Source organism: Halococcus salsus, from assembly GCF_009900715.1.
GTDB classification, from domain to species: domain Archaea; phylum Halobacteriota; class Halobacteria; order Halobacteriales; family Halococcaceae; genus Halococcus; species Halococcus salsus.
Genome location: NZ_JAAAJC010000001.1, coordinates 1,308,529 through 1,365,663 on the forward strand (window position 1 = coordinate 1,308,529; position 57,135 = coordinate 1,365,663).

At 64.9% G+C, this 57,135-nt stretch carries 55 protein-coding genes (2 of these 55 cut by a window edge); 29 read left to right on the forward strand and 26 right to left on the reverse strand.

Going from position 1 to position 57,135, the window contains the following annotated elements; all coding sequences use genetic code 11:
* A protein-coding gene (gene msrB, locus GT355_RS06735; RefSeq protein WP_120072523.1) for a peptide-methionine (R)-S-oxide reductase MsrB crosses the window boundary here: on the reverse strand, positions 1-303 show its 5' portion. Its footprint begins 117 nt before the window's first position; only the first 303 of its 420 coding nucleotides appear in the window; the start codon lies at positions 301-303; its stop codon lies off the left edge, out of view.
* Positions 304-374: 71 nt separating this feature from the next.
* On the reverse strand, positions 375-974 hold the full coding sequence (locus GT355_RS06740; protein ID WP_160133890.1) for an NUDIX hydrolase: 600 nt from the start codon (positions 972-974) through the stop codon (positions 375-377).
* 209 nt (positions 975-1,183) lie between these two features.
* Between GT355_RS06740 and GT355_RS06745 the strand changes: the two genes are divergently transcribed.
* Positions 1,184-2,203, forward strand: coding sequence for a lysylphosphatidylglycerol synthase transmembrane domain-containing protein (locus GT355_RS06745; RefSeq protein WP_160133891.1), 1,020 nt, complete (start codon positions 1,184-1,186; stop codon positions 2,201-2,203).
* 13 nt (positions 2,204-2,216) lie between these two features.
* On the opposite strand, the gene GT355_RS06750 is transcribed toward GT355_RS06745, so the two are convergent.
* Both GT355_RS06750 and GT355_RS06755 read right to left on the reverse strand, forming a co-directional pair.
* Positions 2,217-2,687 carry a DUF7109 family protein gene (locus GT355_RS06750; protein WP_160133892.1) on the reverse strand — a complete coding sequence of 157 codons (471 nt, stop codon included), beginning with the start codon at positions 2,685-2,687 and terminating at the stop codon, positions 2,217-2,219.
* A gap of 25 nt (positions 2,688-2,712) precedes the next feature.
* Positions 2,713-3,810: a glycosyltransferase family protein gene (locus tag GT355_RS06755; protein ID WP_160133893.1), complete on the reverse strand. Its 1,098-nt coding sequence runs from the start codon at positions 3,808-3,810 to the stop codon at positions 2,713-2,715.
* A 336-nt stretch (positions 3,811-4,146) separates the two neighbouring features.
* On the opposite strand from GT355_RS06755, the gene GT355_RS06760 reads away from it, so the two are divergent.
* From GT355_RS06760 to GT355_RS06785, 6 genes are all read left to right on the forward strand, one after another.
* A complete protein-coding gene (locus GT355_RS06760; RefSeq protein WP_160133894.1) occupies positions 4,147-5,091 on the forward strand; it encodes a 1,4-dihydroxy-2-naphthoate polyprenyltransferase in 945 nt (314 codons plus the stop codon).
* Entirely contained in the window at positions 5,088-6,113 is a 1,026-nt protein-coding gene (gene menC, locus GT355_RS06765) for an o-succinylbenzoate synthase (protein ID WP_160133895.1), read from the forward strand. The genes GT355_RS06760 and menC overlap by 4 nt, the downstream gene beginning before the upstream one ends.
* Positions 6,113-7,588: a class I adenylate-forming enzyme family protein gene (locus tag GT355_RS06770; protein WP_160133896.1), complete on the forward strand. Its 1,476-nt coding sequence runs from the start codon at positions 6,113-6,115 to the stop codon at positions 7,586-7,588. Before menC ends, GT355_RS06770 begins: the two co-directional genes overlap by 1 nt.
* Positions 7,589-7,666: 78 nt before the next feature.
* Positions 7,667-8,416 carry an NRDE family protein gene (locus GT355_RS06775; protein WP_160133897.1) on the forward strand — a complete coding sequence of 250 codons (750 nt, stop codon included), beginning with the start codon at positions 7,667-7,669 and terminating at the stop codon, positions 8,414-8,416.
* A 24-nt stretch (positions 8,417-8,440) separates the two neighbouring features.
* Positions 8,441-8,785, forward strand: coding sequence for a helix-turn-helix transcriptional regulator (locus tag GT355_RS06780; protein WP_120072541.1), 345 nt, complete (start codon positions 8,441-8,443; stop codon positions 8,783-8,785).
* Positions 8,786-9,238: 453 nt separating this feature from the next.
* The gene (locus GT355_RS06785; RefSeq protein WP_160133898.1) at positions 9,239-9,916 is read left to right on the forward strand and encodes a LysE family translocator; all 678 of its coding nucleotides are present in this window, start codon (positions 9,239-9,241) and stop codon (positions 9,914-9,916) included.
* Here GT355_RS06785 and GT355_RS06790 read toward each other — a convergent pair.
* Entirely contained in the window at positions 9,905-10,609 is a 705-nt protein-coding gene (locus GT355_RS06790) for an HD domain-containing protein (protein ID WP_160133899.1), read from the reverse strand. The two genes, GT355_RS06785 and GT355_RS06790, sit on opposite strands and share 12 nt — an antisense overlap.
* Before the next feature lie 170 nt (positions 10,610-10,779).
* Between GT355_RS06790 and GT355_RS06795 the strand changes: the two genes are divergently transcribed.
* The 7 genes from GT355_RS06795 (at position 10,780) to GT355_RS06825 (ending at position 15,509) form a co-directional block, all read left to right on the forward strand.
* Entirely contained in the window at positions 10,780-11,547 is a 768-nt protein-coding gene (locus GT355_RS06795; RefSeq protein WP_160133900.1) for a GNAT family N-acetyltransferase, read from the forward strand.
* Positions 11,548-11,593: 46 nt separating this feature from the next.
* Positions 11,594-12,007, forward strand: coding sequence for a hypothetical protein (locus GT355_RS06800; protein WP_160133901.1), 414 nt, complete (start codon positions 11,594-11,596; stop codon positions 12,005-12,007).
* A gap of 46 nt (positions 12,008-12,053) precedes the next feature.
* Positions 12,054-12,851, forward strand: a complete 798-nt coding sequence (locus tag GT355_RS06805) for a shikimate dehydrogenase (RefSeq protein WP_160133902.1) — start codon at positions 12,054-12,056, stop codon at positions 12,849-12,851.
* 25 nt (positions 12,852-12,876) lie between these two features.
* Positions 12,877-13,923: a DUF4332 domain-containing protein gene (locus GT355_RS06810; RefSeq protein WP_160133903.1), complete on the forward strand. Its 1,047-nt coding sequence runs from the start codon at positions 12,877-12,879 to the stop codon at positions 13,921-13,923.
* Positions 13,924-14,001: 78 nt separating this feature from the next.
* Positions 14,002-14,802 carry an enoyl-CoA hydratase/isomerase family protein gene (locus tag GT355_RS06815; RefSeq protein WP_160133904.1) on the forward strand — a complete coding sequence of 267 codons (801 nt, stop codon included), beginning with the start codon at positions 14,002-14,004 and terminating at the stop codon, positions 14,800-14,802.
* A gap of 105 nt (positions 14,803-14,907) precedes the next feature.
* Complete coding sequence (locus GT355_RS06820; protein ID WP_160133905.1) at positions 14,908-15,147, forward strand: amphi-Trp domain-containing protein; 240 nt, start codon at positions 14,908-14,910, stop codon at positions 15,145-15,147.
* Entirely contained in the window at positions 15,147-15,509 is a 363-nt protein-coding gene (locus GT355_RS06825; RefSeq protein WP_160133906.1) for a hypothetical protein, read from the forward strand. The genes GT355_RS06820 and GT355_RS06825 overlap by 1 nt, the downstream gene beginning before the upstream one ends.
* Here GT355_RS06825 and GT355_RS06830 read toward each other — a convergent pair whose 3' ends face one another.
* Positions 15,510-15,935 (reverse strand): DUF5796 family protein, encoded by a 426-nt coding sequence (locus GT355_RS06830; protein ID WP_160133907.1) that lies wholly within the window; start codon positions 15,933-15,935, stop codon positions 15,510-15,512.
* A gap of 78 nt (positions 15,936-16,013) precedes the next feature.
* Between GT355_RS06830 and GT355_RS06835 the strand changes: the two genes are divergently transcribed.
* Both GT355_RS06835 and GT355_RS06840 read left to right on the forward strand, forming a co-directional pair.
* Entirely contained in the window at positions 16,014-16,862 is an 849-nt protein-coding gene (locus GT355_RS06835) for a shikimate kinase (protein WP_160133908.1), read from the forward strand.
* Positions 16,820-17,125 (forward strand): chorismate mutase, encoded by a 306-nt coding sequence (locus GT355_RS06840; RefSeq protein WP_120073450.1) that lies wholly within the window; start codon positions 16,820-16,822, stop codon positions 17,123-17,125. The genes GT355_RS06835 and GT355_RS06840 overlap by 43 nt, the downstream gene beginning before the upstream one ends.
* A 133-nt stretch (positions 17,126-17,258) precedes the next feature.
* Here GT355_RS06840 and GT355_RS06845 read toward each other — a convergent pair whose 3' ends face one another.
* The gene (locus GT355_RS06845) at positions 17,259-18,902 is read right to left on the reverse strand and encodes an FAD-binding domain-containing protein (protein ID WP_160133909.1); all 1,644 of its coding nucleotides are present in this window, start codon (positions 18,900-18,902) and stop codon (positions 17,259-17,261) included.
* 345 nt (positions 18,903-19,247) lie between these two features.
* Here GT355_RS06845 and GT355_RS06850 point away from each other — a divergent pair, with 345 nt between their 5' ends.
* The 3 genes from GT355_RS06850 to GT355_RS06860 all read left to right on the forward strand — a co-directional run bounded on the left by GT355_RS06850 (position 19,248) and on the right by GT355_RS06860 (position 22,437).
* Positions 19,248-20,114, forward strand: a complete 867-nt coding sequence (locus GT355_RS06850; protein ID WP_160133910.1) for an SDR family oxidoreductase — start codon at positions 19,248-19,250, stop codon at positions 20,112-20,114.
* Positions 20,115-20,457: 343 nt separating this feature from the next.
* The gene (locus GT355_RS06855) at positions 20,458-21,444 is read left to right on the forward strand and encodes an asparaginase (RefSeq protein WP_160133911.1); all 987 of its coding nucleotides are present in this window, start codon (positions 20,458-20,460) and stop codon (positions 21,442-21,444) included.
* Positions 21,445-21,537: 93 nt separating this feature from the next.
* Positions 21,538-22,437 carry a polysaccharide deacetylase family protein gene (locus GT355_RS06860; protein ID WP_160133912.1) on the forward strand — a complete coding sequence of 300 codons (900 nt, stop codon included), beginning with the start codon at positions 21,538-21,540 and terminating at the stop codon, positions 22,435-22,437.
* A gap of 30 nt (positions 22,438-22,467) precedes the next feature.
* Here the strand turns inward: GT355_RS06860 and GT355_RS06865 are convergent, their stop codons facing one another.
* Positions 22,468-23,199 carry an SDR family NAD(P)-dependent oxidoreductase gene (locus tag GT355_RS06865; protein WP_160133913.1) on the reverse strand — a complete coding sequence of 244 codons (732 nt, stop codon included), beginning with the start codon at positions 23,197-23,199 and terminating at the stop codon, positions 22,468-22,470.
* Positions 23,200-23,345: 146 nt separating this feature from the next.
* Between GT355_RS06865 and GT355_RS06870 the strand changes: the two genes are divergently transcribed.
* Positions 23,346-23,537, forward strand: a complete 192-nt coding sequence (locus GT355_RS06870; RefSeq protein ID WP_160133914.1) for a hypothetical protein — start codon at positions 23,346-23,348, stop codon at positions 23,535-23,537.
* Between the two features lie 168 nt (positions 23,538-23,705).
* Here GT355_RS06870 and GT355_RS18220 read toward each other — a convergent pair whose 3' ends face one another.
* Positions 23,706-24,413, reverse strand: a complete 708-nt coding sequence (locus GT355_RS18220) for a hypothetical protein (RefSeq protein WP_240145744.1) — start codon at positions 24,411-24,413, stop codon at positions 23,706-23,708.
* On the opposite strand from GT355_RS18220, the gene GT355_RS06880 reads away from it, so the two are divergent.
* Positions 24,406-25,062 (forward strand): hypothetical protein, encoded by a 657-nt coding sequence (locus tag GT355_RS06880; RefSeq protein ID WP_160133915.1) that lies wholly within the window; start codon positions 24,406-24,408, stop codon positions 25,060-25,062. The two genes, GT355_RS18220 and GT355_RS06880, sit on opposite strands and share 8 nt — an antisense overlap.
* A gap of 28 nt (positions 25,063-25,090) precedes the next feature.
* On the opposite strand, the gene GT355_RS06885 is transcribed toward GT355_RS06880, so the two are convergent.
* Positions 25,091-26,488, reverse strand: coding sequence for a DUF402 domain-containing protein (locus GT355_RS06885; RefSeq protein WP_160133916.1), 1,398 nt, complete (start codon positions 26,486-26,488; stop codon positions 25,091-25,093).
* Between the two features lie 522 nt (positions 26,489-27,010).
* Between GT355_RS06885 and arcD the strand changes: the two genes are divergently transcribed.
* Positions 27,011-28,462 carry an arginine/ornithine antiporter ArcD gene (gene arcD, locus GT355_RS06890; protein ID WP_160133917.1) on the forward strand — a complete coding sequence of 484 codons (1,452 nt, stop codon included), beginning with the start codon at positions 27,011-27,013 and terminating at the stop codon, positions 28,460-28,462.
* A gap of 117 nt (positions 28,463-28,579) precedes the next feature.
* Here the strand turns inward: arcD and GT355_RS06895 are convergent, their stop codons facing one another.
* Complete coding sequence (locus GT355_RS06895; protein WP_160133918.1) at positions 28,580-29,644, reverse strand: AI-2E family transporter; 1,065 nt, start codon at positions 29,642-29,644, stop codon at positions 28,580-28,582.
* Positions 29,645-30,030: 386 nt separating this feature from the next.
* On the reverse strand, positions 30,031-30,555 hold the full coding sequence (locus GT355_RS06900) for a DUF8159 domain-containing protein (RefSeq protein ID WP_160133919.1): 525 nt from the start codon (positions 30,553-30,555) through the stop codon (positions 30,031-30,033).
* A gap of 165 nt (positions 30,556-30,720) precedes the next feature.
* On the opposite strand from GT355_RS06900, the gene GT355_RS06905 reads away from it, so the two are divergent.
* Positions 30,721-31,977, forward strand: a complete 1,257-nt coding sequence (locus GT355_RS06905; RefSeq protein ID WP_160133920.1) for a cation:proton antiporter — start codon at positions 30,721-30,723, stop codon at positions 31,975-31,977.
* Positions 31,978-32,174: 197 nt separating this feature from the next.
* Here the strand turns inward: GT355_RS06905 and GT355_RS06910 are convergent, their stop codons facing one another.
* From GT355_RS06910 to GT355_RS06930, 5 genes are all read right to left on the reverse strand, one after another.
* Positions 32,175-32,711 carry an FxsA family protein gene (locus tag GT355_RS06910; protein ID WP_160133921.1) on the reverse strand — a complete coding sequence of 179 codons (537 nt, stop codon included), beginning with the start codon at positions 32,709-32,711 and terminating at the stop codon, positions 32,175-32,177.
* Between the two features lie 120 nt (positions 32,712-32,831).
* The gene (locus GT355_RS06915) at positions 32,832-33,410 is read right to left on the reverse strand and encodes a CPBP family intramembrane glutamic endopeptidase (protein WP_160133922.1); all 579 of its coding nucleotides are present in this window, start codon (positions 33,408-33,410) and stop codon (positions 32,832-32,834) included.
* A 177-nt stretch (positions 33,411-33,587) separates the two neighbouring features.
* Positions 33,588-33,755 carry a hypothetical protein gene (locus GT355_RS06920; protein WP_160133923.1) on the reverse strand — a complete coding sequence of 56 codons (168 nt, stop codon included), beginning with the start codon at positions 33,753-33,755 and terminating at the stop codon, positions 33,588-33,590.
* A gap of 166 nt (positions 33,756-33,921) precedes the next feature.
* Positions 33,922-35,160 carry a M20 family metallo-hydrolase gene (locus GT355_RS06925; RefSeq protein WP_160133924.1) on the reverse strand — a complete coding sequence of 413 codons (1,239 nt, stop codon included), beginning with the start codon at positions 35,158-35,160 and terminating at the stop codon, positions 33,922-33,924.
* 574 nt (positions 35,161-35,734) lie between these two features.
* Positions 35,735-37,459: a BCCT family transporter gene (locus GT355_RS06930; protein ID WP_420825960.1), complete on the reverse strand. Its 1,725-nt coding sequence runs from the start codon at positions 37,457-37,459 to the stop codon at positions 35,735-35,737.
* Between the two features lie 431 nt (positions 37,460-37,890).
* Between GT355_RS06930 and tnpA the strand changes: the two genes are divergently transcribed.
* Together tnpA and GT355_RS06940 are read left to right on the forward strand one after the other, a co-directional pair.
* Positions 37,891-38,289, forward strand: a complete 399-nt coding sequence (gene tnpA, locus GT355_RS06935; RefSeq protein WP_160133926.1) for an IS200/IS605 family transposase — start codon at positions 37,891-37,893, stop codon at positions 38,287-38,289.
* Positions 38,286-39,524 (forward strand): RNA-guided endonuclease InsQ/TnpB family protein, encoded by a 1,239-nt coding sequence (locus GT355_RS06940; RefSeq protein ID WP_160133927.1) that lies wholly within the window; start codon positions 38,286-38,288, stop codon positions 39,522-39,524. Before tnpA ends, GT355_RS06940 begins: the two co-directional genes overlap by 4 nt.
* Before the next feature lie 222 nt (positions 39,525-39,746).
* On the opposite strand, the gene GT355_RS06945 is transcribed toward GT355_RS06940, so the two are convergent.
* Positions 39,747-42,248, reverse strand: a complete 2,502-nt coding sequence (locus GT355_RS06945; protein WP_160133928.1) for a GcvT family protein — start codon at positions 42,246-42,248, stop codon at positions 39,747-39,749.
* 332 nt (positions 42,249-42,580) lie between these two features.
* On the opposite strand from GT355_RS06945, the gene GT355_RS06950 reads away from it, so the two are divergent.
* A complete protein-coding gene (locus GT355_RS06950) occupies positions 42,581-43,441 on the forward strand; it encodes a methylenetetrahydrofolate reductase (RefSeq protein WP_160133929.1) in 861 nt (286 codons plus the stop codon).
* Positions 43,442-43,670: 229 nt separating this feature from the next.
* Positions 43,671-45,047, forward strand: a complete 1,377-nt coding sequence (locus GT355_RS06955) for an aminomethyltransferase family protein (RefSeq protein WP_160133930.1) — start codon at positions 43,671-43,673, stop codon at positions 45,045-45,047.
* 143 nt (positions 45,048-45,190) lie between these two features.
* Here the strand turns inward: GT355_RS06955 and folP are convergent, their stop codons facing one another.
* Positions 45,191-47,635 (reverse strand): dihydropteroate synthase, encoded by a 2,445-nt coding sequence (gene folP, locus GT355_RS06960; RefSeq protein WP_160133931.1) that lies wholly within the window; start codon positions 47,633-47,635, stop codon positions 45,191-45,193.
* A gap of 183 nt (positions 47,636-47,818) precedes the next feature.
* A complete protein-coding gene (locus GT355_RS06965; RefSeq protein WP_120067606.1) occupies positions 47,819-48,463 on the reverse strand; it encodes a helix-turn-helix domain-containing protein in 645 nt (214 codons plus the stop codon).
* Positions 48,464-49,014: 551 nt separating this feature from the next.
* Here GT355_RS06965 and GT355_RS06970 point away from each other — a divergent pair.
* Entirely contained in the window at positions 49,015-50,016 is a 1,002-nt protein-coding gene (locus GT355_RS06970) for a formyltetrahydrofolate deformylase (RefSeq protein WP_160133932.1), read from the forward strand.
* 55 nt (positions 50,017-50,071) lie between these two features.
* On the opposite strand, the gene glyA is transcribed toward GT355_RS06970, so the two are convergent.
* The 5 genes from glyA to GT355_RS18735 form a co-directional block, all read right to left on the reverse strand.
* Positions 50,072-51,319, reverse strand: a complete 1,248-nt coding sequence (glyA, locus tag GT355_RS06975) for a serine hydroxymethyltransferase (protein ID WP_160133933.1) — start codon at positions 51,317-51,319, stop codon at positions 50,072-50,074.
* Between the two features lie 195 nt (positions 51,320-51,514).
* Positions 51,515-51,931: a Rid family detoxifying hydrolase gene (locus GT355_RS06980; RefSeq protein WP_160133934.1), complete on the reverse strand. Its 417-nt coding sequence runs from the start codon at positions 51,929-51,931 to the stop codon at positions 51,515-51,517.
* A 193-nt stretch (positions 51,932-52,124) separates the two neighbouring features.
* Complete coding sequence (solA, locus tag GT355_RS06985) at positions 52,125-53,267, reverse strand: N-methyl-L-tryptophan oxidase (protein ID WP_160133935.1); 1,143 nt, start codon at positions 53,265-53,267, stop codon at positions 52,125-52,127.
* Positions 53,268-53,420: 153 nt separating this feature from the next.
* Positions 53,421-53,774: a glutamyl-tRNA reductase gene (locus GT355_RS06990; protein WP_160133936.1), complete on the reverse strand. Its 354-nt coding sequence runs from the start codon at positions 53,772-53,774 to the stop codon at positions 53,421-53,423.
* Positions 53,771-54,091 (reverse strand): CGCGG family putative rSAM-modified RiPP protein, encoded by a 321-nt coding sequence (locus tag GT355_RS18735; protein WP_476702758.1) that lies wholly within the window; start codon positions 54,089-54,091, stop codon positions 53,771-53,773. Before GT355_RS18735 ends, GT355_RS06990 begins: the two co-directional genes overlap by 4 nt.
* A gap of 162 nt (positions 54,092-54,253) precedes the next feature.
* Here GT355_RS18735 and GT355_RS06995 point away from each other — a divergent pair, with 162 nt between their 5' ends.
* Positions 54,254-54,895 (forward strand): helix-turn-helix domain-containing protein, encoded by a 642-nt coding sequence (locus GT355_RS06995; protein ID WP_160133937.1) that lies wholly within the window; start codon positions 54,254-54,256, stop codon positions 54,893-54,895.
* Positions 54,896-55,020: 125 nt separating this feature from the next.
* On the opposite strand, the gene GT355_RS07000 is transcribed toward GT355_RS06995, so the two are convergent.
* On the reverse strand, positions 55,021-57,135 hold the 3' portion of the coding sequence (locus GT355_RS07000) for a nitric-oxide reductase large subunit (protein ID WP_160133938.1). It continues 201 nt past the right edge of the window; only the last 2,115 of its 2,316 coding nucleotides appear in the window; the start codon falls outside the window, past its right edge — the gene reads right to left on this strand; its stop codon occupies positions 55,021-55,023.

Consider the following 57,135-nt stretch of genomic DNA (forward strand, 5'->3'; position numbering starts at 1 on the left):
GACCTCGGTTCGGACCATGCCGTGTGAGGTGTCCTTTCTGAGTTCGACCGAGTCCCCGACGGCGTCTGTGAAGCTCGGCCATCCGGTCTTGGAGTCGAACTTGGTCTCCGAGTCGAACAGCTCGGTGCCACAGCCCGCACAGACGAACGTGCCGTCGTCGTGCTGGTCGAGGAGGTCGCCCGAGAACTTGGGTTCGGTCCCCTGCTCGCGCAGGATGGCGTACTCCTCCTCGGTCAGCACCTCGCGCCACTCCTCGTCGGTCTCCGGCAGGTCGGACCCGGTCGTCGTCTCTTGGTTCGACATGGTTCGAAGAAGGCGACGAGCGCTTTTGTGTGTTGTGGCACGCGACCGGCGGGACCGAACGGCGAGCGGGCTCAGACCGGGAACTCCGCGTCGGGGTCGACGACCCGGTCGGGTTCGGGGGGCATCCGCCAGTCGGTGGCGAGTTCGAGGAACTGGACGAGCATCTGGGCGGTCGCGCCCCAGACGACGTAGCCGTCCACCCGGAAGAAGTGGAGCCGGGTCTCGCCGTAGTGGGGGTGGTCGCGCCGCTCGGAGTCGTAGTTCGCGAGGTCGGTGAGGTCGCCGATCGCGAGCACCGCGATCTCGGCGACCTCGCGTTCGTCGGGGACGTACTCGCGGTCGGGAACCCGCGCGACGAACGGCCGGATGGCGTACCCGGTGACGGTGCGGATGTCGTCAAGCCGACCCACCATCTCCGCGGTCGTCGGGTCGAGCCCGATCTCCTCGTCGGCCTCGCGAAGCGCGGTCGCGGCGAGGTCGTCGTCGGCCGGTTCGCGGCCGCCGCCGGGGAAGCTCATCTGGCCCGGATGCTCGCCGAGGTGGTCGGCGCGCTTCGTGAACAGCAGCGCCGGGCCGGTCTCGCGGGCGATGACCGGGACCAGCACCGCGGCGTCGCGTTCCCCGTCGGTGACCGCCACGGCGGACCGGTCGACAACCCGCGAGAGGTCCATACACCGCCGAGGCGTTCGTGGGGTATAATTCGTGTGTTCGACCCACGAGGAGCCGGTCCATCGGATCGGTATCGGATGGTCGGACGGGGACGACTCAACCGGGTCGTCTCGGAGTCGGGTTTCACGCGACTTATGGAGCTCTCGGCCTTCGAACCGAGCGAATGGCTCGTGACACTGCGGCCGGTCGCCGATGGAGAGGGTGCCCGTAAGTGGCGGTCGAGTCCACGGACCTCATCGACCGGCGCTCGGTCGCGAAGATGGTCGTCGGCTTCGCCGTCGCCGCGGTGTTCGTCTACTTCCTCGGACGCGTCGTCGGCTGGAGCGAGATCCTCGCCGCGCTCGGGCGCGCGGACCCGCGGTGGGTCGTCGTCGGCTGCCTCGCCACGTGTGGCTACCTCCTCGCGTGGACGAAGACGTGGCAGGTGGTGCTCGACGCCGGCGGGATACGGGTCGGCTACCGCCGGCTGGTGCCGACGTACCTCGCGGCGACGTTCGCCAACTACACCACCCCGTTCGGCCAGGCCGGCGGCGAACCCTTCATCGCGTACGTCCTCGCCGCCGACACCGACGCGAGCTACGAGGAGAGCCTCGCGAGCGTCTCGACTGCGGACCTCATGAACCTCCTCCCGTTCTTCACCTTCGCGGGGTTCGGGCTCGCCGCGCTCGCGGTCACCGGCACCGTCCCGCCCGGCGCGCGGTCGATCCTCGCCGGGCTGGCGGCGATCGCCATCGGGGTTCCGGGACTGGTCTACGCCGCCTGGCGACGGCGCGACCTCGTGACACGTCTCCTCATGGGGGTCGTCGGTCCGGTCGCGGCCCGTATCGACCGCATCGAGACGGCGGCGGTCAGGGCGCGGATCGACGGCTTCTACGACCACGTGGCGCGGATCGCCGACGAGCCACGCGACCTGGTCGTCGGCCTCGTGTTCTCGTACCTCGGCTGGGCCTGTTTCGCCGCCCCGCTCTACTTCGCTGGGCTCGCGCTCGGCTTCACGATCAGTCCATTGCTGGTGGTCTTCCTCGTGCCCGCGAGTTCGCTCGCCGGGGCCGTGCCGACGCCGGGCGGGCTGGGCGCGGTCTCGACGGCGCTCGTCGCGCTCCTCGTCGCGCTGACGCCGATGGGAGCGGGTTCGGCGGCGGCGGTGGCGCTGCTCTATCGTGCGATGAGCTACGTCTTCGCGCTCCTCGTGGCCGGCCCGACCGCGCTCTACGTCACCGCTCGCGTCTGAGAACGGGGCCGGCTCAGTCGGCGGCGGCGTCCAGCCGGTCACGGATGTCGCCGAGGTCGACCGGTGCCCAGGTCTCGATGTCGTAGCTGGTGTCGAGGAGTCGGTCGATATCGCCCGTCCCGTCGCCGAGCGCGCGGGCCGCGTCCGTTCGGAAGCGCTCCTCCACGACGGTTCCGAGCGCCGCCCGGTCGGGCGTCACGGGCTCGCGGTCGAAGATGTGCGGGAGGTCCTCGGCCCCGTCGGGGAGCACCGGAAACGCGGCCGGGCCGGCGGCGAGCAGCGGTTCGTCGGCCCCCTCGACCACGCCGTCGTCGGGGCCGAAACGCACGAGGTGGTAGGTGGTCATCGCGTCGTCGATGTTGTCCCCGTCGAAGGTCGTGCCCCGTTTGTAGGCGAGTTCCTCGCCCGCACTGACCAGGTCCGCCGGCGGCAACGCCCCGAAGAGGTCGACCACGCCGGCGAGTTCGTCGCGGCTGAGTTCCATTGACGGCGGGTCGGGCGGGGCGGGTTTAACCCTTCGTCGCCGCGAGGTCGGCCGCCACGGCCTCCCGAACGTCGGCCGGGTCGAGCGGTGCGTCGACCCACGCCGGGAGCCGGGTGTCCGCGTCGGGGGGAACGATCGCGTCGGCGTACGTCGCGACTTGGTCACGCTCTCCCGCCGGGTCGTAGTCGAGCCCGTTGTGGCGGGCGTCGGCGGCGTACTGGCGAACGAACCGGGCCGCCGTGCGTTCGTAGCGCGACGGCAGCACGTCGTAGTCGGGCCGCACGCCGTGTGCCTCCACGATACGGAAGAGCGCCCGGCCGACCTCCCGGCTCATCGCCGCCAACCCCGCGCCTCCCGAAACCTCGCGGTGGTCGTGGACGTCGATCCCGAGGTCGACCTGAGCCGTCCGCTCGAATCCACCCTGTTCGAACGCCGACCCGAGGGTGTCGAGTTCGAGTCCCCAGCCGCGCGAGAGCCGGACGCGTTGCGCGAGGTCGCCCGTGAGCCCGACCTCGCCGGCGAGCGCGTAGCGAAACGCGCTCAGGTAGTCGAGCACGTCGGCGGCGTGGCGCTCGCGGAGGGTCGCGACCAGGGGTTCGTAGAACAGCCGGAACAGCCGGCCGAAGAGTCGATTTCGTTCGATGCGGGCGTAGTAGCCTTTCACGAACTCGAACTCGCCGTTGGCCAACGGCGCGCAGAGTCGTGGAACGTCCGCGGCCGAGTAGGAGATCGCGTCGGCGTCGTGGACCACGACGAACTCGTGGCGGCTCGCGAGGCCGAGCGCGAGCCAGACGTCACGACCCTTGCCGGTCTCGCCCGCGAGACCGCGTTCGGCGAGCAGGGCGTCGAGCCGGGGGCCGTCACACCACAGGAGGTCGACGGGGAGGCCGAAGCCGTCGAGCCACGCCCGGACGTCGGCCACCCGTTCGGGGCCGGCCTGGAGCGCGACGACCACCCGTGCGGGGGCGACGCCTTCGAGCGTCGAGAAGACCCGTGTCGCGGCCGGCGTTCGGTACTCGCGGCCCGCCATCGGCACCACGACCGCGGTTCGGTCGATCGGGGCTTCGGGCGCGGCGTCGCGTACGCCGTGCAGCGTCGTGATCCGTTCCTGTACGTATTCCATCGTCGTCGCTATCGAACCTACTCGCCGTCGGGTCCCCTCGGGGTCAAGGCTTCCGAAAGCGGCACGCGACGCTCGGCGTCGAACGGTGAAAAGCACGGGACAATGCGGAATGATGCCAGGACAACGGACCGATGTCCCGTGCGGCGGAACCGATGGGTTCCATTCGTTGGGTGACCCCCCGGAAACCTATACTTACTCGCTGCACGGATCTCATTCCGTGACACACGTTTCAGGTCGTGACACATCCCGACCGTCCGGTCCCGGCGTCGGTCGCCCACCCGGACGGGGTCGGTCCGTATCCAAACGTTAACGCCGGTCGATCCCGGATCGGCGGTAATGGGAACACAGGCGGTCTCACGACGGCGAGCGTGGCTGATGGCCGCACGTCCACAGACCCTCCCGGCGGCGGCCGCGCCGGTGGTCGTCGGCATCGGTCTCGCGCTCGGGACGAGGGTGTTCGCCCCGCTGCCGGCGCTCGCGGCGCTCGTCGGTGCGCTCCTCATCCAGGTGGGGACCAACTTCGCGAACGACTACTACGACGCCAAATCCGGCGTGGACTCCGACGACCGCGAGGGGTTCACGCGGGTCACCCAATCGGGGCTCATCGAACCCCCACAAGTCCGGTCGGCGATGATCGCGACGTTCGCGCTCGCGATCCTCGTCGGGGTCTATCTGGTGTACGTCGGTGGCGTGCCGATCGTCGTCATCGGTCTCGCCAGCGTCGCCGCCGGGGTCCTCTACGCCGGCGGGCCCTACCCGTTCGGCTCCTACGGACTGGGCGACCTCTTCGTCTTCGTCTTCTTCGGGCTCGTCGCCGTCACCGGCACCTACTACGTCCAGGCCGCCGCGCTCGCGACGGCCTTCCCGCTCTGGCTGCCCCCGGATACCCTGCCGCTCGCGGCGGTCGTCGCCAGCCTCCCCGCCGCGGCACTTTCGACTAACATCCTCGTGGTCAACAACCTCCGCGACCGCGAGACCGATGAGGCGGCCGGCAAGCGCTCGCTCGCGGTCATCATCGGCTACCGCTGGAGCCGCGTCGAGTTCGTCCTCCTGCTCGGGATGGCGTACACGGTCCCCGTCGTCTTCTGGCTCACCGGCTTCTCGCTCCTCGTGCTCGCGCCGTTGCTCACGATCCCCTACGCCGTCCGCATCGCCGAGACGGTCGTCACCCACACCGACGGCGACGTGCTGAACCCCGCGCTCTCGCAGGTCGGGAAACTCCTCGCGGCCCACTCGGTGCTGTTCGCGCTCGGCCTCGCCCTGCCGGGGGTCCTCGGGTGAGGGTCGAGCGGTTCTCGTTGTCGCTTTCGACGCCGCTCTCGACCGCCCACGGCACCATCGACGCTCGCGAGGGATTCGTCGTGCGGGTCGAGGTCGGCGGTACCGGAGGGGTCGGCGAAGCGACGCCGCTTCCGGGCTGGACGGAGTCGCTCGACGCCTGCGAGGCGGCCCTCGAACGAGCTCGGCGCACGACCGACGACGACTGGGACGCGGCGCTCGCCGACCTCGACGACGCGCCGGCCGCGCGTCACGGCCTCGCGCTCGCGCTCGCTGATGCCCGCTCACGTGCGGCCGACGTCCCCCTCTATCGACACCTCGGCGGCGCTCCTTCGGACCGCGTCCCGGTGAACGCCACCATCGGCGACGGCTCGCCGGACGAAACCGTCGGGGAAGCCCGACGGGCGGTCGAGTCGGGCTTTCGAACCCTCAAGGTCAAGGTCGGCACGCGGGCCGTCGAGGCGGACGTCGAACGCCTCCGCGCGGTCCGGACGGCGGTGGGGCCCGACGTCGCCCTCCGAGCCGACGCCAACGCCGCGTGGGACCCGTCGGAAGCGCGCAGGGCACTCCCCGAGCTCGCCGACGTCGACCTCGCGTACCTCGAACAGCCTCTCTCGTCGACCGACCTCGCGGGCCACGCCGCCCTCCGGGGGGACGTCCCCATCGCGCTCGACGAGTCGCTCGCGGCGCACTCGGTTGCGGCGGTCGTCGACGCCGGAGCGGCCGATCGAGTGGTACTGAAACCGATGGTGCTCGGCGGGCCGGACCGGGCTCGCGAGGCCGCGCTCGCCGCACGAGAGGCTGGGATCGACGCGGTGCTCTCGACCACCATCGACGGCGCGCTCGCGCGTGCCGGTGCGGTCCACGTCGCCGCGAGCCTCGCCGACCCGCCCGCCGCGGGTCTCGCGACCGCCGACCGCCTCGCGACGGACCTGATCCCCGACCCCGCACCCGTCGCCGATGGCCACGCACACGTCCCCAAGGGGGCTGGAAACGCACCCGACCCGGGGGAGGACTCGACCTGATGGACGTGCTCGGCCGGCGTGTCGAGACCTCGCCGACCGCGACCGCGCTCGTCGCGGGCGAGCACGAGTGGAGCTACACCGACCTCGACGCGACGGTCGAGCGGGTCGCGGGACGGCTCGCGGCCCTCGGGCTCGGACCCGGCGACCACCTCGGGGTCCTCACCGAGACCCGGCCCGCCGCGGTGGCGCTCGTCCACGCCGCGGCGCGCCTCGGCTGCGTGCTCGTCGCGTTCAACGCCCGGCTCACACCGACGGAACTCGGCTCGCAGGTCGAGCGCGCCGGCCTCGCGGCGCTCGTTTGCGAGGCCGACACCGAGGAGACGGCTATCGACGTTGCCGATGGCCTCCCGGTCGCGTCCGTCGACGGAACCACCACGAACGATGCGACGGCACTCGACACCGTCGAGCCCGCCGCGTTCGAACCGTCCCCGCGACCCGCCGAGCAGCCCGCACTGTTGCTCGCGACGTCGGGCACCACCGGCGAGCCGAAGCTCGTCGTGCTCACGGGCGAGAACCTCCGGTCGAGCGCGGTGGCCTCGGCGTTCCGACTCGGGCTCTCCCCCGACGACCGCTGGCTCGACCCGCTCTCGGTCTATCACATGGGCGGGTTCGCACCGGTCTTTCGCTCGGCGCTCTACGGCACGACCGTCGTGCTTCCCGAGGGAGGCTTCGACCCCGAGACGACCCTGGCGGCGCTCGACGACCACGACTGCACCGGCGTCTCGCTCGTCCCGACCATGCTCCGCCGGCTGCTCGACGCCGGGTCGCTCCCCGACTCGCTTCGCTTCGTCCTGCTCGGTGGTGCGCCGACCCCGCCCGAACTCGTCGACCGGTGCGCCCGCCGCGGGATCCCGGTCTGTCCGACCTACGGCATGACCGAGACCGCCTCGCAGGTCGCCACCGCCCGGCCCGAGGAGGCGGTCGCCCACACCGGTACCGTCGGCCGGCCGCTGTTCGGCACCCGACTGTCGATGCTCGACGGCGCGGGAGACCCCGTGGAGACGGGCGAGACCGGCGAGATCGTCGTCTCGGGGCCGACGGTCTTCGAGGGATACTACGGCGACGACGACGCGACCGCGTCCGCGTTCTCGGCGGCGGGTTTTCACACCGGTGACGTCGGCCACCGCGACGCCGCGGGTCGGCTCTGGGTCACGGGACGACTCGACGACCGGATCCAGACCGGCGGCGAACTCGTCGACCCTCGGGAGGTCGCCGCGGTGCTCCGCGACCATCCCGCGGTCGAGGACGTCGCCGTCGTCGGGCTTCCCGACCCCGAGTGGGGCGAGCGCGTCGGTGCGGTGGTCGTCCGAAAGGACGTCGTCGACCGGGCGGAACTCGACACGCACTGTCGCGAACGGCTCGCGGGTTTCAAGCTCCCGCGAACGATGGCGTTCGCCGACTCGTTGCCGCGGACCGCCTCGGGAACCGTCGAGCGCGACGCGGTTCGTCGGCGGTTGCTCGACCACGGCGAGTAAGGGGATCCAGTGTTCGGACACTCGTCCCGCCGACTGACCAGCCGGGGGGTTTAGCCGCCTCGCCTCCTACCCCGAACCATGTGCACGCTCGTGTTCGCGTGGAACGTTTTTCCGGATGTCCCGGTAGCCGTGGCGGCGAACCGTGACGAATCGATCGACCGACCCTCGAACCCGCCCGAGCGGGTCGCGACCGATCCGGGGGTCGTCGCGCCGACCGACACCGAGGCCGGCGGAACGTGGATCGGCTACAACGAGTTCGGGGTGTTCGTCGCCGTCACGAACCGCTGGACGGACGCCGACCTCGCGGGCGAGCGCTCGCGCGGGCTGCTCGTCCGTGATTGCCTCGGCTGTGAGTCGGCCGAGGACGCGGCCCGACTCGCCGAGCGCGCGGTCGAGGCCGACGAGTACGAGGGCTTCAACCTCGTGGTCGCCGACGCGAACGCCGCGCTCCTCCTCGAATGGGCCGGGCAGCTACGAGTGCAGAACCTCGATCCTGGGGTCCACGTTGTGATGAACACCGGCGCGATCGGCGACGTCACGATCCCCGAATCCTGGCCCGAGCGGGGCGAACGCCAGGCCGCGAACGGCCGGCAGGTACGCGAGGCCCTCCAGCCCGAACCCGGCGAGACGGGTGAGGCGTGGCTTGCGCGCGGGGCCGAGGTCCTCTCGGACCACGACTACGGCGTCTGCGTCCACCACGAGGAGTTCGGCTTCGGGACGCGGTCGTCGTCGCTGATCGCCATCGACGACGCGGGCGCGGCCACCTATCGGTTCGCGAACGGGCCGCCGTGTCGCACGCCGTTCGAACCGGTCGAAAGTCAGGTTTAACCCATCCGGCGGCGTTCGACCGGTATGAGCACCACGGTCGAGGAGGAACTCTCGGAGGACGAACGCGCCGGTCTCGAACTCGTCCGCACGACGGGCGGGGTCCACCAGAGCGACTTCTGGAAGGAACTCGACGTCACCTCCCGGAAGGGCAGCCGGATCGCCGAATCGCTCGAGGACCGCGACCTCATCGAACGCGAGGACACCGTCTACGAGGGCCACAACACCTACTACCTCTCGCCGGTCGCCCGCGACCTGGATTTCTCGCTGCTGATGGCGGGCAACAATCTCTCGCCGCTGGTCGGCGAGGAGGACGTCGAACCCGAGAGCGACGTCTTCTCCCAGTGGATCATGCAGCTCGCCTACGAGTAGGATCCCGCTTTTTTAGACGGGGTCCTCCCTCGCGCTTCGCGCTCGGCCGAACCCCGTCCAAAAACCCGTTCTGTCGAGCGTAGCGAGACAGAGCTTGGAAGAGCGGAGCTCTTCCAGTGGACTAAAAAGGCCGCTCACTCAGCCTTCGGCCTCGTTCGCGGTGCAATCGCTACCGACTCCGCAACCGCTCCGCACAGCACCGCAACCGCCGAAGCCCTCGCGCTCCTTCCAGTCGCGCTCGCCCTTCGTCCACCAGGCACCAGCTACGGCCCCGCAACCGTACCGCTGCACCGCCGCCCCGCGCCGCGGCCGCACCGCTGCGGCCGCGGTGCGTCCGACAACACATCTGCCAACCGCCCCAGGATCGCCTCAGAATCGCACTACGGCACCGCCCTGGAGACGTATCGAGGAGGATAAACACCGTTTTCACGGGAGCGAGCCCACATCGAACGAATGACGGTGCTCGGCACGGTGACGACGGCGCTCGCGGGCGTGGTGTTCGGTCTCTCGGTCGCCGCGCCGCCGGGTCCGATGAACGCGGTCATCGCGGAGGAGAGCGTGACGCGCGGCTGGACGGCGGGCTTCCGGGCTGGTCTCGGGGCGATGACCGCCGACGCCTGCTTTCTCGTGCTCGCGCTCGTCGGCGTCGTCGCGGTCGTCGAACGCGTGCCGGCGGTCCGCGGCGTCGCGTTCGCGGTCGGCGGCCTCCTCATGCTCTACTTCGCCGTCGGTGCGGCGCGCGACGCCACCGCCACCCACGAGGCACCCGCGGAGAGCCGCGGCTTCCGGAAGGCGTTCGTTCTCGCGATCACGAACCCGTTCCAGATCGCGTTCTGGCTCACGGTCGGTGTGGGCCTGCTCGAACCCGGCCGGATCGACGTGCTGGGTTCGCTTCCGGTTGGTGAACTCTCGGGCCTGCTGGTGGTCCGAACCGGGAGCCCGCTCCTCCTCGTCGGCTTCTTCGCCGGCATCCTGCTCTGGGTCGTCGGGTTCCCGGCGACGCTGGTCGCGGCCGAACGGCGCGCCTCGGGGGTCGGACTGGCGGTCGCCTACGCCAGCGCCATCGTGCTCGCCGGCTTCGGGGTCGTCTTCCTCGGCGAAGCGCTCACGATGGTCGGATCACTTGGGTGAGCCGTCGTTCACCACCCCCTCGACGGTCATCCCCGCGACCTCGTCTTCGAGCCACTCGCGCAGCCACTTCACCCGCTTGAGCCGCTGGTGGATGATGCTCCCGCCCCGGTCGGTCTCGATCCGGGTCTCGGCGTCGCGGCCGCGGTCGGCCACCCGCGAGACCATCTCGGCGGCGTCCATGTGCGTCCGTGACTCGTAGCCCATCCGAAGCAGGAGGAGTATCGAGCCGTTCGCGCCGATCTTGTCGAGGAGGTCGGCCTCGATGAGACACTGCGTCTCCAGGGGGAGCTCCGTGAGCGGGCCCTGATAGGAGTGGTCGGTGACCGCCGAGCAGACCTCCGCGATGAACGAGGGCGGGTAGTCGCCGTGGGTTTCGAGGTACTGGCGGGCGACCCGCGCGCCGGCCTCGGCGTGGAGGTCCTGTTCGGCTTCGAGCTTCGAGACGTCGTGGAACACCGCGGCGACTCGGACGACGTCGACGTTCGCACCTTCGTGCTCGGCGATGTCGGTGGCGATCGCCACCACGTTCTTGATGTGGTTGAACCGGTAGCTCGCCGAGTGCCAGGGGTACCACCGCATCCGGCCGCCCTCGCCCTCGTTGTTGAGGCTGGCTTCGAGATAGCCACGGACGAACCGCTCCATCTCCTCGAACGCCTCGGCCGAGACCGGCGATTCCCTCACCTCGACGCCCACGCAGCAACCCCCCGAAATTCGCGATTCGTAGTCATGTTATCCCTATAAACGTTTGTTCATCTCTTTAGCGTTACGACACTGTCATCAGCTATCCCATCCCGACCCGGCCCCGGGGCCGGCCGGGAGCACGCCGGCCGGGGGTTTATGCTACTGACCCACAAACCGGTGGCATGGAGATACGAGAGGCGACGATCGACGACGGCGACGCGATCCGGCGGATCGCGCGCGATTCGATGGAAGGCTCCTACTCGCTCAGCCCACGGGCGATCGACGGGGCGGTCACCCAGTGGTACGACGACGACCGCCTCGAACGCAAGCTGGGCGAGGACGACTACCTCTTCCTGGTCGTCGAGGACGACGAGGAGGTACGGGCGTTCTCCGAGTCAGACCTCGTGACCGAGGGCGGCAACGGCGACCTGCTCTGGCTCCACGTCGACCCCGCCTACCGCGGCGGGGGCATCGGGGCGGACCTCTTCGAGGAGACGCGCGACCACCTGGTCGGGATGGGCGCGGCCCAACTGCGCGCGAAAGTTCTCGAGGACAACGAGGAGGGCAACGAGTTCTACGAGTCGTTCGACTTCGAGCGCGTCGACACCGACACCGTCGAGATCGACGACGAGCCCTACATCGAGAACATCTACATGAAGGCCGGCACGGCGGAGGCGACACCCGAGGAGGCCCCGAGCGGCTCCCCGGCGACCACCACCACCCCCGACGGCCGCGAGATGTACGTCAACAGCGAGGAGGTCGAACGCGGGGAGAAGGGCCCCTTCTTCACCGCCTACACCGACCCGAGCATGAACGAGGAGGACAAGTACGGCTACTTCTGTGCCAACTGCGAGAGCCTCGACAACGCGATGGACACGATGGGCCGTGTGAAGTGTAACTCCTGTGGGAACCTCCGGAAAGCCACCCGCTGGGACGCGACCTACGGCTGATCGAAACGGGTATTTCCGTTGCTCGTGTGTTCGGATAGAACACACGATGAGTGAGCGCTCGAAGTGGGAGCTTTACGGTGGGATCGCCGTGCTCTTTCTTGGAGTACTGTCGGCCGGGGTCGAACTCTTCTCGCTCATCGTGCTTGGAGAGCACACTGAATACTTCGATGGCGGGTGGCTGACGGCCCTTGAGCTCGTATTTGGTACGTTCTTGTTGGCTCGATACCGCTCCGACCGATTCCGAGAGTTTTCGAGAGTGATCGGCGAAAGTGTCTATTTCAGACTATCTTTGGCCCTACTCTATCTCGGATTCGGTATTCTCGGTGCGTATCTCGCGATTCAGGCGTACTCCGACATGGGAGAGGAGGGTGCGACTATCGTACTCGGTTTAGGAGCGCTGTTCGCTATCAGTGGGTTCGCCACCGCCGGAAAAATCGTTCTGGACAGTGAACTCGCATAACATCTCCTTCGGTGCGTTTTAGCCGCACGTCGTTCTCGGGATTCCCATGCAGGTGTTCGGCCTCCTCGGCAACCCCGTCTCGCACTCACTTTCGCCGCCGATGCACGAGGCGGCCTACGACGAACTCGGGATGGACGCCCGCTACGTCACGTTCGAGCCCGACGAGTCGGACCTCGAAACGGCCATCGAGGGCGCGCGAGCGCTCGGTATCGAGGGGCTGAACGTCACCATCCCGTTCAAACAGCAGGTATTCGACCACTGCGACCCCGACGACCTCGCGACCCGTATCGGGGCGGTCAACACCTTGGATTTCGGTGAGGAGGGGGTGACGGGTCACAACACCGACGCGATCGGGGTTACGCGCGCGTTCGAACACCACGACGTCCCGCTCGACGGCCGTGCAGTGGTGGTTGGGGCGGGCGGTGCGGGGCGGGCGGCGGCGTTCGCGCTCGCCGACGAGGGGATCGAGGTCACCATCGCGAATCGAACCGTCGAGACGGCCCACGAACTCGCGGCGAACGTCGATGGCGCGTCGGGACACGGGCTCGACGAACTCGATGGATTGCTCGCAGATGCCGACCTGCTGGTGAACGCGACCAGCGTCGGGATGGAGCGCGACGAGTCGCCGGTCCCCGGAGGCGCGCTCCACGGCGACCTCGCGGTGCTGGACGCGGTCTACTCGCCGATCGAGACCCGACTGTTGCGGGACGCGCGGGCGGCGGGCGCGACGACGGTCGACGGGGGCTGGATGCTGCTCTATCAGGGCGTCGCGGCGTTCGAACGCTGGACCGGCCGCGAGGCACCCATCGGGGCAATGAACCGCGCGCTTCGGGCACGTATTTAAGTCTCGGGGGAGAGGATCAGGCAACATGGCGTTGATCGACACGATCAAATCGTTGCTCGGGCTCGACGACGACGACCGCCGGTCGGACGGCGCGGACGACTGGTTCGACGACGACCGGTCGGCCGACCCGGAGACGAGCTCTGAAGCCGCGGTGAAGGGCACCGACGAAAGCGCCGAGGCGTCCGCGGCGGCCGAGAGCGACGCGGCGGGCTCGACGGGCTCGATGACAGAGGAGACGAACGAATCGCCCTCCGCGGCCGAGGACGCCGAGGCCGCCGGACCGACCGACGGCGACGACGACGTCACGGCCGACCACGCCGAGACCGGCGCGGCCGACGACGGATCGACGGCGGGCGTCGGGGGCGACGAGGACGAGTCCGCGGCCGCCGGCGGCGACGCGGCGGGCTCGACGGAGTCGATGGTCGACGAGTCCGCGGAGGGTGGAGCCGAACCCGGCGAGGTCACCGGATCGGCCGGGAGCGAGCCCGAATCGACGGACACGACCGACGCAGGGTCGAGCGACGAGAACGCGGAGGCGTCAGCGGCGGCCGAAGGCGACGCGGCTGGCTCGACGGGCTCGATGACAGAGGAGACGAACGAGTCGCCCTCCGCGGCCGAGGACGCCGAGGCCGCCGGGCCGGCCGACGGCGGCGATGACGACGACCTCGAACTCGATCACGACGGTGCGGAGACGAGCGACGACGACTCCTCGGGCGGGGGAGCGGTAGACGAGACGGTCGACGAAAGTAGCGAGGCGTCCGCGGCCGCCGGCGGCGACGCCGCCGGGTCGACGGGGTCGATAACCGAGGAGACGAACGAGTCGATCTCCGCGACCGAGGACGCCGAGGCGGCCGGACCGACCGACGCCGACCCCACCCAGGGGACCGAGGATGCCGACACCGACGCGCTCAAAGGTATCGGGCCGTCGTACTCCGAGACGCTCGCCGAGGCCGGCGTCGAGACCGTCGCCGACCTCGCGGACGCCGACCCCGCCGACCTCGCCGACGAGACCGGCATCTCCGAGAGCCGGGTCGAGCAGTGGACCGAGCGCGCGAAGGCTCGACGGCAGTAACGGCTCAGTCTCGCTCTTTTCGACCCGACGTTCCCTTGACCGGCAGCGTATTCCGCCCGGGACCCGACGGGTCGCCGTATGCACGACGAACTCGAAGCGGTGGTCGTGGCGTTCGACGAGGACACCGGCGTCGCGACGCTGACGCTCGACCGACCGGACTCGTTGAACGCGCTGAACGCGCGGATGCGGGCGGACATCGTGTCGGGGCTCGACCGCCTCGCCGAGCGCGACGCGGACGCCGAGGGTGTCGCGGTTCGTGCGGTAGTCCTCGAGGGAGCTGGCGAGAAGGCCTTCTGTGCCGGCGCGGACATCAACGAGTTCTCGGGGAGCTCCCCGGGCGCGTTCGAACCCCACACCATGCGGGATTCGGTCAGCGAGTTCCCCGCGCCCGTGGTCGCGAAGATCGACGGCTACTGTCTCGGCGGCGGGCTCGAACTCGCGCTGGCCTGTGATTTCCGGCTCGCGAGCGAGTCGAGCCGGCTGGGGTTCCCCGAGGTCGACCTCGGCATCCTGCCCGGGGCGGGCGGGGTCCAGTACGTCGCGCGGCTCGCGAACCCCGCGGTCGCGACGGAGCTCGCGACGACCGGCGAGCACATCACCGCCGAGCGCGCCGACGAGGTGGGGATCCTCAATCACGTCCACCCCGACGACGAGTTCGAGGCGGAGGTCACGGGGTTCGTCGAGACCATCGCGGAGAAACCGCCGCTCGCGGTGCGGGCGATAAAGGACTCGGGCAACGTGGCGGCCGAATCCGACCTCCACGAGGGCCGGAAGTACGACCGGCGGGTGTTCGCGACGCTGCTCGAAACCGACGACCACGCCGAGGGCGCACGGGCCTTCGCGGAGGACGATTACGACCCCGAGTTCACCGGCCGCTGATACCCTCGGTCGGTGGTCGTGGGCCCACGGAAACCCGTACAGGGCGCAGGAGCTCCCCGAGCTGGCACAATGTTTAATTACCGACCACCCCCTATATAATAGCTCATGGTTGAGAAGAACATCACCGAGGACGAACTCGACCGTAGCGAGGCCGCCGACCGTCTCCGAACGATCGCCGACGACCTCGAATCCGGGGAGCAGTTCGACATCGACATCGACAACAAGACCATCACGCTCAGCCCGCCCGCCGCGGTCGGGTTCGAGGTCGGCGCACGCGAGAGCTCCTCGATCCTCCGGGGGAGTCGTGAGTCGGTGACGATCAAGATGGACTGGAGGCCGGAGTAATGGCGCTCCTCGACACCATCGTCGTCTTCGTCGTCAGCCTGATCCTCGGTACGGTCGGTATCTACGCCGGCGTTCGCCTCGTGGCCGACCGCGACGTGGGGTTCGCCAACCCCGCGATCACGGCCCTGATCGGCTCGCTGGTCTGGGTGCTCTCGGGCGTCTTCATCGGCTGGATACCGCTGCTCGGCCCGCTCCTGATGCTCGTCATCTGGGTCGGCGTCATCAACTGGCGCTACCCGGGTGGCTGGATCACCGCTGCCGGGATCGGTCTCGTCGCGGTGGTCGTCGTCTACGCCGTCATCGTGGTGCTCGGCACGCTCGGGATCGTCACGCCCGACGCGCTCGGCGTCCCCGGCATCTAACTACTCGGCGACGACTTCGACGCTTCGTTCGCCCATCTCGTCCTCCTCGAAGACGAACACCCGCCCGCGAGCGACGTCCGGGTCGGCGTCGACGGTGACCCGATAGCTCCCGGCAGCCACGCTGACGCCGGGAAAGAGCGTGGTCTCCTCGCCGTCGTCGACGAAGACCCGCCCGACCCCGGTCCCCTCCATGATCTCGTCGGCGGTCGTCCGGTCGTTGACGTAGACGAGCACGCCCTCCGTCTCCGTCGGGTCGGTCACGAGGACGTGGACTTCCTTTCCCGGGGCGGTGGTGTGGCTCCCCTCGACTTTCGCGGGGACGCCGTGGTAGAACACCTCGCGGCCGTCGGTGTACTCGACCGCGATGCCGGCCTCGGTGAGGGCTACGGAGATGGTGTCCGGCGAGAGTTCGCTGTGCTGGCTCATGACGGGAACAGGGACGGACGACCCAAAAGCGCCGCGTCCGACCGCCAGCGGTAAGTGTGGCCGCACGGATGCCGGGGCATGGAAGGGCACGCGAGCGCGCCGGGGGCGGGAACCATCCTGAACGCGCTCGCCACCGGCACGGGCGGTGCGTTCGCCATCGACCGCGAGACGACTTCGACTGTGGAGCTCACCGACGACGACGACACGATAACGGGCGAGATCGAGGGCGCGCCCGATGCCGACACCTACCTCATCGAGCGGTGCGTCGAGCTCGTGGTCGACGCACACGGCGACGGCGAGGGTGGACGGGTGAGAACCGCGAGCGAGGTACCGATGGCGGCGGGGCTGAAGAGTTCGAGCGCGGCGGCGAACGCGGTGGTGCTGGCGACGCTCGACGCGCTGGGTCGCGAGATCCCGCGCGAGGAAGCCCTCAACCTCGGGATCCAGGCGGCGAAGGACGCTGGGATCACGATCACTGGTTGTGCCGCCGGCGCGCGTGCGAGCATGTTCGGTGGCGCGGTGGTGGCGGACAACACGACGAACGAGCTCCTTCACGCCGACGACGTCGACTGGGACGTGCTGATCTGGATGCCGGACGAGCGGGCGTTCAGCGCCGATGCGGACATCGAACGGTGTGAGCGCGTCGCGCCGCTGGCCGACCTCGTGGCCGACCTCGCGTTCGAGGGGGCCTACGAGCGCGCGATGATGGTGAACGGGTTCGCCTTCTGTGCGGCGCTCGACTTCCCGACCGACCCGCTACTTGACGCGCTCCCCCACGCCGCTGGTACGTCCCTCTCGGGAAGCGGGTCGAGCTACACCGCGGTCGGCGAGCGCGAAGCACTAGAGAAAGTACAAGAGGCGTGGGACGACTACGAGGGAGACACATGGCTGACGACGACCCGGACCGACGGCGCACGGATGGGATGAACCTCGACGAACTCCGCGAGGAGATCGAGACCATCGACCGCGAGATCGTCGAGCACATCGCCCAGCGAACCTACGTCGCCGAGACCATCGCGAACGTCAAGCGCGACCAGGGACTGCCGACCACCGACGAGTCCCAGGAACAGCGCGTGATGGACCGCGCCGGCGAGAACGCCCAGCGGTTCGACGTCGACGATAATTTGGTGAAAGCGATGTTTCGACTACTGATCGAACTGAACAAGGTCGAACAGCGCGAATCGCGGTAGGTCGGGTTTCGAGCGATCGTCCGCCCTCGACGCCACCGGCCGCCGCAGTGAGCGGTCGACGTTCGTGGAGAGACCGTCGACGACTGGCTCGACGACCGGACGCGTCCCACGGAGACTGGCTGTTGTGCGCCGGTTAGAACTCTCCGAGACGGTGCTGACTCCCTCCGTCCGACCGCTCGTTCGTCGTATTCTCACTCGTGGCTTCGCCGTTCATGCGCTGGCGACGGTCCCGGGAAAGCGACGCGCGTCGACGAACGTCGGGATCGTCGAGCGCCGCCCGTGCTCGGTCGGCGAGTTGGCCGAACTGTTCGCGAGCGATGGTCGCCTCGCGTTCGAAGTCGACGACCGGGTAGGGGTAATCGGCATCCGGTTCGTCGCCGATCGTGGTGTCGCACTCGTGCTGGACGTGGACCGGCGCTCGCTCGGGACGGGCGAGGAATTCGGTCGGGAGGTCACGAAGCTCGGGGACGTACGTCCGAACGAACTCCCCATCCGGGTCGTTCTCGCGAGCCTGTTTTCGTGGGTTGTAAACCCGGTTCGGGTGACAGCCGACGAGCCCACACTGCATCTGCCACTGGGCGTAGTTGATCGCCGGGTCGGCGTCGACGAGGTGGTAGTACATGAAATCCGCGCCGATACGCCACCACTGTTTGAGGATGTAGCCGAAGAAGGAGGCGACCATCGCCCGCATCCGGAAGTTCAACCAGCCGGTCTCGGTGAGCGCCCGCATCGAGGCGTCGACCATCGGGAAGCCGGTTCGACCCGCCTTCCACGCCGCGACGAGCGCCGGGTCGTGTTCGTCGTCGTCCGTGTAGAGTCCGCGGAGCACGGGATTGACGGCTTCCCGGGTGAGTGTCGGGTTGTCGGCGAGCTTCTGGCGGAAGTGGCGGTTCCAGTACAGGCGCGATTCGAAGAGGTCGCGTGCACGCTCGGCCCCACCGCGTTCGACACCGGCCTGATAGACTTGTCGAGCCGAGAGGAGACCGAATCGAAGATACGGCGAGAGTCGCGAGGTTCGCCGTTCGGCTTCGGCTGGGGGCGAGATCCCACCGGGATACTGGTCGATGGTCTTCGCACGGGTGAACCAATCGAGGCGACGGTGAGCCGCACGATGGGTCCCACGAGGGACGTCCCGTTTCACGGCGTCGACCCCGTACTGCGCCTCGATCTCCTCGATAGTCTCATCGCCTGCGGGGGCGTTCGTCTCGGACACGAGCACGTCCGAGTCGGGCGGTGGGTGGTACTCTCCACGCAGATATTCCTCACACTGCTCGGCCCACCCTTCGCGCGAGTCGATGCCTCGCTCCTGCGCGTCGAAGACTATCGCCCCCTCGGGGACTGCTTCGATATTAGTTCGAGAGTGTTGGGAATCCCCGGCCTCACCTCCACCGCCGATGCGAGACTCGAGCCCGTCATCGCGTCGAGCACCGTAGCGGGCGGTCGGATGGCGGGTGTAGCAGAGGTGTGAGTACCGGGTGTTCGTCGTATCGAGGAGCGCGCCGAATCGCTCGGCGGGCTCGCCGTGAAGGAACATGAGTTCCGCACCACGTTCACGATACTGCTCACGGAGACTGGAGAGACACTCGTGGAGGAAGGCGATCCGACCGTCACAAGCGAGCGAGCGCGAGCCGTAGAACCGCGGATCGAAAACGAAGACGGGCTGAATCGTGGCTTCGCTTTCGCGAGCGAGCGCGGCGGCTCGGTCGAGCGCGGGATTGTCCCGAACCCGGAGGTCCGTGCGGTGCCAGACCAGGATCGTCCCGTCGTCCGTCGTCACGATGACCGGGGGATGCTTGCCTCGAATCGACCCGGACCGTGCCGGACGTGGACGGGTTCGGTGGACGAGGGGAATTCCGGGATGCGCTCCGAGGCTCCTGGTCGCTCCATGTGACGAGGGACGGACCCTCGGAGTATAAATCGAGGTAAACAGCACCGTGAAAATGAAACTGTTTCCTCCACGAGACGGCCGATATCGACCGATAGTAGCCCCGATCCGAGCGTTGGTGACACGTTCATTGGGCTCCCTCCGGGGCTGGGACGGGGCGGATGGGGTCGCCGTCAGCGCGACCGCGGTCGTCAGCGGTATCTCTGTGAGGGTTCCTAAAGACGGTGGCACGTACTGATGACGCAAACGATACTCGTGACCGGCGCGACGGGCACCGTCGGTTCCATCGTCGTCGAGTCCCTCGTCCGTCGCGGGGCACGGGTACGGGTCGCCACCCGGGGGAGTGACACGGCTGGGAAACACCTCGGCGGGGACAACGCTGGCGTCGTCTTCGATTTCACTCATCCCGAAACGTGGGGGGACGCGTTGGCGGGTGTCGATCGGATCTTCCTCGTTCGCCCGCCGGCGGTAGACGTCGCGCGTATCCGGGAGTTCGTCGACGCTGCCGCCCGCGTCGGTGTCGAGCACGTCGTCTACCTCTCGATTCTCGGTGCCAACCGGAATCCGTGGCTTCCGCATCGACGGATCGAACGCCACGTCGAAGCGGCCGACCTCGCGTATACCTTCCTTCGAGCGTCGTTCTTCATGCAGAACCTCAGCGGGGTTCACCGACCCGAGATCGTCGACCACGACGAGATCGTCGTCCCCGCCGGGAAGGGGAGGACGAGCTTCGTCGACGCCCGGGACGTCGCTGCGGCCGCGGCGGTCGTGCTCACCGAGGGCGGCCACGAGAACCGAGCGTACGACGTCACCGGACCGGAGGCGTTGAACTACGACGAGGTAGCCCGTATCTTCACCAACGGCTTGGGCCGCCCCATCGACTACGCGAACCCGTCGGCGCTGACGTTCGTTCGTCGGATGACGGCTCGGGGCCACCCCGTGCCTTTCGTTCTGGTCATGCTCGGTATCTACACCACCGTTCGGTTGGGACTCTCCGCTCGCGTGAGTGGAGACATCGAAACGCTTCTCGAACGGAGGCCGATCGGTATGCGGCAGTTCGTTGCGGACCATGCGCATGTGTTTGAGAATACAGTAGAGGACTGATCCTCAGCTGCCACTATCACGAACCCCTGGCTCGGTTGTCGAACGGCGCGACGAAACCACTGAGAGCTAGTCTACTTCGAACACGGTTGGTGCTTTCTCGGGCGTTCAGTTCGAAGCGGACTGTATCGGGTGAAGGGCTCTGAACGACCGCCTTGAACGTCTCGGCACGCACGCGGTCGGCACTGACGGCGACAGACTGCAGGCGGTAGCCGGTATAAACTGAGTCTAAGAACCGATAGCGTACTTGAGATCGGGGAGACGAACGCTAGCGAGACAGCGGATCCGTCTTGTGGCTTTTCCAGAAGTGCTATCAGACCAGCACTGCCAAGTGGTGCGAAGTTCAATGTCCGTGCCACTCACCGTTCTCAGTACTGGAGGAACGATCGCAAGTACGTCCGGCGAAACCGGCGCGACGCCGAGCAAGAGCGGTGACGACCTCGTTGCGGCCGTTCCGGAACTCGCCTCGTATGCGGACATCGAGGTGGTGGAAGTGGTACAGACACCCAGCTTCGACATGGACCTCGGGTCCCTCGCGACGATCGCAAAGCGGATTCGAACGGCCGTCGAGAACGGCGCGGAAGGGGCCATCGTCACTCACGGGACCGATACGATGGAGGAGTCCGCGTACTACCTCGACCTCGTGCTCGATCTCGACGCGCCAGTCGTTCTGACAGGGGCGCAGCGGCGGCCGGACGAGGTGAGCCCCGATGGACCGAGCAATCTCCTTACCGCAGTGCGGATGGCGAGTCACGAGCGATTTCGTGGAACGGGTGGTGTCTATATCGCCTTCGACGAGGAACTCCACGCTGCCCGTGACGTGACGAAACAGCACACGAGCAAGCTCTCGGCGTTCGTCTCACCCGAGAAGTGCCCGATCGCGCGCTCGACCCGCGAGGGGATCCGAGTTCACCGTGAGCCGGGAAGCCGATCGATCTCGATCGATGCGCTCGCGTCGACGGCTACCGTGCCGATGGTGAAAACCGGGGTCGGTGTCGGTGCACAGCAGGTGACCGACGCTCTCGGGATGGATGCCGACGGTATCGTCGTCGAAGGAACCGGTCTCGGCAACACGACGAGCGCACTCGGCGATGCCATCGCCGACGCCATCGAAAGGGGTGTTCCCGTTGTGATAACCTCCCGGTGTCAGGCTGGCGTCGTCGCCCCGGTCTACGGAACCGCTGGCGGCGGCGAGACGCTTCGCGCACACGGAGTCATCGAGGGTGGTGATCTCCCGGCACACAAAGCACGCCTGAAGCTCCTGTTGCTCATCGAAGCCCTCGGAACCGGCGATATGGGTGCTCTCCGCGAGGCTTTCGAGGGAGAGGTTTGACCAGACGGCGTACCACCAGATCGAGTGCTTAGATACCAGCAACGTTTGCGACGACGACCACGGCTATCGGCTCCGCCCGCGAGAGGGAACACGATGGGTGACATTGACGTAGCGATCGGCGTCGACGCGGACTGTGTCGCTGGCTGGCTCGGCTCGTACGGCGGTGCGGATTCGCCCGCGGACCTCTCGCGCGGGCTCTCGGCCGGGAACGAAGGCATCCCACGGATGCTCCAGCTCTTCGAAGACGAGGACATCGACACCTCGTGGTACGTTCCTGGCCACACTATCGAGACGTTTCGAGAAGAGATCCAAGCGGTCGCGGACGCCGGTCACGAGATCGGTGTCCACGGCTACTCCCACGAGAACCCGACCGACCTCTCGCGCGAGCAGGAGGACGAGATCCTCCAGCTCTCGATCGATCTCGTCGAGGAGGTGACCGGTGAGAAACCGGTCGGTCACCGAGCGAGCTGGTGGGAGTTCAGCGAGAACACGCCGGAACTCGTCGAGAAGTACGACTTCCTCTACGACAGTAGCCTCATGGAACGGGAGTTCGAGCCGGGCTACATGCGGAAGGGCGACAGCTGGGAGAAGATCAAGTACGACCAGGACCCCGATTCGTGGACGACACCGTACGAGTATGGCGAAGAAACGGACGTCGTGGAGATACCGATCAGCTGGTATCGCGACGACATCCCGGCGATGCTCTTCATCAAACAGCCGCTCTATCACGCTGGGTACAAGGACCCCGAGATGATGTACGAACAGTACTACAAGCGGCAGTTCGACTATCTCTACAACCGCCGGGGTGCCGGAGTCTACACGTTCACGATCCACCCCGATCTGCACGGACTGCCCCACATGATCCCGCACCTCGAAGACTTCATCACCTACGTCAAGAGCCACGAGAACGCCGACTTCGTCACCCTGGAGGAGGTTGCCCGAAAATACGACGACGACCCGTCCGTCTACGAAGCACACGGCGAGTACATCTAAACGACGGTCGACTCCCTCGGAGGGAGACCGTCACCGAAACTGCGTTCCACCGTTGACGTTGAGTATCTCGCCTTGGAGGTACTCGTTCTCCAGTACGTACCTGACGGTGTGAGCGACGTCTTCCGGTTTGCACGCATACTGAGGGAGATGGGTGTCGAGGTTCTCGTGCCCACGGAATTCTATCGCCTCTAGATGCTCCAGGATGGCATCGTTGAGACTGGTTTCGACGGGGCCAGGTGCGACGGCGTTGACTTGGAGGCCGTCTCCACCGTATTCGCGAGCCAACGACCGGGTGAGACCGTGCAGACCGGCCTTGCTCGCTGCATAGCTCGCGTCGACCGTCCCACCGGTGCCCCCGATGCTGGAGAGAAACACGATGTCCCCGTCGGGCTCGAGGTGTGGGATCGCGGCCCGTGCAACGTAGAACGCCCCCGAGAGGTTCGTTTCGAGGACACGGTTCCACTGCTCGTCGTCGATGTCGGTTGCGAGGTCCGGGTCGACGATACCGGCGTTGTTGACGACCGCGTCGAGTTCACCGAACTCATCGACGACGGTCGCGACCATGGATTCGACGTCCGCCGAGTCGCCGACGTCGGCCCTCACTGCGATCGCGTCTCCTCCATCGCTTTCGATGTCGTCGACGACGTCAGCAGCGGCATCTTCGGCGGTCCGATAGTTGACCGCGATGTCGTGGTCCGGCGCGAGTGAACACGCTATCGAGCGTCCGATACCACGGCTTGCACCGGTGATGAGTACAGCCATCTAACATCCCATTGTACTACCCGATGGTTAAGCGATTCGCGATCGCTCTCCGGCGGATCGGTTAGAAGAAAAAAGCGGACCGATCAGGCGTGGTTCCCGTTCATCGTCGGCGAACGGTTATCACACTCCGCCGCCTCTCGGAAGCGATGAGGGACGTGTTCAGAAAGCTCGGTCGTCAGGCCGAGCGGTTCAAACGGAACATGGACGGGGGGATGGAGGAGAACGCGGACTACGAGTGCAAAGCGTGTGAGGCGCGGTTCGCGACGAACAGGGAGCGCTGCCCGAACTGCGGGTCGGAGGCGGTCGCACCGACGAGAAACGAAGCAGGATCCGGCTGATCCCGTTCTCACCACCTCCACGACGGAGACGACTCACCCCGAGAACCGCTCTGCAACTGTGCTCGCCGAAGAGCAGTCTACGACGGCCGAGACCCTCGAATCGATAGTCGGTCCCGCGAGTTCCTCGTCCGTTCGGATCCCGGTCCCAACTGCTAATACGAGGTGGGGTCAATGCGGAAGCAAATGGTTCACGTCCCGAATCCCACAGCCACGAGAACGGTCGCCCGGTCGACACCCAGCACGACCTCCAGCAACGGGTGAGTTGAGTGTGAACCCCCGCTCTCTGCTCGTCGTTCTGGTGGTCGCGTCGATGCTGCTGGCCGGCTGTAGCTTCCTCTCCCAGGCACCCGAGGACACCTCGACGGCGGTCCCGGCGACGAACAACACGAGTACGGTGTCGACTGGCTCCACGGCTTCCACTACGGGGACACCACCCTCGACATCAGTAGCAACGTCCACTTCCACGTCGACGTCGATCAGCACGGCAACTCCGGCGCCGAACGGTACGTCGGCGCTCACACCTCCATCGACCGAGACGGAAACGGACACGGCCCTTCCGACAACCGAAACGGCGACGTCGACGGATACGGCGACCCCAACTGAGACGGCAACGCCAACCCCCACCGAAACACCGACACCGACCCAAACAGCAACACCGACACCGACCGAAACGGCGACACCAATACTGACACAAACAGCAACACCGACCCAAACAGCAACCCCGACACCGACCCAAACAGCAACTGAAACGGCAACGCCGACTCCGACACCAACTGAAACAGCGACGCCAACGTCGACACCGACGCCGACCCCGACACGGATGGAGACGGCAGCGGAGACGGACTCGTCCCGCGAAGGCTGGTACAACGTGACCATCGTCGCGGATGGGTCGGGTGGCTCGTACTACCGAATGTACGGGGGTACTGGCCCGGACATCGAGCTGGGGGCGGAAGCCGATACCGATGACTCGGCCAGTTACGAGGACCGAGTGGTCCTCGACGACCCCTACTACGCCGAAGGGTTCGTCGGGGACAACGGGGTCGATAGCTACCAGTACAGACCGACCATCGCGGGCGACCCTTCCCTCGGCTTCGTCAACGACGGTGACGTCCCGCTCGAAGTGTACCTGAACGGCGAGCTGTACGAGACGGTCGAACCGGGCCAAGGAACGGACGGCGAGCGCGTCGACCCCGACGCCCCGTCGAACGGTGAGAACTTCATCACGGTCGAGGCGGTCGGCGATGGGGCCTCGAACTACACGCTCATGGCTGGAGAAGCTGGCACGATGCCGTTCTACTACGAAAGCGAGGCGAACCCGGGAACCACGGCCGAGAACCCCGATTACACGGGGAGGGTGTCAGGGGCGTACGGGTTCGTCGGCGCTGGTGGCGTCGATACGTACTCGACTGACGGTACACTCTACAGCATCGAAAACGAGGGGTCGGCAACGCTGAAAGTCTCCCAAAACGGCGAGGTGTGGGCCACCGTCCAACCGGGGGAGACGATAGAGCCCTCGTACGAATAGGGGCCACTCGATAGCTTCCAATCGAGGGTCAGAGCGCGTTCTCGATCGTGGTCGCGACCTCGCGAGCCGTCTCCGCGAGCGGCTCGGAAACGTGGCCCGCCGAAACAGCACTGTCGAGCTCGGCATCGTCCACACGCTCGATCCGGCCGTCGGCGTGCTTCACGACGTCCACGTGGAGGTCGACGTAGCGAGCGGCGGTCGGGAAGACCTCGACCGGCGTACAGATGTTGACGTAGGTCCCTCGACGCTCTCCATTCGCATCCCGATAGACGGTCGGATACCACCACTTCCCCTCGGTGAACTTCGTCGTCGCTGTATCGCCAGCACGGCGCTCGGTTCCCAGTGCATCGTAGGTTCCCCCAGGCGTCATCTCCCGCCGAACGGTGACACTCGACTCGTCGCGGTCGGTCACGAGGCCCTCACCCAACGTGATTCGACGGCCATCCGGCTTCCCGTGGACGATCTTCACGTCGTCGTCCTCGTCCGGCCCGAACTGCCGGGCGATCGTCGCGAACGGAAACTCGGATTCCGCGCTGTCGTCCAGATCGCACACCGCCTCTACGAGTTCGACAGCAGCGCTCGCGTCCGTACTCCCGGCTTTGATACGGTGGTGGCCGGCCATCGTCGGGCAGACGGCCCGGCGAGCGTCGTCGAGCGCAAAGCGCGACGCACGGCCGAACCAGATCCAGGTCGTCGCGCACTCGTTCCAGACGACGCCGGGTTCGTCCTGACTCTCGGGTGCGTCGGAGAGCGCCGCATCGATAGCCGTGGCTCGGTCGCTCGCGGACGCGAGGGCGTCCGAAAGCGCGGCGAACTCCGCGTCGTCGCTCGCGTCCATCCAGCGTGCTCGCCAACCGTCCGGTGGATCGTTCGGGAGGAGGTCAGTGAGATCCGCGGCCATACCCGGTCGTGCCGACGTCTCTCCGGACCCATCGTGCACGAGTTGGACCAAACGGCCACCCGCTTCGAGGTGCGTATCGAGCACTGGACGGTCGTCGCTCCACGGCGGCACAGGGTCGACGACCTGCACGCTGAGTCGGTCGTCCTCCTCGATCTGGTGGTCCGTGTTCGAATCCGGAAGGAATCCCGAACGACTGCCACAGTCCACAACAGCACCGCCCTTGACCGTCTCGGTGACCTGCCCCGTGAACACCGCCTCACGCGGCATCTCCACGAACCAGCTGAAGGTATCCGTTTCGAGGCTAGCGAGATGGGTCGCTGCGGCGTTCACCGCCGTGGAGTCACCGTGGATGCCGATGCCCTGTCGGTCATCGGTCGTCTCGATCGTGACGTCGGATCCCTCGACGGCGAACCCACCGTCGAAGCGCTCCTGGATAGTGGGGGATGCCTGCACGACCGTGTGACCGGCCTCGCGGAAGAGGTGGGTCAGTGCAGTGGCGTAGATGCCACGAATTCGAGCCTTCATAGCGCGTCGGACACGCTAACACGCTGATGAGGGGGCCTATCGGGGAACCGGTTTTCGAGAACCGTGGGAGCTTCGTCTTCACTCATATGTGGTGTGGAGCCGCCTCGTCCCCAGCAACGTTTCGATTGGGCGACCGAGCAGCATGGACCGAAGGTTGAATTCGAAGAAAACGGTTCGACTCGCACCCGTAGTCGGCGATTCCGGCTTGTCCAGAGTGCGTAGCGCCGAATCACGACCGCAGCGCTACGACGATGAGCGCAGCGAGGAAGAGCGGGAGCGATCGCAGGTGACGCAAAGAACGCGATTCGAACTCGAAAACACGGCGGAGTCCCTTGGAGAGCCGCTTCCAGATCGAGACCATACACTCCATGCTGGAAGCGACGCAAGTCGATACGTCGTCCGGTTCGCCTTTCAACCGAGTCGAGCCGGTGGAGCGGAACGGATCCATGGTGATCGAGTGTGATGCCCGAAGAGAATATTACCGTGCCGTTTAATGCTCTTCAGTAATTGTGTTCGGCGTAGATGGGTTCGTTCGACGCAGACTTCCCGACTGATGGGTCCCGTTTCGGCGGACAGCAGCCGTCGGTCCTCCAGGCACTCGCTCCACTGCTCGGTATCGTCATCTTCCTCGGCGTCGGCTCCGGTATACTGGGGCTCGCCCCACACGGACCACTGCTCTGGAGCATCGTTCTGACCGGGTTGGTCGGTCGGTACTGGATGGACCTTTCGTTCGAGGAGCTTTACGACGGTGTCGAGGACAGTCTTGAGATGGGACTGCAGGCGGTCCTGATCATTCTCGTCATCTACGCCCTCATCGCCACCTGGGTGAGCGCGGGGACGATTCCGGGGATGATGTACTACGGGCTCTCGGTACTCACGCCGACCGTGTTCCTCCCGACGACGGTCCTCCTCTCGGCTGTCGTTGCGTTCTCTATCGGGTCCTCGTGGACGACTGCGGGCACGCTCGGTATCGCCTTCGTCGGCATCGGTTCCGGACTCGGGATCCCAGCGCCGATGACCGCGGGAGCCATTCTCTCTGGGGCGTACGCAGGCGACAAGCAGTCACCCCTCTCGGACACGACGAACCTCGCGGCGGGCGTGACGAACACCGACCTCTACGACCACATTCGAGCGATGCGCCTCGGGACAGCCCTCGCCCTCGGGGTCTCGGTCGTCATCTTCGCCTACCTCGGGCTGCGGACGACCGGGACCATCCCGGCTGGACGCGTCGACGAAATTCGAGGGACGCTCGTCGGTACGTACGACCTCTCGGTGCTCGTGTTCTTCCCGCTGCTCGTGACGTTCGGGTTCGCGTTGTACGGCTATCCGGCGCTCTCGTCGCTCATCGCCGGTGTTTTCGCGGGGGTTGGAACGACTATCCTGCTTCAAGAGCCATCGTTTACTGCTGCGTGGGAGGTGTTCCTGAACGGCACGACCCCCGAGACGGGGAGCGAAGCGGTGAACTCGTTGCTCGCGAGCGGGGGACTCACCGGTTCCGCGTGGACGGTCGCCGTCGTGGTCGCCGCACTCTCGCTCGGCGGACTTCTAGAACGAACTGGCATCCTCGCGGTACTCGCACGTTCGCTCGAACGTTCGATTCGGGGCGCAAGCAGCCTCGTCGCCGCCACTGGTGTCTCGGCTATCGTCGTGAATCTCTTCTCGGCCCAACAGTACATGAGCATCGCCGTGCCCGGCATGAGCCTCCGAAATCTCTACACGGAGTACGGACTCGACAGTTCGGCACTCTCACAAGCCATCGAGTCCGCCGGCACGCCGACCGGCGCGCTGATCCCGTGGCACGCCGGTGGTGTATACATGGCGAGCGTACTCGGTGTGGCGACGCTCCAGTACGCGCCGTACTACTTCTTCGGCTATCTCTCGCCGCTCATCCTCTTCGTGATGGCGATAACCGGGCGTGGGATAGCGACCGAAGACGGCGAATCGCTCGACACCGTCCCAACAGCGAACGATTGAGGAACTCGGTATCGTACGCTACGGGACCCTCCTCGGCGGCGCATGAGGTGTTTCGGGACACAACACCTGACGATGGCTTCTTGAAGGTGGATGAGCCTGCATCCAGCGGTAGAGAAATCATCCCGCCGGACCGACCGGGTCCCGGTACTCGGCGAAGATCTCGATGAGAACGATGAGGAGGCCGAGGACGACCGGACCGAAGAAGACGCCCATGAACCCGAACACCGCGAGGCCCCCGAAGATCCCGACGATGAACACGCCGGGATTGAGTTGTGCTTCGCGTCCCCCGATAACCGGGCGCAGATAGTTGTCGGAGAGGCTCACGACGAGCGTGCCGTAGGCGAACAACACCACGGCGATCACAGGTCGATCGACCACGAAGAGGTACCCGACGGCGGGGATCCAGACGATGAACGCACCGATAACCGGCAACAGCGACAGTACGGCCGTCACCACCGTCCAGAAGATCGCGTTCGGGACCCCGAGGACGGCGAAGCCGATTCCGATGAGCACGCCTTGGACGATACCGACCAGGAGGTTCCCGAACAGCACCGCGTACATGAGCCGGTCGATCCAGTCATAGAGCCGGTCGAACGTCGATACCCGGAGCGGCGAAACGGCCCGTAGCCACGACACCAGGGCCGAACCATCCAAAAGCAGGTAGTAGAGAACGAACAGGAGAACCATGAGACCGATGCCGATGTCCGTCACCCTTCCAAAGACGCTCACGAGATTGCTGACGACTCGTGTCGCGTTGTTGAGGAGCGCCGTGGTGTTTCCCCCACTGGAGCCGCCGAGTGCGGTCGAGGCGTCGAGACCGGACCGCAACAGTAGCTGTCGGAGATCGACCGAGACACCGACTTGCTGACCCAGGAAGTTCTCGAGCGCCCCCACGCCGACATCCCCGCGGTTGATGGCCGTGAGGATCGATATCGCTTGCCGGACGGCGACCCGAGCGAACACCCCGAGCGGAACGACCACCGCGAGGAACACACCGACAATGAGGAGGCCTGCCGAGACCCGTGGCCCGACGGAGCGCCGGAGGCGACGCTGAAGCGGATGGAGCAAATACGCGAGGAGAACCGCAAGCAACAGATACTGCTCGTAGGGAAGAACCATGAGCGTGGCCAGCGCGCCGGAAAGAGCGATCGCGACGAGGAGCACCCGTTGTTCGGTGGACATGTGCCTCGCACGATTGGAATGTCCATAAGCGATCAGATACCCCGAAAACGGGCCGCAGTCCGGTCGGAGCTTCGTCTCCGCTCCGAATCAATCGAGAGATGAGTATTTTTTATTGACGCTATCGTACCGAGACGGATAGTCGGGACCTGTGCACTCCGGGTTGGTGCTGAGGGCAGTCGGCTCCTACAACCACCACGAAGGAGAATACGAGTGTAGTGGTCGACCGCGGGACACCAGGTGCAGGCTTCGTACGGGAGACCACGAAAACATGGGGGTATCTCGCGATGAATCAGCTCGGCATTAGGCTTTCCTCGCTCGGTCTCGGTTGGGTCGGTGAACCGATAGTGGCAGTACCCACCGAAGCGATCCTCGGCGAGCTACTCGACTCAGGAGCTCGGGGCGGGTTTGACCTTCGGAGAATCACGTTTCGATGTGATCGAACTTGCCACGAGTTCCCCGTACTCCGCAGCCGAGTACTCACCGGCATTGTACCGCGCTGCGTACTCACTCGAGATCTCGACGAAACCGACCGTCGAGGACCGTGCGTTGGTGATCGTGACGTCGAGCGCTGTCGTGGTTCGATCCGCCGAGACGAGTGCCGCGTACGCCCCGGCGACCAGTCCGAGTTCGTGAAGGACACCCCTGTTTCGACGTGTCTGGTTTCTGTATTCTAATTTCAGTACGTCGTATCGCTCACTAAATGAACCGACCTCGATACCCGCCGCTTCGATTTCCGCCGTGAACTCATCGTTGGTGGTGAGATCTTCGCCGGCGAGTTCGGTGATGCCGGTCTCGAGCACCGTCGTCCGCTTCTTGACGGGGACCTCCGGAACGACTTCGGAGAGCGGGACCTTCTCGTTCGACGGGAACTCACGACCGATCTCCTCGGTACAGCCGGCGAGGGCCGACACACCGAGAACGGCCCCCCACCGAAGCAGCGCTCGCCGGGAAGCCGGTCGTATACCGTCCGACGATCGCGAGCCTTCCATACTGTGTCTGCGGATTCACCGACTATAGATGTTCGACTGGCACTCTCCGGGGTCACGCTTTTTCAACCTCCTCTCGATTCGTGAAGAGTGGTCGTAGAACTCTACACTGTTGGGCTGGTCGCGGTCGGTCTCACGTTGCTCGGTGTCGGCGTCCTGCCTCGTTTCATCGGCGATCGGGCGGTCTCGATGCCGATCTTCTTCGTCGGGTTCGGGGTCGTCCTCTTCTCGCTTCCGTTCGTGCCGTTCGTGCCCGACCCGCTCGAACAGGGCGAGAGCGCCGAGCACCTCGCCGAGTTCGGCGTCATCATCGCTTTGATGGCGCTCGGTCTGAAGATCGACCGCCGACCCGGGATCGCCGAGTGGTCGGTGGTGTGGCGACTCCTCGCGGTCACGATGCCGCTCTCGATCGCCGGTGCCGCGCTGTTGGGCTGGTGGACGCTCGGATTGGTGGTCCCGACCGCAGTGCTTCTGGGGGCGGTCATCGCACCGACCGATCCGGTGTTGGCGTCGGAAGCACAAGTGGGCGAACCGGGAAAGGGATTCGCCGAGGACCACGACCGACCGGAGGATCACGAGAAGGAGGTCCGTTTTGCGCTCTCGACGGAGGCAGGACTGAACGATGGACTGGCCTTCCCGTTCACCAATCTGGCCATCGCGCTCGCGCTGGTCGGTCTCGCCCCGAGCAACTGGCTGGGCGAGTGGTTGCTGGTCGACGTGGTCTACAAGATCGCCGTCGGAACGCTCGCCGGCATCGTCCTCGGGTGGATACTGGCCCGGATCATCTTCATCACCGTTCCGGAGACCCAGGTCGCCAATTCCGTTCAGGGGATCGAAGCGCTCGCGGGCACGCTCATCGCCTACGGGGCGACGGAGGTCGTGGGTGGATACGGGTTCATCGCGGTGTTCGTCGCCGCGACGATGGTCCGGAACTACGAGCGAACCCACGAGTACAACGACTCCCTCCACGACGTCACGGAGTTCACCGAACAGGCGGTGATGGCCCTCATCATGGTGCTGTTCGGCGGGGCACTCGTCGGCGGCCTCCTTGAACCGTTGACGACCGAGGCGATCGTGGTCGCCCTCGTGATCGTTTTCGTCCTCAGACCGCTCGCCGGCTTCGTCGGGTTGCTCGGCTCCGGACACGACCGAGCGGAGACGGCCGCGATAGCCTTCTTCGGCATCCGTGGTCTCGGGTCCTTCTATTACCTCTCGTACGGGCTGAACCACGGGGTGTTCCCGGATGCCGACATGCTCTGGGCCCTCGTCGGCGTGATCGTCCTCATCTCGGTCGTCGTCCACGGGATCAGCGCGACACCGGTCATGTCCCTGGTCGAATCCGAGTGACGAGCCATCTCGGCCCTTTCCAGCAGGGTTGCGCTGCGTGTCGGTGACGGAGGGTATCACCCGACGACTACGCTACTGGTCGGACCGAACGAGTACAACTCGAACGTGACCGCCTCACCTGAAGAAAGAACGACAACGACTTCTCGGACGTCCTTCGAGGAGGACGGGTCGCTCTCGTCTCGTTACTGAGGCCGAAGTCAGGAACTCCGCTCGTCCTCGACGTCGTACATATCCTCGTCGAGGTCGTAGTAACTCTCGTCCGTGGTGGTCTCTCGGGTCCGACCCTGTCCCTCGAAACCGGTGTCACTCCGTGTGTTGCCGAGGGTGCCGCCGACCTGGACGTTGAGGGAGCCATCCCGGAGTTTCTCGCGGACGGACGGGGTGATCACCCAGCGTTTGAGCGCAACCCGCAGGGGAGCACGCGTGAAGGGAATCACGAACAGGAACCCGGTGAGGTCGGTCAACAGCCCCGGCGTGATGAGGAAGCCGCCGCCGAGGATGATGAGCACACCGTCCAGGAGCTCGTCGGTCGGGGCCTCGAAGTTCTGGAGCCGTCGTTGGAGCCGCTGGAGCGTGGCGCGGCCCTCGCTGCGCACCAGCAACGACCCGACGAGGGCGGTCAGCACGACGAGACCGATGGTCAGGAGCGCGCCGATCTGCCCCGCCACGATGAGCAGAACGAACGCGTCGGCCAACGCGAGTATGAGAGCCACAAGCAGCAACCGGCCAAACATACCCGGTGTAGATACCAGGCGTGGAAAACGATTGCCCCTACCGCCGAACCGGTCGTCGTGATGGGTGCTACGAGAGCGGTCACGACTAACCTCGCTTTCGGTGGTGATCCCGATCTCCTCTTACAATCCGGTCAGGACGGGAAGAAGGACGTTCGAGAGGGCATGCATCACCCAACCGGGGAGGATGCTCTCCGAGCGGTAACGAAGCCAGCCGAGAAGCCAGCCGACGAGTACCTGAACCACGACGAGCGCTCCAAGACGCCGGTCGACCAGCACGAGCGGCGAATGAAACAAACCAAAGACGAGGGCTTGCACGGTGTTTCCAACCACGAACCGATAACGGCGCAGCAGGAACCCACCGAGGTATCCTCTGAAGAACAGTTCTTCGGGGAAGGTCACGAGAACGACTTGATACAACACGGTAGACGAGACCGCGGCCAGACTCAGATGTGTGGTGCTCGACAGAGCAACACTCACGTTGGGGTCTCGTATGACCGCTGGCGGTACGAACTGCACGGCTCCCCAGAACAGCACGGTGAACGGGACCAGTAGTCCAAGACTCCACCCGAGATACTGCCGCGAACAAACCCGCAACCCGAGTTCGTCAAGCGCTTTCCCCGCGTCGCCGTTTCGCCATCGACGAAGGAGATGTCCAAGCGGAAGCAGGCCAAACAGGACCGGTGCAAGGGGAATATTCATCGTTCGAAAACGGGGTACCCTGTGTGGTGGGGTTACCGCTATGGAGTAAGTACGTTGCTATCCGATCGTCACAACGCAGTTACCGCCGACGATAGCGTACTGGCCGTTCACCGCCGTCGTTTCGCGAGGTGAGTGCTGTTTCGCCCGCAAGTGAGTGCCTTGGCGGGCTGTACCGCTTCAACCCACCAGACGAGACAGGAGTATCGCCAAGATGCTGACGCTGATACCCACGAGTACCACGAAGGTGTCGCCGCTCGTGCCCAAGAGCCCGACCAGTGTGAACTGCATTCCGAGGAGCGTTCCCGCAACCATCGTTCCCGCACGCTGGACGGCCTTCGCTGACATATCCTGAAGGCTACGTCGTCTCACCTATAGAGCTTGCTTTCAGTCCGCTGCTGTCGTGCTGAGTGCGATGCACGCTGCTAGCGAAGGGGAGTTCGAGTGGCGGGGCTGATCGTCCTCTTACGAGTTCGAACCGACGTCGAGCACGGCACCGACTCGGAATCGCTCGTCACGTCGCGAGGGAGACCAACGTCTCCGCGAGTGCCTGCGTTGCTACCGAGCAATCGTTCCAGTCCGTCCACTCCCGGGGACTGTGTGAGACCCCGTCTCGGGAGGGCGCGAACAACAGCCCCCCATCGGTTACGCTCGCGACGTGCATCGTGTCGTGGAAGGCCCCGGAGTGCATCTCCAACGTCTCTATCCCCGCCGCTTCACACGCCGAGTGGGCGACCTCGCGACACCGCTCGTCCATCGACACCGGCCGAACGTCGAACTCGCGCTCGAACCCCGTGGTGACGCTTCGCTCGGTGGCGATCCGATCGAGGCTTCGTCGGGCCCGGTCGACCATCTCGTCGATCGAATCGTACTCGATGCTACGGATGTCGAGGCTCATCTCGACCCGCCCGGGAACGATGTTCGTCGCGTTCGGTTCGGCGTTTATCGTTCCGACCGTTCCGACCGCGGTACCCTCCGCCGAACTCCGCTCCCGGGCGATCCGCTCGAACTCGACGATGAACTCCCCGGCGGCGCTCAAGGCGTCGGCTCGCTCGTCCATCGCGGTCGTCCCAGCGTGGTTCGCCTCGCCATCGATGGTCACCTCGCAGTGGGTTATGCCGGTGATCGTGGTAACGACGCCGACCGGAACGTCCGCCGTTTCGAGGCGCTCGCCCTGCTCGATGTGAAGTTCGACCCACGCGTCCCACGCCGCCGCATCGACTCGGTCGGTACCGTTGTAGCCTATCTCCGAGAGTGCCGTCTCGAGCGTGATACCGGTGTCGTCGGTCAGTTGGAGCGCGCTCTCCACCGATCGGCTCCCGGCAGCGACCGACGACCCCAGCGTTCCCCCGGCGAACCGCTGACCCTCCTCTTCGGTGAAACAGACGACTTCGAGGGGATGGGTCGGTTCGATTTCCGCGTTCTGTATCGTTCGAACGGCTTCGAGCGCTCCGTAGACGCCCAGTGGTCCATCGAAGATACCACCTTCCGGTACCGAGTCGAGATGGCTCCCCGTCGCGATCGGTTTCCCGTCGGCACCGGGTGGTGACCAGCGCCCGGCGATGTTGCCGACCGGGTCGACGCGGACGTCGAGGCCGGCTTGCTCCAACCGCTCGACGAACCGATCGCGCGCTCGTCGGTTCGGCTCGGTCCCCGCGAACACGGTTCGGCCCTGCCCTTCTTCGACGTCAATCCCCCCGAAGGACGCGTTCGCCTCGATATCCTCCCGGAGACGTTCGCCATCGACGTTCATGTGGAACCTTCAGCCGCTTGGGGTATTATACGCTACTGTTTCAGCAGGCGCTAATACCACAGTCTCCAGGCTGTGGATACAGCGCCGTAAGCTCTCTTTCACTTTCAGTCCGCACACCGACCGCTTAACCCTTTGACCGCCCAATGTAGAGGTATCGGAGGCGGTCCATCCGCCACCCAATAAGACAGTATCCGACAACCCACCGAACACGGCGAACGACCTTCGCCGGGAGTTCCGTGGGCCGGTCAAAAAGGTACTCCCGAATCCGCCGACGAACGCTCCGAAGCCCGACGGAAACGCCGGGGACGGACGTTCCGAGGATAAGGATAACGGCTGCTTGGCACAGCCAGCGGTTGTCCGCTCCGCGATGGGTTCAATCCCCGACAAGGACGGTCCACCCGCGAACCTGAAACTCCCAAACCAGCGCGGTGCGGTGCGGTGCGGTGTGGGCGTGGGATTCCACGTCGTTCACGGCGTGGAGGATGTCAATCTTCTGTCGGCACTCGCGTCACGTTCGAAGCCGGTCGAATCGGCGATCCGACGTGAGCCGAGCGAAGGACCATCGAACCCCCTCTCAATCGTCGGTCGTCGCGCTCTCGTCCGAGACGTCGGTGACGACGTCGTCACCGGAGGAGGTCACGGCTATGTCCTCGTCGTCGCGGATCTCCTCGATGTAGTCCCGGAACGCCTCCGATTCGAGGATCTCGTACTCGTTCTTGAGCCCGAGATAAACCGTATAGCACATCACGAGGAGGACCACGGCGAACGGAAGCCCGGTCGTGACCGCGGCGGTCTGGAGCGCACCGAGACCGCCGGCGTAGAGCAACACCGCCGCGACGAGCCCCTCGGTGAGCGCCCAGAAGATCCGCTGTACCTTCGGGACGTCGTGCTTCCCGCCGGAGGTGAGGTGGTCGATGACCAACGAACCCGAATCCGAGGACGTGACGAAGAAGGTGACCACAAGGAGCGTGGCGAGAACCGATGCGGCCGCCCCGAACGGGTACTGGGAGAGCATCGAGAACATCGCGATGGCCTGCCCCTGGTTCGAGAGCGCGGCCAGGATGCCGCCGCCACCGAGTTGGGCGAACAGCGCGCTCCCGCCGAACGCCGAGAGCCAGAGGAACGAGAACAGCGAGGGCAACACGAGCACCCCGGCGACGAACTCACGGACCGTCCGCCCCTTCGAGATCCGCGCGATGAACATCCCCACGAACGGCGACCAGGAGATCCACCAGCCCCAGTAGAAGATCGTCCACGACCCAAGGAAGTCCTGTGCGGACTGGCCCGCGAACGCTCCTGTGTAGAGGCTCAATCCAGGTAGGTTGACGAAGTAGGTACCGAGACCGTTGACGAGCCCCTTGAAGATGTAGAGCGTCGGCCCGACGACGATGAGGAAACCCAGCATGAGGAGCATGAGATAGAGGTTGACCGTGCTCAGGCGTCTGACACCGTCGTCGAGCCCGGCGGCGACCGACGCGGTCGCGATCAGCGTTATCACGGCGATGAGCACGATCTGTGAGGTGGTCCCGGTCGGCACGCCGGCACCGAACAGCGACCCCGCCACGACGTCGAGCCCCTGGTTCACTTGGGCGACGCCCAGCCCGAGCGAGGTCGAGAGCCCGAAGAGGGTCGCGAACACCGAGAGAAGGTCGATGACGTGACCCGGCCAGCCGTAGATCCGCTCGCCCAGCACCGGCCAGAAGATCGACCGAAACGTGAGTGGCAGCCCCCGATTGAACGAGAAGAACGCGAGGCCGAGCCCCACGAGCGCGTAGATCCCCCACGGGTGGAGCCCCCAGTGGAAGAAGGTCTGGGCGAGCGCGGGGCCCCCGGCAGCGGCGGTACCGGCCTGGGCGCTCCCCGCGAAGAAGGGTGGGATCCCATCGAAGAAGTACATCGGTTCGGCGACGCTGTAGAACATCAGCCCGATCCCCATGCCGGCGCTGAACAGCATCGCCATCCACGAGAACCGGCTGAACTCGGGTTCGGCCTCAACGCCACCGATCCGGATCTGGCCGTACTTGCTCACCGCGAAGTACCCCACGACGAGGATGAACAGGGTGACGAGCAGGATGTAGAGCCAACCGAAGTAGGCGTTGATCCCGTTGAAGAGCCACTCGTAGGCCGCCGATGCCTGGCCGCCGAGCAGTATCGTCGCCGCCACGAACACCACGATGACCGCCAGCGCGACGGGGAACACCACCGGATGAACGTCGAAGCCGAAGCCCTGATAGTTGGTGTCGCCGGGTTCGCGGTCCGAATCGGGATGGAAGAGCTCCACTTGGAGCCCCTCGGACATCTCACCGCTCGTCTCGCCCCGTTCAGCGTCGGCCACGTTCCTGCTCCAGATACGCTCTATTTCCTGTTCGATGCGACCTGTCCTTGAACGATGGGTGTCCAAAACTCGATTTGTGTATCATTGCTTTGTTTGATGACAACATCTTGCCCAGCTCAGAACCTCGGTTTCTCCCCAGGTATCCTAGTTGTGGGGATGCATCGATTGATGATTATACTCGTGATCCCGGTTCGCACAGCACGTTATAAAAATTGCTGACAATATCCGGCGGTGTTTAAATGGGAATAGGCCAAGTTCCCTCCCTCAAGGAACGAGCGCAGTGCGGAAGCGAGCGAGTAGGGAGGGGATACAGCCGTAGGCTGCTTCGCTTGGCCCGAATTTCGAGCGACGGCGCAACTATTATGCAATTGGGTATCCCCATATAGATAAGCCAAATGGAGTACGACCTCGATTCGGGAGCACATTCGGTGTATGCCCTGCACTATCACCTGATACTGGTGACGAAGTACAGGCAAAACACCTTCACACCCGAACGGGCAGACTTCATGCGGCGCGTGGTCGAAGGGTTCGCCGACAACTACGGCGTCGAAATCAAGAACTTCGAGGGCGACCGCGACCACGTTCATATGCTCTTCAAGGCGAAGCCGACCACGGACCTCGTTCGGTTCGTGAACACTCTCAAAGGGTCGTCAGCGCGGCGAATCAAAAACGAGTTCGACCTTGACCGCGAACTGTGGGGCGACTCGTTTTGGACCGATTCGTACTGCCTGCTTTCAACGGGACAGGTATCGCTCGACGCCCTCAAACAGTACGTGGAGGACCAGCGCCGATGAACTACAACTATCGGTATCGGATTCGACCGCCCGACGACGTGGCCAACGAACTCCGTCGCCACATCGACACCTGCCGACAGTTGTACAACCACTGCCTGTACGTGCTGAACGAGAGCGACGACATTCCCGCCCGCTACGAGGTGCAGGGGACGCTCCCCGACCTCAAACAGCGGTGGGGTGGTCTGAAGAACGTTCACTCGAAAGTGCTTCAGATGGTCGTCAAGCGGTTGTACGACAATCTCTCGACGCTCCGTGAACGAAAGAAGCGTGGATACCGCGTCGGACATCTTCGGTGGAAGCCGCCACGGGAGTACCGTTCGTTGACCTACAATCAGACTGGCTTCAAGCTCGAAAACAAGAGCGGCCAGCCGACGTTGTGGCTCTCGAAAATCGGTGACATTCCCATCGTACTCCACCGCGAGATACCCGACAACGCGACGGTGAAGCAGGTATCCATCAAGCGTGAACCGACGGGGGAGTGGTACGCCGTCCTCGGTCTCGATACCGAGGACGAAGCGCCACCGAAGCCTGACAATCCCGAAAAGGCAGTCGGTATCGACGTGGGGATACTCAAGTACACCCACGACACCGACGGTCTTTCGGTGGGTTCGCTTGACCTGTCGGACGAACGTGAGCGGCTTGAGCGCGAACAGCGTGCGCTCTCACGAAAGGACCACGGTTCGGCCAATTACCACAAGCAACGCCGGAAGGTGGCCGAATGTCACGCCGACCTGAAACGGAAGCGTCGGGACTTTCTGCACAAGCTCTCGACGTGGTACGCGAAGGAATACGATTTCGTGGCCGTCGAAGCCCTGAACGCGAAGGGACTCATGGAGCTGCCGTCGAACTCTCGCAATCGAGCATCCGCCGCGTGGGGAACTTTTCTACGGATGCTCGAATACAAATGCGAGCGCGAAGGTGCGTACTTTGTGGACGTTCGACCGCATGGGACCACCAAAGAGTGTTCTCAGTGCGGCGTTTCGACTGACAAACCGCTATGGGTTCGGCAACACTCGTGTCCTGCTTGTGGATTCGAGTGCGACCGTGACGCGAACGCCGCTCACAACGTGCTGAACCGTGCTATTGAGAAATCGGATATAGGGATGGGCCAGCCCGAATCAACGCCTGTGGAGACTGGAGCCGCTACGGACACCGAAATTCCCTCGGTGTCTGCACGCACCGTCGTAGAAGCAGGAAGCCCCATCCTCAACGAAGCCGCGTCAGCGGCGGAGTAGGGTGGGGAGGAGGTCACATGGGAACGGCTGGCTACGTGTCTAGAAAAACAGGGACGATCGCGGGGTTCCAGACGACGCTGCGGATACGAGGACACAAGTTAGGGAGACAACTGAAACGCGGGCGCGACGCAGAAATCCGGGCACGTGGGTCCCCGGAGTGTGTACCTCGGGCGGGCGAGAAGGGTGGATGTGGAAGCGTCGGAGCGCTTCGTCGTTCGCTTCCTATCGCATTCGCTCCATGTCCGGGTCAAACAGCGGCTCGTTCTCGACCGTCGCGCGATACCGTTCGTTTTCGTAGCTCACTTCGACCGACGTCCCCGGCTCTGCGTACTCGGTCGGCAGGTACGCATACACGATTCCGGCGTCGATGGTGTAGCCGTAGTCGGCACGGCATCCGTAGCCGAGAACCTCCTCACCGTCGAAGATCGGATGCCCCGAGTCGACGACCACCCCCGTCTCGTCGAGCGTGAGGGGGACGAGTTGCTGGTCGATACCCTCCTCCCGTGCCTCGAGGATCGCCTCTCGGCCGATGAACTCGGTGTCGGTATCGACGGCGAAGCCGATGTTGGCCTCGTAGGGGTTGTACTCGGGAGTGACGTCGCTTCCCCAGAGCCGGTAGCCCTTCTCCAGACTCGTGGAATCGAGCGCCTCCCAGCCCATCGGGACGATATCGTACTCCTGGCCCGATTCCCAGACGATATCCCAGAGTCGTGCGCCGTACTCCGTCGGTGTGTAGATCTCCCACCCGAGCTCGCCAGCGTACGACAGCCGAAGCATCGTCACGGGGATATCCTCGAGATACGTCTCGCGCACCGAGTAGAACGGGAACCCGTCGTTGGAGAGGTCCGTTTCGACGAGCGGTTCGAGGAGGTCTCGCGACCTCGGTCCCCAGACACCGATACCCGACCGGCTCGAATCGTGGACCGTGACCGAGACGTCCTCGGGTGCGTGGTCCCTTATCCACCGCGAGTGGATCGTCGCGGAGTTGCCACCGCCCGTCGTCAGGAGATACCGGTCCGAGTCGAGCCGTGCAGCGGTTATGTCCGCGAGGATCCCGCCGTCCTCGTTCAGCATCGCCGCATAGCGCATTCGACCGACCGAGACGTCCATGTCGTTGGTGAGGAGGCCCTGCAGGAATTCCATCGCTCCCTCGCCGGTGACCTCGATACCGGTGAAGGTGGTCATGTCGAACATCGCCACCCGGTCACGGACCGCTTGGTGTTCGACCCCCTGGGCCTTCGACCAGTTCCGGCCGATCCAGCCCGACCGGTCGGGAACGTCGTACTCGTCGAGGAGCGACTCGTTCGTCTCGTACCACTGCGGGACTTCCCACCCGTTTGTGTCGTAGAACTCGGCACCCAGCTCGTCCTGTCGGTCATAGAACGGGCTCCGTCGGAGCGTGCGTTGGTCCGTCGGTTGCTCACGGGGATGGATGAGCTGGTAGACCTCTCGATACTGTTGGGCCCCCCGACCGTACGTGAACTCCCGACTCCCCGCGTGGGGCTGGAATCGGCTGATGTGAGCGGGGGTGGCGTCGATCCGGTCGCCGTCGAGCCGTGGAACACCGTTCTCCATCCACTCGGCGACGACGCTCCCCGCGCCGCCGGACTGCGTTACCCAGATGGCGAGCGACCACCAGAGTCCCTCGGTGCCCTCGTCGGGACCGAGGATCGGCATCCCGTCCGGCGTGAAGCAGAACATACCGTTGATCTGTTTCTCCCAGTCACAGTCGTCGAACGCCGGCACGAGTTCGCGAGCGGCATCGTACGCGGATTTCTCGTGGTCGGGATGGGTGTTCTCGTAGAAGTGCTCGGCCGTGAACTCCCGAAGGGAGGGATATTCGAGCCCGAGGTCGTCGAGCTTCTCCGGTCCGTAGATGTCCGCCGGATCCACGAGCAGCGGTTCGTGGTTGTACGACCCGACACCGTACGATTCGCCGTGCTGGCGGAAGTACTCGGAGAAGTCCTGATGTCGGAGGAGTGGCTGTTCGATCTCCCGTTCGGCCCCGGCGAGCTCCTCCAACGGCTCGCTCACGAGGTACTGGTGTGAGCAGGGGACGAGCGGGATATCGGTATCGACCATCTCGCCGAACAGGGGCCCCCAGATGTTCGTGGCCACCAGGACCTCGTCGCAGTCGATCGGACCGTCCTCGGTGACGACCGCCTCGACCGCCCCGTTTTCGGTCTCGATGCCGGTGACGAGCGTGTTCCCGTAGAACTCGTGCCCGGCGTCGCGAGCGCGTTCGGCCATCTCCCGGGAGGCATCGACGGCGTGCGCTTTCCCGTCCGTCGGGAGGTAGTACCCGCCGTGAATGACCTCCTCGTCTATCTGCGGAACGCGCTCGGCTATCTCGGCTGGCGAGAGGAGTTCGCCACCGTCGAACCCGTAGGACTGGCCCCACTCGCGTTTTCGCTTCAGGTGGTCCCACCGGTCCTCGGTGTACGCGACTTCGATCCCACCCGACATGCGATAGCTGTCGAGGTCGTAGTAGAGGTCACGCGTGTACGCAGCCATGTGGCTCATCATCTTCCCGCCGGAGGTCTGATACACCAATCCCGGTGCGTGCGAGGTCGAGCCGCCGGTCTCGAACAGTGGCCCCTGATCCACCACGACCACGTCCTCCCGACCCTGCTCGGCGAGGTGATACGCCGCCGAACAGCCGACACAGCCCGCTCCCACAACGACGGTTCCAGCCCGCTCGGGTACGGTATCGTCTCTACCCATACTTCGTTATCGCTCCGCCGTCTATGATAAACAACCGGGTGAGTTATTGGAGCCGTTTAGTAGACGGGGGTGGTCGATGCCCGAAGCGAGTACAGTAGTGGTGGAGAAAGTTCGGAATTACACAATACGACGAAGCGACGACCCAACAGCATGAGCCGGCATCGGTACCGAAGGGATGCTGTGAGACGACCGAGTCTGACTTATAGGGGTTCGGTTATGGCGACGAACTACTAACCGACGGCAAAGATAATGGACTTCCCATGTTCGCCGCTCGGACAGCGCAAAACGGAGACGAGACGGGACCCTCCACGACAGCGGAGGAGGGGTGAACGATGTCCGTCGAAAGCCACTCCAGGACGGCGGCCGAGGTGACCGACGAGTTGCTCACCGGTCCTCGATTCGAGTTGATGCCCTTCGAGAGCTTCGAAGGACAGCTAGAACACCTGCCGGAAGGGGCGACCATCGCCATCACCACGTCGCCGCAGCTCGGTCTCGACGCGACGGTCGAGCAGGCCGAGATGGCCGCTGCGCGTGGGTTCGACGTGAGTCCGCACATCGCCGCGCGGTACGTGCGGGACGAGGACCACCTGACCGAGATCGCTCGCCGTCTCACCGAGGCTGGCGTCACGGACATCTTCGTTCCGGGTGGCGACCGTGAGGAACCGGCGGGGGAGTTCGACTCAGCATACGAACTCCTGACCACGCTCTCAGACATCGAGTACTCGTTCGAAGAGGTGGGGATCACCGGCTATCCGGAGGGCCACGACTTCCTCTCGGATCGGGTCCTGGCCGAAGCGATGGAGAAGAAGGCACCGTTCGCGACGTACATCGTGACCCAGCTCTGCTACGACCCCGACGCCGTCATCGAGTGGATAGAGGAAGTTCGAGGTCGTGGCGTCGACCTCCCCATCGAGGTCGGCATACCGGGGGTCATGAAGTACCAACGGTTGCTGAGCATCTCACAGAAGGTCGGCGTCGGCGATTCCGTCCGCTTTCTGAAGAAGACGACCGGTATCGTCGGATTCGTTCGGCAACTCGTCGGGTCACGCGGCAAGTACACCCCCGACGACCTCATCGAAGGGCTCACACCGTACGCTACCGACCCCGAGTACGGTATCCGGGGCGTCCACATCTACACCTTCAATCAGACGTCCGACACCGAGTCCTGGCGATGGGGGGCTTTGAGCCAGTAATCAGTACGAGAGCCTCGGTAGAAAGCCCAAAGGGTTCGGTTACGATCCGTTTCCACCGTCGAATCGAATTTCAATTCAGGAGGGAACATCCCCTCGAATCGTATACGTTTCGGGTGTGGATCGACGATTCCGTAGATCGTCTACCTATCCGCGCGGCGGGGGGCAGGTGATAAAGGGGTGTCTTCTTTAACTATTGATCTTATGCTCCGTGCAGCGGGATTCACAGGCGATGTCGGAGAACCAACCGGCGAGTAGGGAAGGCGAATCGCATCCGAACCATCCGAACGTCGACCAATCGGACCGAACCGTCCCGCGGAACCTGCGTCAGTCAGGCGACCCGGGCATCGAGATGCTGGTCTCGACCCGTGTGCGAAAGTCGCCGTTCTTCCACAAGTCCTTCGGCGAGGAGGGCGCGTGGCGCGCGACGGTCTACAACCGCATCTACCACCCGCGTGGCTACGTCGAACCCGAAGAGGGCGGTACCAGCGTCGAACATGACGCCCTCGTCAACCGTGTGACCCTCTGGGACGTCGCCGTCGAGCGCCAGATCCGCGTGAAGGGTCCCGACGCCGAAGCCTTCGTCAACTACGTCATCACGCGCGACGCGACCGAGATCGACGTGATGGCCGGCAAGTACGTCATCCTCTGCAACGAGGACGGTGGCGTTCTGAACGACCCGGTGCTCCTTCGCCCTGAGGAGGACGAGTTCTGGTTTTCGATCTCGGATTCCACCCTGATGCAGTGGCTCCAGGGCGTCAACGTCGGCGAGGACTACGACGTTGAGATCGACGAGATCGACGTCGCCCCGATGCAGATCCAGGGGCCCCTCTCCGAGGACGTGATGCGGGAGCTCGTCGGCGACGCCGTGAGCGACGTGCCCTACTACGGCCTGATGGCGGCCGAAGTCAACGGCTGTGATATCCTGATCAGCCAGACCGGGTTCTCGGGCGAGAAGGGCTACGAGATCTACGTTACGGAAGCGATGAAGAACGCGGACGCCGTTTGGGACCCGGTCGCCGAGACGGTGAAGGACCACGACGGCATGGTGATCGCGCCGGGCCACCAGCGCCGCATCGCCGCGGGCATCCTCTCGTGGGGCCAAGACTTGGACCACGAGACCTCGCCGTTCCAGGTCAACCTCGAATACCAAGTCCCGGACGACAAGGACGCCGATTACGTCGGGAAGGAGGAACTCGAACGCCAACAGGAGATGGTCGAGAACGGCGAGTACCCCTTCACACAGAAGATGGTGGGGCTCAAACTCGGTGGTGAACCGATCCGGGACTACCCCTCGGACTTCTGGCTGGTCTCGGATCCCGAGACGGGCGAGGAGTGTGGCTACGTCACGTCGGCGTGGTACAACCCCGAACTCGAAACCAACATCGCGCTGGCGCACGTCCCGGCCGAAAAGCTCGACGGTGACATCCGGGAAGTCTACGATGGCGAGATCGACACCGAGTTCGAGGTCCACCTCCCCGACGAGTACGCCGAAGCGCCGGGCGAACCGGTGTTCGCCATGGTCGCGGAAGTGCCGTTCAAGGAGTCGGTGAACCTGAGCGCGCGCGAGCAGGCCAAGCTCAGTGCCAAACAGGAAGCGAGCGAGTAACGTCCGCCCGCGAGTAACCCCGCTTCCCCGCACCGCAAGCGGGTTCGACGATTCTTTCGTGGTCTCGGATCCCCCGGAAGTGCAAGGGCGATGGAGCTTCAAACCCGAACAGAGGACTCTCCTTTTCTAGTAGGGAGGAACCGTCAGTCCGTCCGTAACGTGTCTTCCGCGGTGGCGATGGCAGCGGCGTTCTCGGCCACCTCGTGGACACGGACGATGTCGACACCACGGTCGACCGCCAGCGCCGTCGCAGCGACGGTCGGCATGAGGCGGTCGTCGGGATCGGTTCCCGCAGGTTCGAACATCGACTTCTGGGAGTGGCCGATCATGAGGGGGGTCCCCAATGCCCGGAACTCGTCCAGTCGGTCAAGTAGGGCAAAGCTTTCGGCTCTACTCTTCCCGAAGCCGAGCCCGGGGTCGACGATGAGATTCGAACGGTCGATACCCGCCCGCTCGGCAAGCAGAACGCGTTCGGTGAGGGCTTCCAGTACGTCGTGTACCACGTCGTCGTATGCGTACCGATGGTCGGGGTCGACGGGTGCCGAGAGGCTGTGCATCAGCACGGCTGGGACGTCGAAGTCGGCGACCACGCGACGCATCGCGGCGTCTTCGAGCCCGGTCACGTCGTTCACCAGGTCCGCGCCGGCCTCCAACGCCGCCTCGGCGACCGGTGGCTTCCGCGTATCGATCGATATCAACGCATTGAGGTCGTCGAGTCGCTCGATGACCGGGAGGACACGGTCGCGTTCCCTGGCGGCCGAAACCGGCTCGGCCCCCGGTCGAGTGGACTCCCCACCGACGTCCACGATCCCCGCCCCGGCCGCGACCATCCCCTCGGCCCGGTCGACCGCGGACTGAACGGCTCGATAGTCGCCACCGTCGTGAAACGAATCCGGTGTCACGTTCAGGATCCCCATGACCGTGGTTTCCTCGTCCCAGGGGTATCCGCTGGCGGTTCCCGCGGTATCCCCTCCGACCCCGGAATCGAGTTCGAGGGCCCCGCTCAACTCCGCAGCGAGAGCTCCCTCGCCTCGGTCACGCAGTCGCTGAACGAGCCTCCGGAAGTGACTGCGACTCCCCGAGAGAACCACACTGATCTGTTCGTGGTCGAGAACGCCGGAGACGGCACACGAACCGCCGATCGAGAGCATGACCTTCTCGAGGGTAGCGGCCTCCTCGCGCCGGACCTGTATTCGAAGGGTACGATGGACGAGTCGGTCGACGTGTTCGTCCCGCTCTTTCGTCGGTACGTCCGAATTTCTCAGTGCCGACCGAGCGCGCCTCGTCGAACTCGTCGAGAGCGGCGTCGTCGTTCGCGTCCACCGGTCACGGGCCTCGGCGACGGCGTACAACGAACCCGTCGTCACGACGCAATCGTCGGGACCGGCAGCGTGGATGGCCGAATCGAGTGCAGCCCGGATCGAATCCCGCTTCACGACGTCCGCGTCGGTCTCGCGTCGGAAGACGCCGGCGAGGGTGTCCAGTCCCTGCGAGCGGTCGACGGCGGGTTCGGCGAGGAACGCTCGGTCCGTCGAGGGGAGGGAGCGACAGACGCGTCGATGGTCCTTGTCCCGCATCGCCCCGAACACCAGGTACAGGTCGTCGTACTCGAACCGGTCTAGGAGGGTCGCGAGCTTTTCGGTGGCGTCCGGGTTGTGTGCCCCATCGAGAACCACGAGCGGGTCGTGGCGCATGATCTCGAATCGACCCGGCCAGTGAACGTTTCGGATACCGCTCTCGATGGTCGATTCGCCGACCGTCGTTCCGAGGTAGTTTCCGACCTGCCGTGCGATCGTCGCGGCGATGCCGGCGTTTACCGCCTGGTGGCCCCCGAGCAACGGCGTCGGCGTTCGAACGTCCCAATCCGGGCCGACGAGCGAGACACGGGACTCCGTCCTCGAGACCATCCCCGTCTCGCTCGCGACGACATCCGCTCCCTCGCTTCCGACGGTGACGGTGTCCGTCTCCGCTTCGATCGCTTCGAGTGCGCTCCCGGTCGCTCCGGTCACGAGACGCACGTCCGACGGAGCGATCTGTACCTGGTCACGAGCGATCGCCTCGACCGTGTCGCCGAGGATGTCCGTGTGTTCGAGGCTCACCGACGTCACAGCCGCCGCCACCGGGTCGACGACGCTCGTCGCGTCGTATCGGCCACCGATCCCGACTTCGAGGATGGCTACGTCGACCTCCTTTCGGTCGAAGTACCAGAGCGCGAGAGCCGTGAAGGTCTCAAAGAACGTCGGTGCGTCGTCCTCGACCGACATCTCGGTTACGTGCGGCCAGACCCGCTCCACGAAGCGTCCCACCGCCGACTTCGGGATCTTTCGCCCCCGAACCCGGATCCGCTCGCGAAGGTCACTCAGGTCCGGGGAGGTGTAGAGACCGACGTCGAGCCCCGCTTCGTCGAGGATCCCCTCCAGAACGCGGGCCGTGCTTCCCTTGCCGTTCGACCCGGCGATCTGGACGGCGGTCATCCCTTCGTGGGGATTGTCGAGGGAGTCGAGTAGGGTAGCCGTCGTCGCCGTCCCCAGCTTCGGGCGAACGCGGCGTAACCGTTCCAAAGCGTTCCTCGCGACGTAGTACTCCATCTCCCGGACTTGGGAGGGACGTCGTCAAAAAGTCCGCTCCGAGTATATGAACGCTTTTTAATGACGTTGCTCGGTTTCGTCCATCCTAGGCGGGCCGCGGTCGAACCCGAGTGACTGTCGTGTCTCGGGCGGCGCGAAGCACATCAGGGAAGCCGGAAGACCCGTGGTCGGACCGGGGGTCGTTCACTCCTCGATGAGCGTCGTTTCGAGTAGGGCGGCGACGCCACGACGGAGGCGACCACCGACGGCCGTCGGCGAGATGTCGAGCTTCTCGGCCAACCCCTCCAGCGAGATCTGTCGAGGCTCCTCGAAGTATCCCTCCTCGTAGGCCGTGAGCAACGTCTCGAGCTGTGGGTCGGTGAGGGTCGTCAGGTCCGAACTGTTCCACGGCTGGTGGCGGAATATTCGCTGCAGCTCGAACGAGATGTCGCTCTCCTCACAGAACCCCCACAGGTCCGAGATGTCCTTTCGGTTCTGGAACTGGAGCCGAAGGGTCCACCCAGTCGAGTCACTCGTGGCTTCACGCATCAGCCCACCCAGCTCGAACGTCTTCGGGGAGAGGAGTATCGTCTCCGGCGTGTGCTGGAGTTGATAGACCGATCCGGACTCGGAGCTAGCTATCGTCTCCCACTCGGCGACGGTGTGGTCCGATTCGAACGCGGACTCCACGGACCCGTCGTCCTGCTCGACGAAGAAGAAAAAGAGGTCCGTCTCGGGGTCGGTCGCCGCCTGTGGCATGACACGGATCGTGGTCTCGGGGTTTGCCCGTATCGTCGGCGACAGCGCGAGGTCCGGGTGGGCGACGTGTACCAGCGCGATGACGCTCACGACCCGTTCCTCCCGGTACGGTGCCCGTCGGTTCCGTCCTCGATCCCGTGTCGGCTGCGAGGAACGTTGACACGCGCTTTCGTAGCCCCGTCACCAGCGCGTCTCCACGTACTCCGTGGGCCCACCGAACGATACGGACCGTAACGTCGACGCCCCTCGTTCGCTCCATCAACGACGCTCGATAACACAGTACTCATCAAGATGCCTGTAGTCGTGTCTCCGGGGGGACTTATACCTTTACCCCACGCCGAATTCTCAGTCGTGAGATAAACGTCTCTGGGGAATAACAGCCCCCTACGAGCGAATTCTGGACGTTTCACCGTCTCTCATCGTGAGCCGGGCCGAGGGGTCGTAGTGGTTTCAGTCGCCGAGTTGGGGCCGGTTCGGATGTGTCGTTCACGTCGTTCGCTGGAATCGGCTTGGAGTACGTGTCGTCGAAAGGAGAGGCGGGAAGCGGTCGCCGTTTCGGAGCAACGGTAGCGGATGTGAGCATAAACAGCACCACATATACACCTGAACTGTTTTGGAAGTGATGTTTCACCGATCGGGTAATGCGTCTGCCACGGGACCACGCCAGTTCGGAGATGCTCACGGAGATAACCGTCGTCGGCGACGACGATACGGGGATCATCACGGAGGTAACGGCATACCTCTCCGAGCAGGCGGTCAACGTCGAAGAGCTGGACCAGGCGGTTCAGGACGGGATCTTTCGGATGAGCTTGTACGCGGACACGTCCGAGATGACGGTCTCGCAAGCACGCTTACGCGACGACCTCGACGGTCTCGGGGACGACCTCGACGTGGATGTCCAGGTCTGGTTCCCGAACCGTACCGAAACCCGCTCGATCGCGGTCCTCGTCACGAAGGAGAGTCACTGTCTCGAAGCGCTCTTGGAGAAGGCGGGAAACGACGACCTCGGTGCGGAGATCGGGGTCGTCATCGGAAACCACAGCGACCTCGAACCCCTCGCCACCGAACACGGTGTCCCGTTCCACGACATCGGCGACGAGAAGGGGGTTCCGGATGAGGACGAGTTACTGCACCACCTCGATAACTACGACATCGACCTCCTCGCTCTCGCCCGCTACATTCGGATCCTCTCGCCCAAGGTCGTCTTCCGCTACCGAAATCGCATCATCAACGTTCACCCGAGCCTGTTGCCCGCCTTCCCCGGCGCTTCGGCGTACTCCCAGGCGATCGAGAAGGGCGTCCGTATCGCAGGTGTGACGGCGCACTACGTCACGACCGACCTCGACCAGGGACCGATACTCACCCAGCGAGCGTTCAACGTCCCGCACGACCCCACGGAGAGGGAACTCGAAGAACGCGGCCAACCCCTCGAAGTCGAGGCGCTGACCGACGCCATCGAGCTGCACCTCGACCAAGGGGTCTCCGTCCACCGTGGTCGAACGGAACTGCGGAACCCGGAGGAGACCACGACACAGCTCGGCATTCCCGAGCACATCGAGCGTCTCAACCCCGACGGGCCGGTGGACGGTCACGACCGGTACGTCGAGGAGTACGTCGAGAAGAAAGCGAGCGCGGACAGCTAGACCGTCCGCAACGCAACGGTCGTACGCCGATCTGTCTTTCGTTGGGGTCGTTCTCTCAGGTGTAGAGGGGATGTGAGTCGGTCAGGTCGTCGACTCGGTCGCGAGTCGCGCTGATCACGTCCTCGTCGTCGGGAGCGTCGACGACCTCGCTGATGAGGTCCGCCACCTCACGGCAGTCGTCCTCCTCGAAGCCCCGGGTGGTGAGCCCCGGCGTCCCGGCCCGAATACCCGACGGGTCGAACGGGGAGCGGGTTTCCCCGGGAACGGTGTTCGCGTTGAGAACGATACCGGCCGCTTCGAGCGCCGCCTCTACGTCCTTGCCCGTCGTGTTCGGATGGGAGGGGCGCAGATCCACCAGGACGAGGTGGTTGTCGGTCCCACCCGAGACGAGCGAGAGGCCGTGTTCCTGTAACCGGTCGCCGAGCGCTTTCGCGTTCTCGACCACCTGTTCGGCGTACGCCTCGAACGCCGGTTCCAGTGCCTCGCCGAAACCGACGGCCTTTCCGGCGACGTTGTGCATCGCCGGCCCACCCTGCGTCCCGGGGAACACCGCGCTATCGATGGCGTCGGCGTGTTCTTCGCCACACATGACGATCCCACCACGGCCGGCACGGATCGTCTTGTGCGTCGAGCCGGTGACGAAATCGGCGATGCCCACGGGAGAGGAGTGGACGCCGGCGGCGACCAACCCGGTGATGTGGGCGATATCGGCGAGGTGGTACGCCCCGACGGCGTTCGCCGCCGCCTGAACCCGTTCGAATTCGATCTCGCGAGGATATGCGGAGTACCCCGAGACGACGATGTCCGGCTCGACGTGTTCCGCGGTCTCGTGTAGTTCATCGTAGTCGATGTAGCCGGTTTCCGGATTCACCTCGTACTGTTCGACGTCGTATATCTGCCCCGCGAAGTTCGCCGGGTGGCCGTGCGAGAGGTGCCCACCGTGGTTCAGGTCGAGCGAGAGGATCGTGTCTCCCGGCTCCAACACCGCGAGATACACGCTCATGTTCGCCTGCGACCCCGAGTGGGGCTGGACGTTGACGTGGTCGGCCCCCCAGAGTTCTTCCGCGTACTCAATGGCGCGCGCTTCGACCTCGTCGGCGAACTCACAGCCACCGTAGTAGCGCGCACCCGGGTATCCCTCGGCGTACTTGTTCGTGAGCTCGGAGCTCTGTGCCTCCATGACGGCCTCCGAGACGTGATTCTCGGAGGCGATCATCGAGAGGGAGTCGTTCTGTCGCTTCCGTTCTTCCTGCAGCGTGTCCGCGATCGCGGGGTTCGTCTCGCGGACGGTTTCGTAGTTCATGGTCGATTTGAGGCTGGTCGTCGTCTCCCTGCATCGGTTCGTCGGGGTGTCGCGAGGTCTCGTCCGTTCTTTCCGGGATTCATCTCTGCCGCTCCCTGGGTATCTCTGAATGGCGTGGGTACTCCCAGCTGCTTTCGGCACGTATTCGACTCTGAACCGTCTCTCGAAACGGGCGAGCGTGAGGAGAGGACACGCTCACTCCATCCGATTTGAGGCATCGTCCGATTCGGAAGCGTCGCTCGCCGCGATCGCCTCGATCTCCACTCCTGCACCCTTCGGCACGTTGCCCGCCTCGACGGCGCTCCGGGCGGGAGGGGCCTCGGTGAAGAATTCGCTGTACACGCCGTTCATCGCGTCGAACTCGTCGATGTCGTCGAGGAAGATCGTCGTCTTGACGATATCCTCCATACTGAGGCCCTCGGCGGCGAGGACCTCCCGAACGTTCTCGAGGCTTCGACGGGTCTGCTCGCCGACCGGTTCGTCCGCCATGAGTTCTCCATCGGTCGTCAACGGGAGTTGGCCGGAGACGAACACGAGTCCGTTGGCGACGGCCGCCTGGCTGTAAGCGCCGACGGCCGCCGGTGCGTCGTCGGTGTTGACGGTGCGCTTCACACTCCGTTGACTGCTGGAGTGATGGCTTAAGTCTCGGTCTGTCGATACGCAGGTCGTTAAGTGAAAATATGAACGAACCGCTCGCGATATTCGCCGTTTCCAGCGTTCGCATAGACGGGTTCGGATACGGACCCGAACGCGTTCGTAGAGCGCGAAAAAGGGAAGTCCTGGTGTCGGGCCGACCGCCGTCTCTCTAGTCGAATCTGCTCAAGCGGAACATATCGATCGGGTGGTCCGTCTCGTCGTCGACCGTGAGGTCGGCGAGTATCTCGCCGATGACGCTCGCGAACTTGAACCCGTGACCGGAAAACCCGGCCGCGACGGTCACCTGTGGGTGGTTCGGGAGCGAGTCGATGATGAAGTGTTCGTCCGGCGAATTGGTGAACATACAGGTCGCGAGGCCCATCGTCGAGCCGGTTCCCTCCGGGAAGTATCGTTCGGCGAACTCCCGGAGGACACGCTCGTCCTCGGCGTTGGGGTCGCGGTCCCACTCGTCCGGATCGATCTGCTCGTCCCGGTGGTGATACTTCCCCAGCTTCATGCCCGGAACGTCGTGGACCGGGAACCCGTAGAACCGGCCTTCGGGGACGGACAGGTTCCACACGGGGAAGGTATCCGGCTGAAACAGCGCCGGGGACGTCGGCTGGAACCAAGAGAGCACCTGTCGTTCCGGAACGGCGAGCCCGTCGAGAGCGTCGGCGAGCTTGTAGTTCCACGCGCCCGCGGCGAGAACCAAGTCGTTCGCCTCGTAGCTCCCGCGGTCGGTTTCGACCCGGACACCGCCGTCGGGTGTCTCGGTCCAGCCGTGGACCCGTGTGCGAGCGTGAATCTCGGCACCGGCCGCCTGTGCAGCCTGGGTGTGGGCGACGATCGCCTGTTCCGGAACGACGAATCCCCCATCCTCCTGGTAGAGTGCTTTGTGTTCCTCCGGAAGCCGATAGCCGGGGAATCGGTCCGTGAGCTCCGCGCTCGTGAGGACTTCGTGTGGGATATCGTGTTCCTTGCACGACCGCAACGAGCCCTCGAACACCGGGTCGTCGGGCGGCCCGGCGTCGATAGAGCCCGTCCGATGAATGATGGACCGACCCGACTCCTCTTCGAGGCCATCCCAGAGGTCGTAGGCACGCTCGATGAGGGGGACGTAGGAGGGATGCTCGTAGTACGCTCGCCGGATGATACGTGTGATCCCGTGGGAGGAGCCGTTCGTGTGGGGAATATCGTACCGCTCCAATCCCAGGACGTCCTGCCCTCGACGTGCGAGGTGATACGCGGCCGCACTTCCCATCCCACCGACCCCGACGACGATGGCATCGTATTTTCCGTCGGTACCGCTCATATCGAGGGGTTCTCTCATCGAGGTATTACTCTTTGGATAGAATAGCACGCCCGTTTATCCCTCCTTCGTCCCCAATGTGCTGGTTCGGTGGGGTGGGGAACGACATCGGTACGAACCGCACACCAGCCAGTTGCCGGCTGGAGTGTCGAAACATCACCCGCTTCGTTGCTCCTCGCGGGGGAACGAGTTCGTCTCGAACAACTCCTGCGCGATCCGAACGTCGAGTCGGGTCGAGGAGTGGGTGTTTCGAAGCGATCGAGCAGGAGGAGCCAGCAACTCAGCGATGAGCGTGTCCGCCATCTCGACGATGGCCTCGCGCTGCGGTTCAGTGAGGGACTCCTCGCTTTCCAGCTTCGTGAATGCCACCTCGAGTTCACGCTGTTTGATCCGCTCTGCGCGAGCGTGAACGTGCATGACGGCTCGCTCTCGTGCGGGGACGGAGTCCGCCGTTCGACCCGAGAGACGGTTCTGTCCGCTGTGGACGGTGTCTTCGGAACCCCGAGTCATGGTCCTCGGCATCGGTTAGCCGTGCATTCGAGCGACGTGCCACCGCAGCCACGCCGTTCGATGGAGTGCTGATCGGTGCTCGCCTCGGACGCCACGGTGAGCGCTTCGAGGAGTTGCGGTCTCGGGTGTTCGCTTGTCCCCTGGGTGAGAACGCGTCCGTGGTCGGTCGAGACCGCAGTGTGAACCGCACCGATAACCTGCCCGGCCACGAACGCACCGCCGTCCGCGTGCTGCGGTTCTTCGGGGTTCGCCAACCACGAAGTCGCGTGCACACGACCCGTGGCCGGTTCGACATCGTCGTAGGAGACGCCCGCCATGGTCGCCTCTTTCGTCCACGAACCCGTAAGCGAGTTCCCGAACGTGTTCGGAGGTACCGGGAGGACCGAACCGAAACCGGACTCGCTGCGATACGTCAAACACCGAAGTATAGAGCGAGAACATCTTCGTGGTCGGCTCGAGTAGAGTCGAGACGAACGCCAATGCCACGAGCTGATCTCACGCTCACGATCCCCGAGGGCGTTTGGATCGGAGAGGTATCGCGCGCGTATCCGGCGGCGAGGTTTCGTATCCTCGCGGCGCTTGCGGACGACGACACAGGCGTCGGTCTCGCCGAAATCACGAGCCAGAACGTCTCGCCGGTCCTCGCCGAGATCGACGCAAGCGACTCGGTCGTCGAACTCGATGTCCTCCGACAACAGGAGGACGGGGCACTGATCCAGTTCGAAACGACGATGCCGTTGTTGCTGTTCCCGGCCCAGGATTCGGGGGTTCCACTCGAGATGCCGTTCACGATCGAAGCGGGGGCGGCCAATTGGGAGATCACCGCCTCCCAACGACGCCTCTCCGAACTCGGCACGCAGTTCGACCAGTTCGGGATCCCGTTCACGGTCAACGAGATCCACCACCACGTCGAAACCACACAGCTCCTCACCGATCGCCAGCTCGAACTCGTCCACACGGCCATCGAACACGGCTACTACGACACACCACGGCAGTGCTCGCTCACGGAGCTCGCCAGCGAATCCGACATGGCGAAGTCGACGTGTAGCGAAACGCTCCATCGGGCCGAGGGGAAGGTCATGAAACAGTTCGTCGAGAACCGTCCGAACGCGACGAAGTGAGCGCACGCTCGCGGTACTCGCGACCGATGGCCACCTTCGGGCGAGCGGCACCTGAACGACCGAGCGCGGGGCGACCTCCGCAGTCAGTACTCAGTCCGTTGGCCTCCCGGTAATGGGACGAGCCCTCAGTCGTCGTCCAGACTCCGGCCGGTGTCCGCTTCCTCGCCGAGGACACGCCGCGAGATGATCGTTCCACCAGCGGTCGCCGACGTCGCCTCGCGGCGCACGAACCGTTTTCTCACCACGTCGTAGCCGAACACGGCGGCACCGAGGATGATGAGAATATCCCCGGGGAGCCGCGACCAGAACAGCGTCTGGACGAGACCCCGGTTGTAGAACGCGAGCGAGCGGCCGGCGTCGTAGCCCTGCGTCAAGACGGTCTCCAGTTGGAGGAACCCGACCGGGATGTCGCCGACGAACACCATCCAGGCGAGACCGACATTCAGCAGCCAGAACGCGCGTTTCAGGTTCGTCGGGTTCCACGAATCGGGTTCGGTGGTGAAACGTAGCAGATACGTCCCCATTCCGAGCGCGAGGAAACCGAACGCCCCGAACATCGAGGCGTGGGCGTGTCCGACCGTCAGGAACGTTCCGTGTTCGTAGTAGTTGATGATCGGGAGGTTGATGAAGAAGCCGAGCGCTCCCGCACCGACGAAGTTCCATATCCCCGAGGCGATGATGAACATGAACGGCAGTCTGTACGGGAACCGTTCACCAGCGCCCATGTATGCGCGATACTGGTTGAACGCCTCGAAGAGGATGAACACCAGCGGGATGAACTCGAGCGTCGAGAAGAGGCTCCCGATGGGGACCCAGTACTGGGGGAGCCCGATCCACCAGTAGTGATGGGAGACGCCGACGACCCCCGCGCCCATCACCAGCAGTGCTTCGAGAACGACTGCCTTCTCCGCACTCCGCCGCGACAGGAGGTTCATCGCGAGGAGGGCGATGCCGGTGACGGCGACGACGAAGAACTCGAAGGCCCCCTCGACCCACATGTGGACGACCCACCAGCGCCAGAACTCGGTCACGACGATGCTCGTTTTCGGGGTGTAGAGCATGCTCGCGGTGAACAACAGCCCGATCGACCCGCCGGCGTAGATGATCATGTGCGCGAGCCCGTAGCGGCTCTCCCGTTCGAGAAGCGGTTTGAACCCGCGGGCGACGAGGGTAGTCCAGAGCGCGAAGCCAACCAGGAGACCGACCTGCCAGACCCGCCCGACTTCGAGGTATTCGAGGCCCTCGTCCCCGAGGAGCCACCAGAGCGAACCATCGATGTAGCCCTGTGCGCCGAGCCAGATACCGACCAATCCACCGACGACCACGACGAAGAGCGCGCCGAGTAGGACGTGAATGAGCGTCTTCTGGTGGTCGGGTTCGTAGCCGGTCAGCAACGGCGGGAGGAACAACCCGATACCGAGCCAGAGCGTCGCGATCCAGAGCACTGCGAGGTCGATGTGCCAGGCCTTCGTGATGGCGAACGGGAGCGTCGCCATCGCGTCGATACCAAGCGCGTTGGCGATACCGTAGAACCCCTCGCGTTCGATGTAATAGTGGGCCATCAGCCCACCGAGCAACGTCTGGACGACGAACAGAACGGCTGCGACCGGCACGAAGCGGACGGCTGCGAACTGGCTCGGCGAAAGCGACACCGCCCCGGGGTCGGGGACGTCGATATCCTCGGCTCCCGGTTCGGAGAGCTGGATGGAGTTGTAGAGCCAGATACCGGCCCCGCCACCGAGGACGAGTACAACCATCGCGAACACGCTCCACAGCATCGCCGACGCCGGAGCTTCGTTGCCCGCGCCGGTATTGAACGGCCACTCGTTGGTGTAGGAGTGAGCGGTACCGGGACGGTCAGTTGCGGAGAACAGCGCGGTCCAGAGGGCGAAATCGGCGAATCGCTTCGCGTCTTCCGACGACGAGACGAACCCCGACGGAATACCGTGTTCGGGTGCACCACCGTGGTAACGCTTCACGTATTCCGTACGGACCTGCCGATACGCGTATGCCTCGGCCGAACCGAGTTCGACCCTCTCACCGAGAGTGTTGTCCTCGAGTTGGCGTCTCACGACCGCCTCCACACCCGCTTTCCGAGCCTCGCCGAGACTCGCATACGAGGTTCCATAGCGCTCGCGGGCAACGTACGTGCGCATGTTCGCCACGAGTCGGTCGAGCGTATCGGCGGTGTAGTCGTCCCCGAAGTAAGCGCCGTTGCCCAGTATCGACCCGTGGTTCAT

Coding starts and splice junctions, on each gene's coding strand:
- GT355_RS06740 (WP_160133890.1), bottom strand. CDS start 974: ATGGACCTCTCGCGGGTTGTCGACCGGTCCGCCGTGGCGGTCACCGAC.
- GT355_RS06750 (WP_160133892.1), bottom strand. CDS start 2,687: ATGGAACTCAGCCGCGACGAACTCGCCGGCGTGGTCGACCTCTTCGGG.
- GT355_RS06755 (WP_160133893.1), bottom strand. CDS start 3,810: ATGGAATACGTACAGGAACGGATCACGACGCTGCACGGCGTACGCGAC.
- GT355_RS06760 (WP_160133894.1), top strand. CDS start 4,147: ATGGGAACACAGGCGGTCTCACGACGGCGAGCGTGGCTGATGGCCGCA.
- GT355_RS06770 (WP_160133896.1), top strand. CDS start 6,113: ATGGACGTGCTCGGCCGGCGTGTCGAGACCTCGCCGACCGCGACCGCG.
- GT355_RS06775 (WP_160133897.1), top strand. CDS start 7,667: ATGTGCACGCTCGTGTTCGCGTGGAACGTTTTTCCGGATGTCCCGGTA.
- GT355_RS06780 (WP_120072541.1), top strand. CDS start 8,441: ATGAGCACCACGGTCGAGGAGGAACTCTCGGAGGACGAACGCGCCGGT.
- GT355_RS06785 (WP_160133898.1), top strand. CDS start 9,239: ATGACGGTGCTCGGCACGGTGACGACGGCGCTCGCGGGCGTGGTGTTC.
- GT355_RS06795 (WP_160133900.1), top strand. CDS start 10,780: ATGGAGATACGAGAGGCGACGATCGACGACGGCGACGCGATCCGGCGG.
- GT355_RS06800 (WP_160133901.1), top strand. CDS start 11,594: ATGAGTGAGCGCTCGAAGTGGGAGCTTTACGGTGGGATCGCCGTGCTC.
- GT355_RS06805 (WP_160133902.1), top strand. CDS start 12,054: ATGCAGGTGTTCGGCCTCCTCGGCAACCCCGTCTCGCACTCACTTTCG.
- GT355_RS06810 (WP_160133903.1), top strand. CDS start 12,877: ATGGCGTTGATCGACACGATCAAATCGTTGCTCGGGCTCGACGACGAC.
- GT355_RS06815 (WP_160133904.1), top strand. CDS start 14,002: ATGCACGACGAACTCGAAGCGGTGGTCGTGGCGTTCGACGAGGACACC.
- GT355_RS06820 (WP_160133905.1), top strand. CDS start 14,908: ATGGTTGAGAAGAACATCACCGAGGACGAACTCGACCGTAGCGAGGCC.
- GT355_RS06825 (WP_160133906.1), top strand. CDS start 15,147: ATGGCGCTCCTCGACACCATCGTCGTCTTCGTCGTCAGCCTGATCCTC.
- GT355_RS06830 (WP_160133907.1), bottom strand. CDS start 15,935: ATGAGCCAGCACAGCGAACTCTCGCCGGACACCATCTCCGTAGCCCTC.
- GT355_RS06835 (WP_160133908.1), top strand. CDS start 16,014: ATGGAAGGGCACGCGAGCGCGCCGGGGGCGGGAACCATCCTGAACGCG.
- GT355_RS06840 (WP_120073450.1), top strand. CDS start 16,820: ATGGCTGACGACGACCCGGACCGACGGCGCACGGATGGGATGAACCTC.
- GT355_RS06850 (WP_160133910.1), top strand. CDS start 19,248: ATGACGCAAACGATACTCGTGACCGGCGCGACGGGCACCGTCGGTTCC.
- GT355_RS06855 (WP_160133911.1), top strand. CDS start 20,458: ATGTCCGTGCCACTCACCGTTCTCAGTACTGGAGGAACGATCGCAAGT.
- GT355_RS06860 (WP_160133912.1), top strand. CDS start 21,538: ATGGGTGACATTGACGTAGCGATCGGCGTCGACGCGGACTGTGTCGCT.
- GT355_RS06865 (WP_160133913.1), bottom strand. CDS start 23,199: ATGGCTGTACTCATCACCGGTGCAAGCCGTGGTATCGGACGCTCGATA.
- GT355_RS06870 (WP_160133914.1), top strand. CDS start 23,346: ATGAGGGACGTGTTCAGAAAGCTCGGTCGTCAGGCCGAGCGGTTCAAA.
- GT355_RS18220 (WP_240145744.1), bottom strand. CDS start 24,413: ATGGTCACGTTGTACCAGCCTTCGCGGGACGAGTCCGTCTCCGCTGCC.
- GT355_RS06885 (WP_160133916.1), bottom strand. CDS start 26,488: ATGAAGGCTCGAATTCGTGGCATCTACGCCACTGCACTGACCCACCTC.
- arcD (WP_160133917.1), top strand. CDS start 27,011: ATGGGTTCGTTCGACGCAGACTTCCCGACTGATGGGTCCCGTTTCGGC.
- GT355_RS06895 (WP_160133918.1), bottom strand. CDS start 29,644: ATGTCCACCGAACAACGGGTGCTCCTCGTCGCGATCGCTCTTTCCGGC.
- GT355_RS06910 (WP_160133921.1), bottom strand. CDS start 32,711: ATGTTTGGCCGGTTGCTGCTTGTGGCTCTCATACTCGCGTTGGCCGAC.
- GT355_RS06915 (WP_160133922.1), bottom strand. CDS start 33,410: ATGAATATTCCCCTTGCACCGGTCCTGTTTGGCCTGCTTCCGCTTGGA.
- GT355_RS06920 (WP_160133923.1), bottom strand. CDS start 33,755: ATGTCAGCGAAGGCCGTCCAGCGTGCGGGAACGATGGTTGCGGGAACG.
- GT355_RS06925 (WP_160133924.1), bottom strand. CDS start 35,160: ATGAACGTCGATGGCGAACGTCTCCGGGAGGATATCGAGGCGAACGCG.
- GT355_RS06930 (WP_420825960.1), bottom strand. CDS start 37,459: ATGTCCGAGGGGCTCCAAGTGGAGCTCTTCCATCCCGATTCGGACCGC.
- tnpA (WP_160133926.1), top strand. CDS start 37,891: ATGGAGTACGACCTCGATTCGGGAGCACATTCGGTGTATGCCCTGCAC.
- GT355_RS06940 (WP_160133927.1), top strand. CDS start 38,286: ATGAACTACAACTATCGGTATCGGATTCGACCGCCCGACGACGTGGCC.
- GT355_RS06945 (WP_160133928.1), bottom strand. CDS start 42,248: ATGGGTAGAGACGATACCGTACCCGAGCGGGCTGGAACCGTCGTTGTG.
- GT355_RS06950 (WP_160133929.1), top strand. CDS start 42,581: ATGTCCGTCGAAAGCCACTCCAGGACGGCGGCCGAGGTGACCGACGAG.
- GT355_RS06955 (WP_160133930.1), top strand. CDS start 43,671: ATGTCGGAGAACCAACCGGCGAGTAGGGAAGGCGAATCGCATCCGAAC.
- folP (WP_160133931.1), bottom strand. CDS start 47,635: ATGGAGTACTACGTCGCGAGGAACGCTTTGGAACGGTTACGCCGCGTT.
- GT355_RS06970 (WP_160133932.1), top strand. CDS start 49,015: ATGCGTCTGCCACGGGACCACGCCAGTTCGGAGATGCTCACGGAGATA.
- glyA (WP_160133933.1), bottom strand. CDS start 51,319: ATGAACTACGAAACCGTCCGCGAGACGAACCCCGCGATCGCGGACACG.
- solA (WP_160133935.1), bottom strand. CDS start 53,267: ATGAGCGGTACCGACGGAAAATACGATGCCATCGTCGTCGGGGTCGGT.
- GT355_RS06990 (WP_160133936.1), bottom strand. CDS start 53,774: ATGACTCGGGGTTCCGAAGACACCGTCCACAGCGGACAGAACCGTCTC.
- GT355_RS18735 (WP_476702758.1), bottom strand. CDS start 54,091: ATGGCGGGCGTCTCCTACGACGATGTCGAACCGGCCACGGGTCGTGTG.
- GT355_RS06995 (WP_160133937.1), top strand. CDS start 54,254: ATGCCACGAGCTGATCTCACGCTCACGATCCCCGAGGGCGTTTGGATC.